The following is a 56,782-nucleotide window of genomic DNA, read 5'->3' as shown; positions in this document are numbered from 1 at the left end:
TGGGGTACGCGTACGGGACGGGTCTGCGCGCGCCACGCTTCGCCACAGTGCTGGCCGCCCAGCCGGTGCTGCCGCTGCTGGCGTACGAGCGGATCACCGGGCCGGTCGGCTGGGCGCTGGTGCTCACCGCGGTGGCCGTGCTCGACCTCGCGCTCGTCCGTTCCGCTGTGGTACGTGAGCGGCCGGTCCGGCGTGACCTGCCCGCCACCGCGCCGACCCCGCCCGTCCCGCCCCGGCAACGCGCCGACGAGGACCGGCCCGAGTCGGCGCCGGAGGAGGCCGGCGAGGTGCTCGGCGGGGACGCTCCCCCGGAGCCGGCCGCCACCGCCCGGCCGGTGCCGTGGCTGCCCGAGCTGACCTGGCTACTGCACGGCGTGGCGGTCGCTGTCGCGCTGGCGTACGCGGTCACCGGCCTGCTGCGCGCCGCCACCGTCCCGCCGGCCGCCGCATCGGGCGCGGTGCTGCTGCTCGCCGCCCTGGTCGCGCTGGCCGGCACGCTCGTGCTGCGCCGGCCGCCGCTGCCCGATGTCGGCGCCGGCATCCTCACGCTCGCGGTGATCGGCGCGCTCGGCCGGGTCGCCTCGGTGGCCCTGCCGGGCCGGTCCCTGCTGCTGATCTCCGCCGTCATCGCGCTGACCGGGCTCGCCGTCCGGGCCGTACCGGAGGCGGCCCGGCGGGGTCCGCAGCTCGCGTCGTCGGTGGCGCTCACGGTCAGCGGCCTGGTGGTCGCCGGTGGCGCGCTGCGCGCCGGGCTGGCGCCGCTCCGGGCCGCGCTGCCGGCCTGGTCGGCGGACCTGAGCGGATGGCACGCCGAGCTGGCCCGGGCGGTCGGCCCGACCGGCTGGCAGCTCGCCGCCAGCGCGCTGCTGCTCACCGTCGCCGCCGTGATCGCGCTGCCGCCCGAGATCCGGCGTGAGTTCGCGGTGGTCGGCGCGGCGCTCACCGCACTCGCCGTACCCGCGTCGCTCGGCCTGGGGTGGGCGGCGGCCTGCTGGCCGATGCTGCTGACCGCGGTCGTCGTCGGTGTGCTCGGGCTGAGCGCCGGCACCGAACGCGCGGCGGTGACACACGCGGTCACCGCGGCCGGGCTGGGCCTGATCGGCGCCGGCGCCGCGCTCGCCCGGCCGGCGCTGACCGCCGCGGCGCTGACGCTGCTCTTCCTGGCCGGCGCGCTGGTCTCCCTCGCCCCTCGGGTCCGGCTCGCCGCCGCCGCGACCGACACCGTCTGCGCCTGGGCGGCCGGCGGCGCGGCGTTCGCACTGCCGGGCGCCGTCGCCGCGTTCGTCGCCGCCACCGCGGCGACCCCGCCGATCGCCACTCCGGCGAACCTGCGCGAGATCACCGTTCCGATCCTCGCGGCGAGCTTCCTCGCCGTCTGCGTCACGCTCGGCTACGCCGCCCTGGTGCAGGTGGCGCAGCGGCACCTGAGCATTCCGCACGCGCTGGGCACCGTGCTCGGCACGGTGGCCGTCGCCGCCGCCGCGTTCGGCGCGCCGGGCGCGACCTCGGCGGACGCCTGGGTGGGCAGTCTGCTCCTGGTCGCCGCCGCGCTGCTGGCGCTCGCGCCGCGCATCGACGCGGGGCGCCGCGCCGACATGTCCCTGGACGGGTCCGACCTGGCCCTGGCCGCCACCACCGTGGCGCTCGTCGCCACACTGGCCCGGATCGCCGCGGTGCTCGCCCCCGGCGGTCAGCTCGTGGTGGCCTCCGCGCTGGTGCTGCTGGTCGCGGTGGCGGCCCGGGCGCTGCCGGAGGAGTGGCGGCGCGGACCGATCCTCGGCATCGCCGCCGGTGGCCTGCTCCTCGGCCTGATCGCCGCCTGGAGCGCGCTGCGCGGCGGGCTCGGCGTGCTGGCCACCCCCGGCCCGATCTGGGCCGGGGACCTGAGCGGGTGGCCGGCCGCGCCGACGGGCGGGTCGACCTGGCAGGCACCGGTCGCGCTGGTGCTGCTCGCGGTGACCGCCGCCGTCCTGCTGCCCGCGCCGTGGAAGTACGACGTTTCTGGCCTGGCCGTCGTGCTCGCCACGGTGGGCGCGCCGGCCGCGTTCGAGTTGCCCTGGTGGTCCCCGGTGGTGGTGGGCGCAATGGTGGCCACTGTCTACGGCATGGCGGCCGTGGCCGCTGTCGATCCCCGGGCCTCGCTGTCCCGGGCCACGGTGGCCGGTGTGGTCGCGCTGCACGCGGCCGGGGCGGGACTGGTCCGCCCGGGGACCACGGCGCTGGCGCTCGGCAGCATCGCGCTGATCGGGGCGACGGTGGCCGCCCTGGCCCGTACGCTCGCGCCGTCGCTCGTAAACGACGTACGCGCCGAGGGCATGCCGCCGCACCTGGTGCAGGTGGGCGGCGCAGGCGCGGGCGCCGCGGTGGTCGCCCTGCCCGGCGCGGTGGCCGCCCTGGCCGCCGCGTTCGGCCACCCGCCCCAGGTGGTGCTGACCGCCGCGCTGGCCGCCACCAGCATCGGTCTGGCCGCGATCGCGGCCGCGCGCCGGTACGTGCCGCAGTACCTCCCGTTCGCCAGCGTGGCGGTGGTCGGCGCGGCCACCGTCACCGCTGCCGCCGCGCTCGCGGTCGGCCTGCCGGCGGGCGTGTTCGCTGCCGCCGCCGCGCTGCTCGGCGTGCTCGCCGAACTGGTACGGGCCGCCACGGTCCCGCCCGCCGGCTCGGCCCGGCCGGTACGCCGCTGGACCGTCCTGCTGAACGGGGCGATGCGACGTGACCCGGACGATCCGGTGCTGCGCTGGCGGGTCAGCCCGGCCGCCGGCGCGCTCGCCGCCGCGGCGTTGCCCACCGCGCTGGCGCTGGCCACACTGGCACCCGCGCTTGTGGTGGCGTTGTTCTCGCCGTTCGCGGTGCTGAGCCGGGTGTGGCAGGGGCCGCCACCGGAGCTGCTGACCCCGCCGGCGAACGCGGTGAATCCCACCCACGTGCTCACCGCGCTGCTGCTCACAGTGACCGCGGCGCTCGCCGCCACCGGGTTCAGCGGGGGCCGGCGGTCCCGTGCGGTGCCGGTGATCCTGCCCGGGGCGGCGGTCACGCTGCTGATCACGCCGGTGGCGCTCGGCCGAGGCTGGCCGGTGACCGCGCTGGCCGCGCTGGCGGTGTTCACCATCTCGATGCTCGGCCTGGCGCTGACCCCACCGCCGGCGCTGGCCGAGCCGGGCCGGTCGATCCGGGTGGCCCGGGTGCTGGTCTTCGCCCTCGGGCTGGCCGCCGGTGGCGCCGGGCTGGCCGGCAGCCTCGCCACCAGCGACCTGACCGTGTTCACGCTCGGCGGCGCGGTGGGCGTGGGCGCCGTCGCCGCGCTGTTCGGCACCACCCAGCGCGCCCGCATCCTGGGCTGGCTGTTCGGCTCGCTGATGGCGCAACTCTTCGTGCTCACCGTCGGCCTGAAGTCCGGGCTCGCCGCGGTCTGGTCCGCCTTCGGGGTACTCGCTGTCGGCGCGGCGTTGCAGGTCTTCGCCGCCACACTGCCCCGGCTGCGCCGCCCCGAGGCGTACCGGGAGGCGGCCACCGTCGAGTGGAGCGGCTTCGGGGCGGCGCTCATCGCGCTGGCCCTGGCGTACGACTCGCCCCGGCACATCGCCGCGCTGCTGGCCGCGTGGGGCGCGGTCCTCGGGGTGGCGGCCACCCGTCCGGGGCGGCGGCCGATGGAGCGCAACCTGCTGTTCTGGGCGGTAGTGGCCTGCGAGATCAGCGCCTGGTGGATCCTGATGCGGGTGGCCGACGTGGCGCTGCCGGAGGCGTACACGCTGCCGTTCGCGGCGCTCGCCCTGCTGGTCGGGGTGCTGCAACTGCGCCACCGGCCCGACCTGTCGAGCTGGGTGGCGTACGGCCCGGCGCTCGTCACCGCTTTCCTGCCCACGCTTGCGATCGTGATCGCCACCGACTCCAGCATGCTGCGCCAGGTGCTGCTGCTACTCGGCGCCGTCGCGGTGCTCATCTTCGGCTCGACCAGCCGGCAGCAGGCCCCGGTGATCGTGGGCGCCGCGGTGACCGCGATCGCGGCCGTGCACGCGCTGTTCAGCCTCGGCCCGTGGCTGGTGCTGATCCCGGTCGGCATCGTGCTGCTGGCGCTGGGCGCGAGCAACGAGCGTCGCCGCCGCGCCCAGGAGCGCCTGCAGACCGCGCTGCGCGGCATGCGGTGAGCCGATCGGGCCTGGCGGTGCCGGGCCCGCCCGACTCACGCCCGACGCCGGGCCGCGTGCCCGCCGGTCCGCGGCACCTCACCCGGCCGGTCCGCGGCACTCTGCCGGCCGGTCCGCAGCGCCCTGCCCGGCCGGCTCGCGGCGTCTCCCCGGCCGTTCAGTCCGGTCACATTCCGTGTCGAAGTGCCGGGGCGGGCGGGGCACCTCTCTGCCGACTTTGCTCTGCAGCCACGGAGGCAACGGTCACCCACCGTGACGAGTGCCGGTGCGGAGCCAATTTCGAGGAAACGCAGAACCGCAGGTCAAGGCCGCGCTGCGTCGATGGCTGCAGAGCAAAGTCGGCGGAGGGCACAAACAGCCGCCCGCCCAGCCGGTCACGCTCAGCAACCAGCCGAGTTAAGCACGAAGAGTGACGAACGGTCAGGTGAGGGAGGCGCGCAGCGCGGCTTCCTTCTCGGCGACCAGATCCTCCAGGCTCGCCTGGTAGGCGGCCATCCTGTCGCGCAGCACCGGGTCGGCGGCGCCCAGGATGCGTACCGCCAGCAGGCCGGCGTTGCGGGCGTTCCCGATCGAGACGGTGGCGACCGGCACACCGGCCGGCATCTGCACGATGGACAGCAGCGAGTCCATCCCGTCCAGGTACTTCAGCGGCACCGGGACACCGATCACCGGCAGCGGGGTGACCGAGGCGACCATGCCGGGCAGGTGGGCCGCCCCGCCCGCGCCCGCGATGATCACCTGAACGCCCCGGCCGGCGGCGGCCCGGCCGTACTCGATCATCTTGCCCGGGGTGCGGTGCGCCGAGACCACACCCACCTCGTACGGCACGCCGAACTCGTCCAGCGCCTCGGCGGCGGCCCGCATGACCGGCCAGTCCGAGTCACTGCCCATGATCAGCCCGACGGTGCTCATCAGTGCCCCTCCTGGAGCCAGCGGGCGGCACGCGCGGCCCGGGCCCGTACGTCCTCAAGGTCGTTGCCGAGCACCGTGACGTGCCCGATCTTGCGGCCGGGGCGGACCTGCTTGCCGTACAGGTGGACCTTGGCCCCGGGCTCGGCCGCGAACAGGTGGTGCAGCCGCTCGTCGATGGAGATGCCGCCCGGCTCGCCGCCGAGCACGTTCGCCATCACCACGACCGGCGCGGTCAGCGAGGTGTCCCCCATCGGGTAGTCGAGGACCGCCCGCAGGTGCTGCTCGAACTGCGAGGTCCGGGCCCCCTCGATGGTCCAGTGCCCGGAGTTGTGCGGCCGCATGGCCAGCTCGTTGACGACCAGCCCGGACGGCGTGTCGAACAGCTCCACCGCGAGCAGGCCGACCACACCGAGCGCGGTCGCGAGGTCGATGGCGAGCTGCTGCGCGGCGACGGCCTGCTCCTCCGGCAGGTCGGGCGCGGGCGCCAGCACCTCGACGCAGATGCCGTCGCGCTGCACCGTCTCCACCACGGGGTACGCGGCGACCTGCCCGAACGGCGACCGGGCCACCTGCACGGCCAGTTCCCGGCGCAGCTTCACCCGTTCCTCGACCAGTAGCGGCGTGCCACCGGCGAGCAGCGTGGCGCCCAGCGCGCCGGCCTGGCCCGCGTCGTCGACCATCCAGACGCCCCGCCCGTCGTAGCCACCCCGGGCGGCCTTGAGCACCACCGGCCAGCCGGTCTCCTCGCCGAAGGCGATCAGGTCGGCCGGGGACTCCACCGGACGCCAGGCCGGGTTCGGCGCGCCCAGCTCACCGAGCCGTTCCCGCATCACCCGCTTGTCCTGCGCGTGCACCAGCGCCTCGGCCGGCGGGAACAGCTTCACGCCCTCGTCGGTCAACGCGCGGATGTGCTCGTTGGGCACGTGCTCGTGGTCGAAGGTGACCACGTCGCAGCCCTTGGCGAACGTACGCAGCGCGGCCAGGTCGGTGTGGTCGCCGTACTGGACGTCGGCGGCGACCAGCGCGGCGCCGTCGTCCGGGGCGAGCGCCAGCACGCGCAGCGACTGGCCGAGGGCGATGGCGGCCTGGTGGGTCATCCGGGCGAGCTGGCCGCCACCCACCATGCCCACGACGGGGAGACCGGTACGGGAGTCCATAGCGCCGCCAGCCTATAAGGGCCGGCGCCGGGCCGGACCGCGAGGGCGGCCCGGCCCGCTCCGCTCAGCCGAGCTGCGCGACCAGCTCCTCGACGCCGGTCACCGGCCGCTGGCAGACGAAGCCCCGGCAGACGTACGCGGCAGGCCGCCCGTCGACGAACGGCCGTCCAGCCAGCAGCGGCACGCCGGGCTGGTCCGGGGCGCCGGCCACCACCACCGCGCCGGGCGGGGCGTGGCGCCGGGCAGCGGCCACCAGCGGGTCGCCCTCCGGGTCGCCGGTCGCCACCGCGATCTCGTACGGCCCGGACAGCAGCGCCTCGCCGACAGTGGCGGCATAGCCGGTGAACCGGGCGTGCCGGTCGACGATCGGCGCGACAGTCGACAGCGTCTGCTCGGCCGCCTCCCGGTAGCGGGTCTCCCCGGTCAGCGCCGCGTACGCCACGAGCGCCGCGACGATCGCCGAGCGGCCCGACGGGGTCGCGTTGTCAGTCGGGTCGGCGGGCCGGGCGACCAGGCGCTCGGCGTCGTCGGCGGTGTCGTAGAAGGCGCCGTCCGGGCCGGCGAACCGGGCCAGCGCCACGTCGAGCAGCTCACCGGCCAGGCTCAGCCACCGCCCCTCGCCGGTGAGCTGGTGCATCGCGCAGAACGCCTCGGCGACGCAGCCGTAGTCCTCCAGCACCCCGGCCGGCTCGCCCACGACCTTGTCCCGGGAGACCCGGCGCAGCCGCCCGTCCACCACGTGCACGGTGGCCAGGTGCTCGGCGGCGTCCCGCATCGCGCCGTCGGAGACGATCAGCACGCCGTCCATCAGGTTCGCGTCCTCGTCGTCCGGGGACACGAGCAGCGCGGCGACCTGCTGGAACTCGGCGATGGCGGTGATCGCGAGCCCGTTCCAGGCGGCCACCACCTTGTCGTCGCGGGCCGGCTGCGGGCGGGTGTCGCGGGCGGCGAGCAGCCGGCCCACCACGTCCTGCCAGCGGGCCCGCACCGCCGGGTCGGCGTCGTCGACGTCCCGGGCCAGCCGCAGCACGCTGCTGCCGTGCTCGAACGTGCCCTCGGCGGTGACCTCGAACAGGTCGGCGGCGAACCGGCCGTCGTCGGCCCCCAGCACCTCGACGAGCTGGTCGGGCGTCCAGACGTAGGTGAGCCCCTCGACGCCGTCGGTGTCCGCGTCCAGCGCCGAGGCGAAGCCTTCACCGGCCCGGTGCAGCTCGTCGGCGAGGAACCGGGCGGTGTCCCGGGCCACCCGGCGGGCCAGCCCGTCGCCGGTGAGCCGCCAGAGCTGGGTGTAGACGCGCAGCAGCAGCGCGTTGTCGTAGAGCATCTTCTCGAAGTGCGGCACCGTCCAGTGGCCGTCCACCGAGTAGCGGGCGAACCCACCGGCGAGCTGGTCGTTGAGGCCGCCACGGGCCATCGCCTCGCAGGTGTGCCGGACGATCTCCAGGCTGCGCGCCGAGCCGGTGCGCTGGTGGTGCCGGAGCAGGAAGAGCAGGTTCATGTGCGGCGGGAACTTCGGCGCGCCGCCGAAACCGCCGTTCGTCTCGTCGTACTCCCGGGCGAGCTGGCTCGCGGCGGCGTCGAGCAGGTCGGCGGTGAGCGGCGCGGTCACGCCGCCGACCGCCTGCGCGCCGCCGATCGCCTCGACCACGGCGGCGCCCTGGCGCAGCACCGCCTCGCGCTGGTCGCGCCAGGCGGTGGCGACCGAGCCGAGCAGGCGGATGAAGTTGGCGCGCGGGAAGTACGTGCCGCAGAAGAACGGGGTGCCGTCCGGCGTCGCGAAGACGGTCATCGGCCAGCCGCCCTGCCCGGTCATCGCCTGGGTGGCGGTCATGTAGACCGCGTCAACGTCGGGGCGCTCCTCGCGGTCGACCTTCACGCAGACGAAGTCGTCGTTCATCAGCCGGGCCACTGCCTCGTTCTCGAACGACTCGTGAGCCATGACATGACACCAGTGGCAGGCCGCGTAACCGACCGAGATCAGCACCGGCACGTCGCGCCGCTTCGCCTCGGCGAACGCCTCCTCGCACCACGGCCACCAGTCGACCGGGTTGTCGGCGTGCTGGAGCAGATAGGGCGAGGTGGCCTTGGCGAGTCGGTTCACCACCCGACCCTATCCACCATCGCCTTCCGACGCCGCCGGTGCGGCAGGCGTCAGGAAGCGCCGTCGGCGCGCAGCGGGAAGACGTTGCCCCGGGCGCCGTCGCGCAGCGACCCGAGCACCGCCGCGATCTTGTCGGCGGGCATCGGCTTGAAGAAGTGGTAGCCCTGCGCGGCTGTGCAGCCCAGCTCGGCCAGCGCGGTGCGCTGCTCGGCGGTCTCGACGCCCTCGGCCACGACCCGCAGCCCCAACTCGTGGGCCAGCCCGACGGTGGTCCGGACGATCGCCGCCGCCTCGGGCGAGTCGGCCATCCGGAGCACGAACGACCGGTCCACCTTCAGCTCGTCCACGGCGATCCGGGTGAGGAACGTCAGCGAGGAGAAACCGGTGCCGAAGTCGTCCACCGCGAGCTGCACGCCCATGGCGCGCAGCGTGGCCAGCACCTCGTCGATGATCTCCAGCTCGCTCATCACCACCGTCTCGGTGATCTCCAGGACCAGCCGGTGCGGCGGGACCTGGTGGCGGCGAAGCGCCTCGTCGATCTCGGCGGGCAGTCGCGGGTCGAGCAGGCTGCGCGCGGACAGGTTCACCGAGATGGGGACGTCCAGCCCGTCCCGCGCCCACGCGGACGCCACGGCCAGCGCCTTGTCCAGCACGTACCGGGTGAAGCTGCCGAGCTGCTCGCTGTTCTCCACCGGGCGGATGAAGTCGGCCGGGCCGAGCCATCCCCGGCGCGGGTGCCGCCACCGGATCAGCGCCTCCACGCCGGTCGGCGCGCCGGTGGCCAGGTCCACCGCCGGCTGCAACGCCAGGACCAGCTCGTCGTCGGCGGCCAGCGCCTCCCGCATCTCCGCGAGCAACGCCAGGTGGTCGGTGCTCGCCGCGTCGCGGGAGCTGTCGTACGCGGCGACGCTGCCGCCGCCCTCCTTCGCCTGGTACATGGCGATGTCGGCGCGCCGCAGCAGCTCGGTCAGGTCGGCCGCGCCCGCGTCGGCCACCACCACGCCCACTGCCACCTCGACGGACATCCGTACCCCGGCCACCTCGGTCGGGGCGGCGAGGCGTTCGGCGACCTCCCGGGCCTGGCGCAGCGCGTACGCCAGCGGGGCCGTCCGGTCCTCGACCATCGGCACCGAGGTCAGCAGCAGCGCGAACTCGTCGCCGCCGAGCCGCCCGAGCAGGTCGCCCGGCCGGGTCAGCGCGGCGAGGCGGCTGGCGGTGAGCCGCAGCAGCTGGTCACCCGCCGAGTGCCCGAGCGTGTCGTTCACCTCCTTGAACTGGTTCACGTCGAGCAGCAGCAGGGCCACCGGGTGGTCGTGCGGGCGCTGCCGCAACGCCTGGTCCCCCTTGGTGAGCAGCGCCGCCCGGTTCAGCAGGCCGGTGAGCTGGTCGTGCACCGCGTCGTACGACGAGCGGGCGGTGACCAGCCGCAGCTCCCGATGCGTGGCGGCGTCGTGCAGGGCGCCGGCGAGCGCGTCCCCGAAGGCCGCCACGCCGTCGCGTTCCCGGGCGCTCGGCGGGGCGGACCGGGCGAACCGCACCCGCAGCCGGCCGACCTCGGCGGAGCCCACGACGAGCCGGCGCATCAACTCGTGCTCGGCGACGCCGGCGCACCCGGCGGGTTCCACCTCCCGGTCCCGGACCTGCCCGCCACGGTCGGCCCGGTACCGGCGCCAGCGTCCCTCGCCCCGGGCCACGTCGACCTCGACCAGTTCGGCGCCGAACAGCGTGAGCGCTCCGGTCACCGCGGCGGTCGCCACGCCCCGCTCGTCGAGCTGGTTGAGCGCGGCGGTGGCCTCGGCGAACGCCCGCCAGGTCCGCCGTTCATGGTCGGCCCGCAGCCGGTGCCGGTAGGTCTGCTGGAGCAGCCAGAGCGGCGGCGGCAGGAGCAGCAGCCAGCGCGCGTCGAGTTCGAGCAGCGCGACGACCACCAGGCCGACCGCCACGTTGCCGACGAACATGAGCAGCTTGCCGCGCAGCGCGGCGAACAGCGGCGGCCCCATCGGGATGCCGTGCCGCAGCGCGAGCGTGACGGCGCCCAGGAAGGCGGTGGTGAGCAGGTACGTCACCGCGGCGGCGGTGAGCGTGAGCGCGAGTTCCGGGGTGGGCGCGGCGAGCAGCGGCGGGCCGAGGGCGGTCGCGACGGCCGCCGCGAGCGCGGTGGCGGCGGTGAGCGAGCCGGCGATCCCCGCCAGTTCCAGGGCCGGTCGACGGTCCGACACCACCGACATCACGGTCCAGGCGGTGCCCACGCCCAGCAGGGCGGCGGCCGGAAGCCAGCCGGCCGGCACCAGCCAGAGGCAGACCACCAGCGCGGCCTCGCCCCAGGTGATGCTCACCATCCCCGACGCGGTACGGAAGCGCAGCCGGGCGAGTTGGGCAACCGCGAACGCGACAGTGGCGATGCCGAACCGCGCCGGGCCGGGCAGCGGGTGGTCCACCGGGAGGTGTGGCGGGACGACCAGGCCGAGGACGGCGGCCAGCAGACCGGTGAACGCGACCGCGACGGTCAACACGACGACGCCCGTCGGCGTCCCGCGCAGGCCGACCCGGTCCGGGGGACGGTCGGCCGGCTCGGTGGTCACGGGGCCGCCCCGTCACCGGGCCGGGCGGAGGCATGGCCGGGGGCCGGTGCTGCCTTCGACATCGGCGTCCCCCTTCCGCGCAGGGTCCGGGGCCTGACGGTCCCCCCGGCGGAAGGCTAAGCCAAAGCCGGTGGTCGCAACAGGGGGCGACGACCGGCTTGGGCGTGATTCACGCGGTGTTCAGCTGTTCCGTCGCTGCTGGGAGCCGCTGGGCGTGTTCGTCGGTGAATCCTGCTCGACGAGCCCTTCTGTCGGATCGGCGACTGCGGAATCGGCCCGGCCCGGGGCGCCCTGGTGCGGGAAGCGGTCGGGCAGCCGGCGCAGCCGGGCGTTCATGTTGCGGATCAGCAGGACGGTGACGGTGGCCAGCGCAACGATGAGGAAGAGGCCCATCGGACCGGCCAGACCGCCCGTGCGGGTGTCACCGAAGTTGTTCTGTGCGAGCACCTCGACGGCGGTCAGCATGGTGTTCCTCCGATGTGCGACTGCGCACCAGGGTAGACCCCGGCCCGGTCAGTGGGCACGGCACGCCTCCCGTACGCCCGCGAAGAGGTCGGACTCGGGCAGCGGGCTGTCCACCAGCGACCGGGCGAGTTGAAAGTCCTCCGTCGGCCAGGCGCGCTTCTGCAGCTCCATCGGCACCTGGAACCAGAACCCGTCCGGGTCGATCTGGGTGGCGTGGGCGCGCAGGGCGTCGTCGCGGACCGGGAAGTAGTCGGCGCACTCGACCCGGGTGGTGATCCGCGCACCCTTGTCGGGGCGCTCGTCCCAGCGCTTCATCCACTCGCCGTACGGCGATTCGAGCCCGGCTTCGAGCACCGCCTCGTGCAGGCTCATGATCTTGGCCCGGGAGAAGCCCACGTCGTAGTAGAGCTTGAGCGGCTGCCACGGCTCGCCCAGCTCGGGATGGCGCTCCGGGTCACCGGCCGCGTCGAACGCCGCCACGGTGACCTTGTGGGTCATGATGTGGTCGGGGTGCGGGTAGCCGCCCTCCTCGTCGTACGTGGTGACGACGTGCGGGCGGAACTGCCGCATCAGGCGCACCAGCGGCGCGGCGGCGACGTCCACGTCCTGCAGGGCGAAGCAGCCCTCCGGCAGCGGCGGCAGCGGGTCGCCCTCGGGCAGCCCGGAGTCGACGAAGCCGAGCCACGCCTGCTCGACGCCGAGGATCGCCCGGGCGGCGTCCATCTCGGCCCGCCGGATGTCACCGATGTTGGCCCACACGTCGGGGCGGTCCATCTTCGGGTTGAGCACGCTGCCCCGTTCGCCACCGGTCGCGGTGACGACGAGGACGTCCACCCCCTCGGCGACGTATTTCGCCATGGTGGCGGCACCCTTGCTCGACTCGTCGTCGGGATGGGCGTGCACCGCCATGAGACGCAGCTGTTCTGCCACCTTCGGCGCTCCTCGTCTGTGCCCGCCGACCACCCTCCGGTCGGCTGACCTGCCGGAATCTCCCCCCGCGCCCGCGAAAGCCCCCGTGACGGCCGGTCGGGGGCCGCCACCGGAGTGGCCAGGGCCACGCCCGCCGGTCCAGGCCGACCTGCCATCCTTGACTCAGCGCCGGGCTGGGAAGATGGACCTAGCCATTCTTGCCGATGCCGCCGACAACAACGCCAGGAGATACCCGCCGGTGAGCGAGACGCACGCCACAGTCGCCGCGGAGGCGCCGGTCTACCCGCCCGGCCGGTACGGCCGACGCCGGGAGCCGGGGCGCCGCCGGCCGGTCCTGCTCGCCCTGACGGTGGCGGTCCTGCTCGCCGTCCTCGGGCTGGGCGCGGCGAAGCTCTACTACCAGTACGGCGACCCGGAGTACCAGGGCGAGATGATCAGCTACTCCGACATCACCGACTCCCGGGTGACAGTCGACTTCCGGGTCACCGTGCCGCCGGGTGGCTCCGCCACCTGTCTGCTGCGGGCCCGCTCGCACGACGGCGCCCAGGTGGGCAGCATCGAGACCACTGTGAGCGCCGAGCCGGGCCAGCGCCACATCCGGACCCGCCAGGAGGTGCCCACGAGCGCCCGGCCGTTCATCGGTGAGGTGTTGCGCTGCCGGCCGGCCGGCTGAGCCGGAGCGCCGGCGAGCCGCCGGCAACCGCACCCCGGTCCCGTCGCCGGCACCGGGGTGATTGAGCACACCTCGACGTGTGCGGCACTGGTAGCCTTGCAAGTTCACCTGTCAGCCAGTCCGCACCAACCGAGGAGACCGCCTGTGTCCACAAATGGAAACGAGGCGCCCGCCACCTGGCTGTCCCAGGACGCCTACGACCGTCTGCAGGCAGAGCTCGACGAGCTGATCGCCAACCGGCCGGTCATCGCTGCCGAGATCAACGCCCGGCGCGAGGAGGGCGACCTGCGGGAGAACGGTGGCTACCACGCCGCCCGCGAGGAGCAGGGCAAGGCCGAGGGCCGCATTCTCTACCTCAAGGAGCTGCTGCGCACCGCCAAGGTCGGTGAGGCTCCGGACACCGACGCGGTGTCGCCGGGCATGGTCGTGACGATCTACTTCGACGACGACGCGGACGACAGCGAGACGTTCCTGCTCGGCTCCCGGGAGATCGCCTCCACCACCGACCTGACGGTGTACAGCCCCGAGTCCGCGCTCGGCCAGGCCATCCTCGGCGGCAAGGCGGGGCAGACCTGCACCTACACCGCGCCGAGCGGCGCCGATATCAAGGTGACCATCGTCTCCTTCGAGCCGTACAGCGGCTGACCTTCCGGACCCGCGCCGGATGGCTCGGGTCCCGAACCCGACCGAGGCTGACAGGCTCCTCGGACCCGAGCCGCACACCCGAACGCCCCGACCGGATCATCCGGCCGGGGCGTTCGCGTTCCGCTGTGACGTCGGTGTTCCACCGAGAGGCTCAGCCCTCGCCGGTGAAGACCACCTGGTAGCCGCTGGCCCGCAACGCGCTGATCAGGGTGTCCGAGTGCTCCACCCCGCGCGTCTCCACGGACAGGGCCACCTCCACCTCGCCCAGGCGCAGGTGCGGGTTGGCCCGCTGGTGCACCACGTCCACCACGTTGGCGCGGTGCTCGGCGATCTCGCCGAGCAGCGAGGCGAGCTGGCCGGGCCGGTCGACGCAGCGCACCGTGATCCGCAGGAAACGGCCGGCCGCCGCCAGACCGTGCTCGATCACCCGGAGCATGAGCAGCGGATCGATGTTGCCGCCGGAGAGCACCGCCACCACCGGCGCGGTCACCTCAACCGCGCCGGACAGCAGCGCCGCCACCCCTACCGCGCCGGCCGGCTCGACCACCTGCTTGCCGCGTTCCAGCAGCATCAGCAGCGCCCGGGAGATGTCCTCCTCGGAGACCGTGACGACGTCGTCGACGAGCTTGCGGACGTGGGTGAAGGTCAGCTCCCCCGGCCGGCCGACGGCGATCCCGTCGGCGATCGTCGCGAAGGAGGGCAGGCGTACCGGCTCGCCGGCCCGCAGCGAGGGCGGGAAGGCGGCGGCGCTCGCCGCCTGGACCCCGATCACCCGTACGTCGGGACGCAGCGCCTTGGCCGCCACCGCCATCCCGGAGACCAGTCCGCCACCGCCCACCCCGGTCACGATGGTGCGCACGTCCGGGCACTGTTCGAGGATCTCCAGCGCGACGGTGCCCTGACCGGCGATCACGTCCGCGTGGTCGAACGGGTGGATGAACACCGCACCGGTCCGCTCGGCGAAGGTCTGCGCCGCGACGAGCGACTCGTCCACCGTGTTGCCGACCAGCTCGACCTGCGCGCCGTACCCCTTGGTCGCGGCGACCTTCGGCAGCGGCGCGTTCACCGGCATGAAGACGGTGGCGTGCGCGCCGACCAGCCCGGCGGCGAGCGCCACCCCCTGGGCGTGGTTGCCGGCGCTCGCCGCGACCACGCCCCGGGCCCGCTCCTCGTCCGAGAGGCGGGAGATCCGCACGTACGCGCCACGCACCTTGTACGACCCGGCGCGTTGCAGGTTCTCGCACTTGAGCCAGACCGGCCCGCCGAGCGCGGCGCTGAGCGGCCGGGACGGCTCCAGCGGGGTGGTACGGGTGACACCGCCGAGCAGTTCCCGCGCAGCTTGAACGTCGGCGAGACCGACCAGTTCCGTCATGCCCCGATCGTGCCACCCGGCCCCGGTGGGATCTGCGCCGACGTGGCCGACGGCGCGGGCGGCACCGGCGCGACGGAAGCGGGCCGGTCGGCGTGCCCCGGCCCGCCCGGCTGACCCGGCCACGCCTGCTGACCCGGCCACCCCTGCTGACCCGGCCACGCGGGCACGGCCCGGGCGAGCCGGTCCTGCTGGGCGGCGGAGATCCGGCGGATCAGCACGACGAACGCGATCCCGGCGACCAGGCAGGCCAACGCCGGCACCAGCCGGGGCGCGAGCGCCTCCTCGTAGTAGCGCACGTACGTGCCGAACTCCGCGTCGTTGCGGGGCAGCTCGGTCAGCCGGTCGTACCGCTGCTGCTGCGCCTGCGCGACGAACCGGTCACCGATCAGGAACACCAGCCAGCTCACCCACCACACCCCGACCAGCCACGACTGGCGGCGCTGCCAGACGCTGTTCCGGAGCAGGTCGGCGAGCACCCGGGCCGGCACCACGAGGTTGGCGAACGGCACCAGCCAGCCGGCGATCGCCCACGCCGGGCTCAGGCTCGGCACGGCGCCCGGGAAGGCGTCCAGGTTCTTGCGCGCCCGCCAGGTCCAGATCACCACGAGCGTCCCCGCGGTCAGCAGGGCGAGCAGGTAGGGCAGGGTGAACAGCACCTCGACCAGCACCGCGCCGAACAGCACGTCCCGGTCGAGCTGCTCGGCGGCCGAGCGGGCCATCCGCACACCAACCAGCGGGAACAGAGCCGTGAGCAGGTAGCACAGGGTGGCGGCGCCGACCGCGGACGCCCCGGCCACCGCCAGTCCGCGCACGCCGTACGTGGGCACGCCGGGACTCACGGCGGGTTGGCCGACGCGCGTACCGCAGCGCTGGCACTCCTCAAAGGCCGGGGACGTGGCGTCCCCGCAGGTCTGGCAGTTCATCGGGGACCGTCCGAGTTGGTGTGCGCGACAGGGTGCGCACACGCTAGACGATCACGCGGTGGCCGGCGACCCCGTTCCGACGCGGGGGTAGCCGGGGGCGTGCCGCGCCCACGGCGCCTGCATCTCGAACTGACCGGCCACGCCGAGCAGCAGCAGCTCGGAACCGGGCGGGCCGACGAACTGCACGCCCACCGGCAGCCCGTCCGGGCGGCGGCCGACCGGCACCACGATCGACGGCAGCCCGGCGATGTTCCACGGCGCCGCGTACGGGGCGTACCTGATGTTCGCCGACATGTTCGCCAGCCAGGAGCGGCCGGACCAGCCGGCGGCCTCCGGCGGCGGCCCGGCCAGCGCCGGGGTGAGCAGCAGGTCGATCGAGTTGTCCGCGAAGAAGTTCACCGACCGTTCGCGCCAGGCCGCCCGGTCGGCCTCCCGCACGTACCCCCGGCGCTGCGCCCACTCGCCGAGCGTGACGTGCCGGCGGCTGCGGCGCTGGAGCTGGCGCGGGGCGACCCCGGCGGCGCGCACGTCGGCGGCGGCCGCCGCGAACCAGGTGGCGATGCCCTGCAGGCCGAGCCGGGTCGGGTAGACCGGGTCGGTGGGCACGGTGTCGTGACCGGCGGCGGCGAGCAGGCGGCCGGCGGCGGCCACCGCGTCCCGGTTCGGGGCGTCCGGCGAGACGCCGCGCACCGGCGAGCGCAGCGAGACGCCGACCCGTAGCCGCGCCGGCGGGACCAGCTTGTCCGGCCGGCGACCGGCCAGCACCGAGAAACCGACCACCGCGTCGGCCACGGTGCTGGTGAGCATGCCGTGCTCGGTCAGGCCGAACCAGTCGTCCGCGCCGAGCTGGCAGGGCACCACGCCCCGGCCGGGCTTGAGCCCGACCAGGCCGCAGCAGGCCGCCGGGATGCGGATCGACCCGAGGCCGTCGTTGCCGTGCGCCATCGGCACCAGCCCGGCGGCCACCGCGGCGGCCGCGCCGCCGGAGGAGCCGCCGGGGGTACGCGCCGGATCCCACGGGTTGCGGGTGGCAGCGGTGTCGTCGTCGGTGAGCGCCCACAGGCCCAGTTCCGGCATCCGGGTCACGCCCAGGATCACCGCGCCCGCTCCGCGCAGCCGCCGGACCACCTCGTGGTCGGCCTCCGCCACCGGTGTACGCATGGCGGCCGACCCGTTCCACGTGGGCAGGCCGGCCACCGGCGTGTTCTCCTTGACCGCCACCGGCACGCCGGCGAGCGGGAGGTTCGCCAGTTCCTCCTGCTCGTCGACCTTCTCCGCCTCGGTGATCGCCTCACCGCCGCGTACCGTGCGGAACGCGGCCAGGTCGGCGTCGACCCGGGTGACGTGATCCAGGTGGTCGGCGACGACCTGGGTGGCGGAGACGTCGCCACGGCGTACCGCCCGGGCGATCTGTTTCGCGGTCGCACCGACCCACGTCGTCGGCAAGATCTCCGGCACTGCCACCCTCCCCAGCCAGCGGTCAGCCCAGGGCCTGCTCCAGATCGGCGAGCAGGTCGTCGACCGTCTCGATGCCGACAGACAGTCGCACGAGATCGCCGGGAACTTCAAGCGGCGAGCCCGCAGCGCTTGCGTGTGTCATCCGGCCCGGGTGCTCGATCAGGGACTCGACGCCGCCGAGCGACTCGGCGAGCACGAACAGCCGGGATCGGTTGCAGATGTCCACGGCATGCTCCTCGCCGCCCGCCGCGCGGAACGAGATCATGCCGCCGAACCGCCGCATCTGCTTGGCGGCCACCTCGTGGCCGGGGTGCGAGGGCAGGCCCGGGTAGATGACCTGCGCGACCTTCGCGTGGCCGTCCAGGTAGGCCGCGATCCGCTCGGCGTTGTCGCAGTGCCGGTCCATCCGTACCCCGAGGGTCTTGATGCCGCGCAGGGTGAGCCAGGCGTCGAACGGGCCGTTGATCGCGCCCATCGCGTTCTGGTGGTAACGCAGCTCCTCGCCGAGCGCCCGGTCCGCCGCGACGAGCGCGCCGCCGACCACGTCGGAGTGTCCGCCGACGTACTTGGTGGTGGAGTGCACCACCACGTCCGCGCCGAACGCGATCGGCTGCTGCAGGTACGGCGAGGCGAACGTGTTGTCGACCACCAGCAGCGCGCCGGCGTCGTGCGCCACGGCGGCCAGCGCCGCGATGTCGGCGATGCCGAGCAGCGGGTTGGTCGGCGTCTCCACCCACACGATCCGGGTGGCGCCCGGGCGGATCGCCGCGCGCACGGCGTCCGGGTCGGAGACCTTCGCCGGGGTGTAGTCAAGCCCCCAGCGCTCGGCCACCTTGGCGAACAGCCGGTAGGTGCCGCCGTACGCGTCGTCCGGGATCACCACGTGGTCGCCCGGCTTGCAGACGGTCCGCAGCAGCGTGTCCTCGGCGGCCAGGCCACTGGCGAAGGCGAGTGCCACCTGGCCGCCCTCCAGCGCGGCCAGGCACTCCTGGAGCGCGTCCCGGGTGGGGTTGCCGGAGCGGCTGTACTCGTAGCCCTCGCGCGGCGCGCCGACGGCGTCCTGGGCGTACGTGCTGGTCTGGTAGATCGGCGGAATCACCGCGCCGGTGCGGGCCTCCGGGGCCTGACCGGCGTGGATGGCGAGTGTGTCGAAGCCGTGCCTCATGCCGCAGACGTTAGTCCGCCCGCTTCCCCTTTGCTCCCGGTAGGCCGGGCGCGCCTGTCACAACCAGGACTCTGTCGGGGTGGTCGGCCATACTGGTCCGGTGAGTACGACCGAGGCGCTCCCCTCCCGCCTGCACGGCGTCGCCGACCGGATCCCGGCCTCGCTGGGTCTCCTGATCGGCCCGCGGTCGGGGCGGGTCAGCCTGCCCGTGCGCCTTGCCTGGTCGGGCCCCGGCGACTACGACGTGGGCGACCCGGGTGAGCGACTGACCCTCTACTGCCTCCTGCTTGACTGCGGCCAGCGGGACGACATCATCAGATACGTCGACGCCGCGCTGCTCCGCCAGGACTGGCCACGTATTCGACGGTTGACGGCCCGGCGGGTGACCCGGCTCTGGGAGAGGCAACTGCCCGACCTCGTCGCCGGGTGATGGACGCGCTGCACCGTCGCCTGCTGGAGATCGGTTTCGCCGCTGGTGACGACCTGGGACTGATGCTCGCCGGTGGCTACGCCATGTGTGCCCACGATCTGGTCGACCGGCCTTCCCAGGACATCGACTTCGCCACGGCCGCCGCGATGCCACTCAGTGCCGTGGCGGACCGGCTCGCCGCCGCCTACGTCGCGGCCGGGTTCTCCGCCCGGATCATCGAGGCGACGCCGCGCATGGCTCGCCTGCTGATCTCGGACGACGCCTCTTCCTGTGAGGTCGATCTGCTCAAGGAGGCACTCGCGCCGCCAGCCCGCATGGCGCTGGGCCCGGTGCTGGCCTTCGAGGACGCGGTCGGATTGAAGGTCCGGGCGCTGCACGACCGTGCCGCCCACCGCGACTACATCGACGTCCGCGCAGCCTCCGAACGGCTCACCCGGTCGGAGCTGGAGCATCTCGGCGCCCGGCACACGGCCGGCTTCTCGTTGGACGAACTGGCCGACCGGCTGGGTGGTGTGACGGAGCGGGACAGCCGGACGTTCCGTTCGTACGGGCTCACCGAGCAGCAGGTCGACGAGCTGCGCGGATGGGCGCTGCGGTGGGAGGCGGACATCCGGGCGCGCCTCGCCAACGGCGAGACCGGCCCGACCGGCATCCCCGACGACGACTGGGACGCCTACCTCGATCGCGCCTGACCTACGGCCGGTCTTCTCGTCGATCATGAGGTTGACGGTGGTCGCCGTCCGAATTGTCGCCGCCAACCTCATGATCAACGCTCGCCCGGAGGTGGGGTGGGCGGGCCGGGCCTAGGGTGGGCGGATGAGCGGGTGCGTGTTCTGCGGGATCGTGGCGGGCGAGGTGCCCGCGTTCCGGGTCACCGACGAGCCGGACGGGGTCGCGTTCCTGGACACCCGCCCGGTGTTCAAGGGGCACGTGCTCGTGGTGCCCCGCACCCACCTGGTCACCCTGTCCGACCTGCCGCCCGACGCGCTGCCCGGCTACTTCCGGCTGGTCCAGCGCATCGCCGTGGCGGTGGAGACCGGTCTGGACGCCGGTGGGACGTTCGTGGCGATGAACAACCGGGTGTCCCAGTCCGTACCGCACCTGCACACCCACGTGGTTCCCAGGACGAAGGGCGACGGTCTGCGCGGCTTCTTCTGGCCGCGTACCCGGTACGCAGGTGATGCCGAGGCCGAGGCGTTCGCCGGGCGGATCTCGGCGGCGCTGGCCTGACGTCGCGGTGGGCGGGTAAGGAACCGGAGGGCCACGCTGTTGCACACGCTGGGAAAGCCAAGAGAGGAGTCCCACCGTGTTCCTCCGCCGCATGAAGGCCGAGATGATCTCTCCTGACCAGGCCCTGCCGGGCCGCCCGATCGCGATGCCGATCGCCGACCGGCACGAGGTGCTGCCGTCGACGCTGAAGGGCCCGTTCCCCGAGGGCGCGCAGGTCGCTGTCTTCGGCATGGGCTGCTTCTGGGGCGCCGAGCGGCTGTTCTGGACCCTCCCCGGCGTGATCACCACGTCCGCCGGCTACGCGGGTGGCTACACCACCAACCCGACGTACGAGGAGGTGTGCTCGGGCATGACCGGGCACGCCGAGGTGGTCCAGGTGGTCTACGACCCGTCGAAGATCGCCTACGAGGACCTGCTCAAGGTCTTCTGGGAGAACCACGACCCGACCCAGGGCATGCGCCAGGGCAACGACGTGGGCACCCAGTACCGCTCGGCGATCTACACCACCACCGACGAGCAGGCCGCCGCTGCGAAGGCGTCGCGGGACGCGTTCGCGCCGATCGTGGCCCGGGCCGGCAAGGGTGAGATCACCACCGAGATCGCGCCGCTCGGCGACTACTACTTCGCCGAGGACTACCACCAGCAGTACCTGGCGCCGACGAAGAACCCGAACGGCTACTGCAACCACGGACCGAACGGGCTGAGCTGCCCGGTCGGCGTGGCCCGCACCGCGTAGCCAGACCGAGCACTGCCCATTCCATTCGGGCCCTCGCCCCTCAGGGACGGGGGCCCGAACGCACTGCGGTCAATCGGTGGCTCTGGGATGGCCGGTTCCGGCGTGCTTGATCCAGCAGGTTCGGGTCTGGTCGTCGACCAGGTACCAGATGCGGCCGCCGGCGGTGACCTCGTACTGCCACTGCGGCAGTGACCGCCCGTTGTGCACGGCTGTGGCGAGGGAGCCCTTGAGGGGGTGCGGCCTGCCGGCACAGTTCCTCCCAGCCCTTCGCCGCGTCGTTTGTGGCGAACCGCAGGGCGTACCCGCCGGGCCGGGGTGGCGGGGCGGCGCGGTCGCCGCGCTTCGCGCTCACTCGTCGGTCGGGCGCGTCACCGGCCCGAAGTCGTCGGCGCTGGGCGCGGCCAGGATCCGATGCAGGTCGGGATCGGCGTGCACCTCAGCGGTGTGCCGCCATTCGGTGAGCAGCTGGGACACCGCCGCGGTGCTGCCGACAGCCGCTGCGGCCTCGGCCGTGGCGATGAACTCGTCGGTCATCTGCTCGGCGTCCCCCTGCGGCAGGAACCGCATCCAGGGCAGCACAGTCGGAAGCGTCTCCCGGACCAGGGCCGGCTCTCGCCGCGCCAGGCCGGCCAGCAGCCGCGCGGTCAGGTCGACCACCTCCCCCTCGGCTTCAGCCCGCTCGGCGGACATCAGCACCAGGTCGGCGGCGTCGCGGCGACGGAGGCGCAGCGCCCGGGTTCGGGCCAGCCGTTCGGCGGTTTCCGTCGGCTGGCGCAGCAGCTCGGAGAACGGCACCGACTCCAAGGGCATCGACATGACATCAATACTACTTCAGAAGTAGCCTGCTGCGGCATTCCTCACACCCCTGCGGGTGCCGAATCCCGACATCGGGTGGAGCGAGGCAGGAACCGAAGGCGTGACAGGCAACCACGCTGCGTGACGGCGCATCGTAGCAAGCTGTCACACGTTCGTCATCGTCTCAACAGGCGAACCGAAACAACCTCTGGCAGCATTGGCTCGTATGTGCGGACTTGCGGGAGAGTTCCGCCGTGACGGTTCACGCGCCGATGTCTCGGCCGTGGAGCGGATGGCGGCCACGATGAGTGACCGAGGGCCCGACGACAGCGGCGTCTGGTCGCAAGGGCCGACCGCGCTGGGACACCGGCGCCTGAAGATCATCGACCTGTCCGCGGCGAGCGGCCAACCCATCGTGGACGCCGCCGCCGGGCTCACCGGTGTCTTCAACGGCTGCATCTACAACTACCGGGAACTACGCGCCGAACTGCAGGCCAAGGGCCACCGGTTCTTCTCGTCCGGCGACAGCGAGGTAGTGGTCAAGGCGTACGCCGAGTGGGGGCTCGACTTCGTCGACCACCTGATCGGCATGTTCGCGGTGGCGATCAGCGAGCGCGACACCGGCCGCCTGGTGCTGGCCCGGGACCGCCTCGGCATCAAGCCGCTCTACCTGGCCGAGACCCCCGGCGTGGTCCGGTTCGCCTCGACCCTGCCGGCGCTGCTCGCCGGTGGCGGCATCGACACCACCATCGACCGGGTGGCGCTCGCCCACTACCTGAGCTTCCACAGCATCGTGCCGCCGCCGCGCACCATCCTGGCCGGCGTCACCAAGCTGCCGCCGGCCACGGTCCGGGTGTACGAGGCGGACGGCTCCACGCACGAGCGGGTCTACTGGGACCCGTCGTTCGGCCGCGCCGCCGAGCGGGCCGGCTGGTCCGAGCGGGACTGGCAGGACGCGCTGCTCGACTCGCTGACCACCGCCGTACGCCGCCGCATGGTGGCCGACGTTCCGGTGGGCGTGCTGCTCTCCGGCGGCCTCGACTCCAGCCTGGTGGTCGCGCTGCTCGCCGGCGAGGGGCAGGCCCGGTCCGGCCTGGCCACGTTCTCCATCGGCTTCGACGCGGTCGGCGGGCGGGAGGGCGACGAGTTCGTCTACTCCGACCTGGTCGCGAAGACGTTCGGCACCGACCACCACCAGATCCGGGTGCCCACCGGCGACCTGCTGCCGCCGCTGGAGGCCGCCGTCGGGGCCATGAGCGAACCGATGGTCAGCCACGACTGCGTCGCGTTCTGGCTGCTCAGCCAGGAGGTCGCGAAGCACGTCAAGGTGGTCCAGTCGGGTCAGGGCGCGGACGAGATCCTGGGCGGCTACCACTGGTACCCGCCGCTCGCCGGGGTGGACCGGGAGCAGGCGCTCGAGACGTACGCGAAGGCGTTCTTCGACCGCGACGCGGCCGGACTGGCCCGGGTGCTCAACCCGGCGTGGCTGGCCGACGGCGACCCGGCGCGGGAGTTCGTGGCCGCGCACCTGGGCCGCCCGGGCGCGCAGACCGCCGTCGACGCCGGCCTGCGGATCGACACCCAGGTCATGCTGACCGACGACCCGGTGAAGCGGGTCGACAACATGACCATGGCGCACGGGCTGGAGGCCCGGGTGCCGTTCCTCGACCACGAGTTCGTCGAGCTGGCCGCGAGCTGCCCGCCGGAGCTGAAGCTGGCCCAGGGCGGCAAGGGCGTGCTCAAGGAGATCGGCCGGCGGGTCCTGCCGCACGAGGTCATCGACCGGCCCAAGGGCTACTTCCCGGTGCCCGGACTCACCCACCTGGAGGGCAAGCTCCTCGACCGGGTACGCGACGCGCTCACCGCGCCCGAGGCGCGCCGTCGCGACCTGTTCCGCGCCGACTACGTCGACGCGCTGCTCGCCGACCCGAACGCCGAACTGACCCCGTTGAACGGAAACAAGCTGTGGCAACTGGGACTCCTGGAAATGTGGCTCCAGAGCCACGGAATCGACTGACCGTGACCGACACCCTCGCCACCGGAACGGCACGTACCGACCGGGAACGGGTGCTGGGGCGCCGCCGGGAACGCATCGGCCCCGGCGGTGACCCGGTCGCACCGGGTACGCCGGAGCAGCGGCATCCGGAGCCCACGTCCACCGACGCCTCGGGCGTGGTGCTGGACTGCGGCTGGGGCCGGCTGGTGTTCGGGCAGACGTTCGACGACCAGGTCCACGTAGCCGACGTGCTGCGCTCCGAGGCGGTCGGCGCCCGGGACATCTGCATCTACCTGCGCGACCCGCACGTGCTGGTGTCGCGGCTGCCGGACGAGCTGTTCATCGACCCGTCGCTGACGTACCGGCTGCCGCTGGGCGAGAAGCGGCCCGCCGCGACCGAGGGCGGCGAGGTGCCCGGGCTGACCGTCCGGCCGCTGCGTGACGCCGCCGACGCGGAGGCGGTGAACCGGATCTACGCGCGCAACGGCATGGTCACCGCCCCGGTCGAGGTGCTGGTGGACAACGCCGGCACGGACCGGTTCCTGCACCTGGTGGCCGAGGACGCCACGGGTGAGGTGGTCGGCACCATCACCGGCGTGGACCACGTGGCGGTCTTCGGCGATCCGGAGAACGGCGCGAGCCTGTGGTGCCTCACAGTCGACTTCAACACCGCCCCGCCCGGCACCGGGCAGGCGCTGCTCACCGCGCTCGCCGACCGGCTCGACGGGCGCGGCCGGGCGTTCGTGGACCTGTCCGTGCTGGCCGAGAACTCGGGCGCGATCCGGCTGTACGAGCGCCTCGGCTTCCACCGCACCGGCACGCTCTGCGTGAAGCGGAAGAACCCGATCAACGAGCGCCTGTTCCTGCCCGCCATGCCCGAGGGGTACGACGAGCTGAACCCGTACGCGAAGATCGTCGCGGACGAGGCGATGCGCCGCGGCATCCGGGTGGAGGTGACCGACCCGCACTGGGGTGAGCTGAAGCTGACCACCGGTGGCCGGACCATCCACACCCGCGAGTCGCTGTCGGAGCTGACCTCGGCGGTGGCGATGAGCCGCTGCGACGACAAGCGGGTGACCCGGCGCATCCTCACCGAGGCGGGCCTGTCGGTGCCGCGCGGGCGTACCGCCACCGGTGAGCCCGACGACGTGGCGTTCCTGAACGACGTGGGTCCGGTGGTGGTCAAGCCGGCGCGGGGCGAGCAGGGCAACGGCATCACCGTCGGCGTGCGTACGCCCGAGGCGCTGACCGCGGCCGTCGAGCTGGCCCGCCGGTTCTGCCCGGACGTACTGATCGAGGAGCTGCGCGCGGGCGAGGACCTGCGGGTCGTGGTGATCGACCACGAGGTGGTCGCCGCTGCGGTACGCCGCCCGGCGCAGATCACCGGCGACGGGGTGCACGACATCACCGAGCTGATCGAGCGGCAGAGCCGCCGCCGGGCCGCCGCCACCGGGGGCGAGTCCCGCATCCCGATCGACGACATGACCCGCGAGGTGGTGGCCGAGGCCGGGTACCGGATGCACGACGTGCTCCCGGAGGGCGAGGTGCTCGCGGTACGCCGGACGGCCAACCTGCACACCGGCGGCACGATCCACGACGTGACCGCCGAGCTGCACCCGGCGATCGCCGAGGCGTGCGTCACCGCGAGCCGGGCGCTGGACATCCCGGTCACCGGGCTGGACCTGCTGGTCCCCGCCCCGGACCGGCCGGAACACGTGTTCATCGAGGCGAACGAGCGGCCCGGACTGGCCAACCACGAACCGCAGCCCACCGCCGAGCGCTTCGTCGACCTGCTCTTCCCGGGTACCCGGGCACCGCAGCGACTCTGGTCGCCGGCCGGTGCGGCAAGCTCTGGGGCATGACCGCACGCAAGCCCCAACCGCTCAAGCTCGACCTCGACTACCTCCGCCAGGTGCTGGTGGAGCTGCTGGAGATCCCCAGCCCGTCGGGGCGCACCGACCACATCCAGCAGTACGTGGGCGAGAGGCTCTCCGCGATCGGGATCAGCTCCACGCTGACCCGTCGCGGGGCGCTGAGCGCCTGTCTACCCGGTCCCCGGGAGACCGGCGCCGACCGGGCGATCGTGGTGCACACCGACACCATCGGCGGCATGGTGAAGCGGCTCAAGGAGAACGGCCGGCTGGAGGTCAACCCGATCGGCACGCACAGCGCCCGTTTCGCCGAGGGCGCCCACGTGCGGATCTTCACCGACGACCTGGAGCGGGTCGTCACCGGCCAGGTGCTGCCGCTGAAGGCGAGCGGGCACCGCTACAACGAGGCGGTCGACCTGCAGGGCGTCGGCTGGGAACTGGTCGAGGTGCGGGTGGACGAGCCGGTGCACGACGAGGCCGGGCTGCGGGCGCTCGGCATCGACGCCGGGGACTTCGTCGCGTTCCTGCCCAACCCCACCATCACCCCGAACGGGTACGTCAAGTCCCGCCACCTGGACGACAAGGCGGGCGTGGCGGCGGTGCTGACCGCGTTCAAGGCGATGGTCGACGCCGGTGTCACCCCGGCGGTCACCGCACACCTGCTGGTCACCGTCACCGAGGAGATCGGCCACGGCGCGAGCCACGGGCTGGACCCGGACGTCGCGGAGATCGTGTCGGTGGACGCGGCGGTGGTCGCGCCGGGCCAGCAGTCCCGGGAGACCGCGGCGACACTCGCCATGGGCGACGGGGTCGGCCCGTTCGACTACCACCTGACCCGCAACCTCGCCTCGATCGCCAAGGAACACGGCGTCGACCTGGTCCGGGACGTGTTCGACTACTACCGCTCGGACGTGGCCGCCGCGGTCGAGGCCGGGGCGCACGCCCGGGTGGCGCTGCTCGGGTTCGGCGTGGACGCCACCCACGGCCACGAGCGCACCCACCTCGACGGCCTGCACCAGCTCACCCAGCTGCTCTGCCTCTACCTGCAGAGCCCGCTGGTGTTCCCCGAGTGGGACGCCGAGCCGGAGGGCGACCTGGCCGACTTCCCGTCGCTCGCCGTGCAGCCGGCGAACGAGGACGGTCCGCGCGAGGGCCCGATCGGCCTGGACTGACCGGGCCTGTGATCGAAATCCGTTGCCGCGGCCGCCGCGAAGTGGATAGCGTGGCGGTACACGGGAAAGGAGGTGGTCCAGACTTGTATAGCAATCGGACTCGTGAGGTGGCTGTCCGCTAGCCGCTGTCCTCGACAGTGAAAACTCGCCCGCCGCGAGGCGGGCACCTGCAGGATCGTCGAGACCGTGTGGCAGCGGTGCGGCGAAACCACGACAGCCACCCGACCCCCGGGGTGCCGGCCCAGTCCAGCCGGCCCGTGCGCGAGCGCGGAAGCCCCGGGGGTCGCTTTTTGCGCTCGGGAGGGTGCGGTGTCCATGCGTGAGCTGGTGGTGCTCGGTACGGCCAGCCAGGCCCCGACCCGGCAGCGCAACCACAACGGCTACCTGCTGCGCTGGGACGACGAGGTGATCCTCTTCGACCCGGGCGAGGGCAGCCAGCGGCAGATGCTGCACACCGGGATCACCGCCACCGACCTGACCCGGATCTGCGTCACCCACTTCCACGGCGACCACTGCCTCGGGCTGCCCGGCATGATCCAGCGGCTCTCGCTGGACCGCGTACCGCGCCCGGTGGCTGTGCACTTCCCGGCCGGCGGCGCCGAGTACTTCGCCCGCCTGCGCCACGCCTCCAGCTTCTACGAGACCGCCGAACTGGCAGTCGAGCCGATCGACGCCGACGGGCAGCGGATCACCCTGGGCATCGGCACGCTGGAGGCCCGCCGGCTGCGGCACCCGATCGAGACGTACGGATACCGGCTGGTCGAGCCGGACGGCTGCCGGATGCTTCCGGAGCGGCTGGCCGCGTACGGCATCGCCGGTCCGGACACCGGAAGGCTGCTGCGCGACGGCCACCTGGACCGCGACGGGCGCCGCGTCACCCGGGACGAGGTGAGCGTCGTCCGGCCGGGGCAGCGGTTCGCGTTCGTGATGGACACCGGGCTCTGCGACGGCGTGTACGCGCTCGCCGAGCACGCCGACCTGCTGGTGATCGAGTCGACGTTCCTGGAGTCGGAGGCGGCGCTCGCCGCCGAGGTCGGGCACCTCACCGCCGGCCAGGCCGCGCGCGTCGCGGCCGAGTCGGGGGTACGCACGCTCGTGCTCACCCACTTCTCCCAGCGGTACGCCGACCCGCGCCGCTTCCACGACGAGGCCCGGGAACACTTCACCGGTGATCTGGTGATCGCCGACGATCTCCAGACGGTGCAGGTGCCGCCCCGGCGGGTACCGTCGCCCGGGTGACGATCTCCCTACGTTCCGCGACCGAGGCCGACCTGATGGCGGTCGGCGCCCTGCACCAGCGTTCCCGGGTGGCGGCATACTCGTCGTTCCTGCCGCCCGAGGCGCTGGCCGACCCGACGCCGGAGGCGATGGGCCGCTACTGGGTGGAGCGGCTGACCTGGGAGGGCGCGGACCACCGGATGACGGTGGCCGAGCGGGACGGGAAGCTGGTGGGCTTCAGCTACCTCGGGCCGGACGACGAGGGCGACCCGGCGACCGGGCTGCTCAACGCGATCCACCTGGAGCCGTCCGAGCGGGGCCGGGGCACCGGACGGGCGCTGATGGTGGACGCGCTCGACGCGATGCGGGCCCGGGGCTGGACGCGCGCGGTGCTGTGGGTGCTGCGGGACAACGCCCACGCGCGCCGTTTCTACGAGCGCGGCGGCTGGACCGCCACCGGTGATGAGCGGGACGAACACATCGGCCGGGTGCTGGTCCCCCAGCTCCGCTACGCCCGCCGCTTGTAAGGAAGGGCCCCTTATTAACGCCTCCGGTAGAGGAAGGGCCCCCTTTTAACACCGCGGTGTTAAAAGGGGGCCCTTCCTTACAAGCAGGGTCAGCGGGCGCCGAGGTGGGCCAGCAGGTCCTGGCGGGTCAGCACGCCCTTGGGCTTGCCGTCGACCAGCACCAGCGCCGCGTCCGCCTTCTCCAGCAGCCCGACCGCCTCACTCACCGGCTGGCCGCCGCCAATCATCGGCAGCGGCTCGCCCATGTGCCGCTCGATCGTGTCGTGCAGGTGGGCCTGGCCGGTGAACAGCGCGTCGAGCAGGTCCTTCTCGGCGATCGAACCGGCCACCTCACCGGTCACCACCGGCGGCTCGGCCTTGAGTACCGGGAGCTGCGAGACGCCGTACTCGCGCATGTAGTCGATCGCGTCGCGGACCGTCTCGGTCGGGTGCACGTGCACCAGCTCGGGCAGGCCACCGGGCTTGCCGGCGAGCGCGTCGGCGACCGTCGGCTCGGTGCCCGAGTCGTCCAGGAAGCCGTACCGGGCCATCCACTTGTCGTTGAAGATCTTCGACAGGTAGCCCCGGCCGCCGTCCGGCAGCAGCACCACGATCACGTCGTCCGGGCCGGCCTTGCGGGCCACCTCCAGCGCACCCACCACGGCCATGCCGCAGGAGCCGCCGACCAGCAGACCCTCCTCGCGGGCGAGCCGGCGGGTCATCTCGAAGGACTCCTTGTCCGACACCTCGACGATCTCGTCGGCGATCTTCCGGTCGTACGTCTCCGGCCAGAAGTCCTCACCGACGCCCTCGACCAGGTACGGCCGGCCGGTGCCGCCCGAGTAGACCGAGCCCTCCGGGTCCGCGCCGATCACCTTGACCCGGCCCTCGGACGCCTCCTTGAGGTAGCGGCCGATGCCGGAGATGGTGCCGCCGGTGCCGACGCCCGCCACGAAGTGGGTGATCCTGCCCTCGGTCTGCTTCCACAGCTCCGGGCCGGTGGTCTCGTAGTGCGAGCGCGGGTTGGCCGGGTTGCTGTACTGGTTGGGCTTCCACGCGCCGGGGATCTCCCGGGCCAGCCGGTCGGACACGTTGTAATAGGAGCGCGGGTCCTCCGGCGCGACGGCGGTCGGGCAGACCACCACCTCGGCGCCGTACGCGCGCAGCACGTCCTGCTTGTCCTGGCTGACCTTGTCCGGGCAGACGAAGACGCAGCGGTAGCCCTTGAGCTGGGCCACCAGAGCCAGCCCGACGCCGGTGTTGCCGCTGGTCGGCTCGACGATCGTGCCGCCCGGCCGCAGGATGCCCGCCTTCTCGGCGTCCTCCACCATGCGCATCGCGATCCGGTCCTTGACCGAGCCGCCCGGGTTGACGTACTCCACCTTCGCCAGCACGGTGGCCTGGATGCCCTCGGTGACGTTGCGCAGGCGGACCAGCGGGGTGTTGCCGATCAGCTCGACGACGTTGTCGTAGTACTGCACCTCGTTGTGCCCTTCGTCGCGCCGCCGTCGTGGGGCGGTCGGTCAGCCGTCAGTTCGCCGACCAGCGTACGTGCCGTCAGGGCACCACATGCCCCGGGATGACCGAGCTGCGACGTGCCTCCCACTCCAGGAACCGTTCCGTCTCGGCGAGCACGCTGCCGGCCAGCCAGGTGACCATCACCGCGTCGTCGGCCAGCCCGAAGATCGCCAGCGGGATCTCCGGCAGCAGGTCGATCGGGCTGACGATGTACGCGGTCGCGCCGGCCATCAGCGCCAGGCGCAGGCCGCCGTCGTACTCGCCCCTGGTGGTGGCGCGGATCATCCTCGGCAGCGCCGCCAGCCGGGCCCCGAGCGACGGCCCGCCCCGCGTACCGGCCGCCAGCGCCCGGGCCAGCGCGGCGAACGCGGCGCTGCGCTTCAACGTCTTCCCCATGTCTTCGCCCCTCTCCGCCCGACCATGGTGCGGCCCGGGGGCAAGCCCGCGTCCGCCACCCCCATCGGTACCCAGTCCGGGCGCCGCCCAGCCATCCGATCAAGGACAGCAGTGGTCGTACCGGCGCGATACTGTCGGTTCATGGGGGACGCTGGTTCCGTCGCGCCGGTCCACTGGCAGCGCGTCCGGCAGATCGCCCGCCTCGCGGCGATCGGCACGGGCGCCACGGTGGCGGCCACCGCCGCCACCGGCGGGGTGCTGCTCGGCCAGGCCCGGCAGGCCCGGCGCACCATCCCGATGGCGCAGGCCCCGCCGCCGCGCTGCGACGGCGTGTACGGCGCGAAGCTGCCCGGCCCGCCGGTCACCATGGTCATCCTGGGCGACTCCTCGGCAGCCGGCTACGGCGTGCACAGGCGCCGGGAGACACCGGGCTCGCTGCTGGCCACCGGGCTGTCCCGCCGCCTGCACCGGCCGGTACGCCTGCACCGGTTCGCCGTGGTGGGCGCGCTCTCGTCCGGGCTGAAACCGCAGGTCGAGTCCGCCCTGGAGGTCGAGCCGGACGTGGCGGTGATCCTGGTGGGCGGCAACGACGTCACCAACCGCACGCCGCCGGGGCTGGCCGTGCGCTACCTGGTCGACGCGGTCCGCACGCTGCGGGCGGCCGACTGCGAGGTGGTCGTCGGCACCTGTCCCGACCTGGGCACCATCCGGCCGATCCAGCCGCCGCTGCGCTGGCTGGCCCGGCGCTGGAGCCGCCAGCTCGCGGCCGCGCAGACGGTGGGCGTGGTCGAGGCCGGCGGCCGGGCCGTCTCACTCGGCGACATGCTCGGGCCGCGGTTCGCCGCCGAGCCCGCCCGGATGTTCGCCTGGGACCGGTTCCACCCCTCCGCAGAGGGGTACGCGATAGCCGCGGCGGCGTTGCTGCCCACCGTGCTGTCCGCGCTGGGCGCGGTCCCGGAACGCAGGCCTGTCCTGCCCGGCGTGGAAGGCGTACGGTCGCTCCCGGAGGCGGCTCACGAGGCGGCCCGGCACGCCGGCACGGAGGTCAGCGGCGCCCAGCTCCGGGGCCGCGACCGCGGGCCCGGCGGACGCTGGGCGCAGCTTCGCCGACGGGCCTTCTTCGGCGTCGGCGCGCTGCCCCCGACCGGCAGCGCTGCCGACTCGGCCACCCTGGAGGAAACGGCATGAGCGAGCGAAGCGGAGTGCTGTCATGAGCGAGCGCAGCGAGCGAATCGGCCAGCTCAGCGCAAACGTGCCTCATGACGGCACGGAGCGAAGCGGAGTGCTGTCATGAGCGAGCGGAACGAGGTGGCCCGGTGGGGCCGGGCGGCGGCCCTGTCGCTGCTGGCCGGCACGGTGGGCGGCGCGGCGGTCCTCGCCGGGCAGGCCATCGCCGCCCGCAGCCGGGAGTACGCCCAGCCCGAGCTGGGTCTGGTGTTGCGCGCGACGGTCGGCCGGGCGGACGCGCCGCCGCTGCGCCTGGTGCTGCTCGGCGACTCGTCGGCGCTCGGTGTCGGCGTCGACCGCTTCGAGGAGACGATCGGCGGTCAGCTCGCGAACCTGCTCGCCGAGGGGCCGCACGGCCGCCGGGTGCATCTGTCCAGCGTCGGGGTCTCCGGCTCCCGCGCCACCGACCTGGCCACCCAGGTGGCCCGGGCGCTGCTCGGCGAGCGGCCCGACGTGGCGGTGGTGCTGATCGGGGCGAACGACGCGACGGCGCTGAGCCGCCCGGGTGACGCGGCCGCCTATCTCGGCTCGGCGGTGCGCCGGCTGCGGGAAGCGCACGTCGAGGTGGTGGTGGGCACCTGCCCCGACCTCGGCGCGGTACGCGCGGTCGCCGCCCCGCTGCGTCAGGTGCTCGGCTGGTCCGGCCGGCGGATGGCACGGGCCCAGACGGCGGCCGTGCTGGACGCCGGTGGCACGGTTGTCGACCTGGGCACCGAGACGGGCCCGGTGTTCCGCGCGGATGCCGGCACGCTCTGCCGCGACGGCTTCCACCCGTCCGCCGACGGCTACCGGGTCTGGGCGCACGCCCTGCTGCCGGCGGTCGAGGCGGCGGCGACTGTCGCGTTCCGGCACCACCGCCGACCGCCCACGGGGTGACATTTCCCGCCCACCGCACACCTTCCCGCGCATGTTACCGGCGCGTTAACGTTGGCTCATGCCGATTGAGTCGCCCCGCGACGCCGTCATCGTCGCCACCGCCCGGTCCCCCATCGGCCGCGCGTTCAAGGGTTCCCTCCGCGAGGTCCGCCCGGACGACCTCGCCGCCACCATCGTCCAGGCCGCCCTCGACAAGGTTCCGGCGCTCGATCCCACCACCATCGACGACCTCTACCTCGGGTGCGGCCTGCCCGGCGGCGAGCAGGGCTTCAACATGGCCCGGGTGGTCGCCACGCTGATGGGCCTGGACGGCCTGCCGGGCGCCACGCTGACCCGCTACTGCGCGTCCTCGCTCCAGACCACGCGGATGGCGATGCACGCGATCCGGGCCGGTGAGGGCGACGTGTTCATCTCCGCCGGTGTGGAGATGGTCTCCCGGTACGCCCGGGGCAACTCGGACACGCTGCCGCCGGAGGCGCAGGCGCTGGTCGGCGGCGGCTGGGAGAACCCCCGCTTCGCCGAGGCCCGGGAGCGTTCCGCGGCCCGCGCCCAGGGCGGCGCCGAGGTGTGGGCCGACCCGCGCGAGGCCGGGCAGCTCCCCGACATCTACCTCGCCATGGGCCAGACCGCGGAGAACCTGGCCCAGGTGTACGACGTGACCCGCGAGGACATGGACGCGTTCGGCGTCCGCAGCCAGAACCTCGCGGAGAAGGCGATCGCGGACGGCTTCTGGGCCCGCGAGATCACCCCGGTCACCACGCCGGACGGCACGGTGGTCAGCACCGACGACGGCCCGCGTGCCGGGGTGACCCTGGAGGCCGTGGCCGGTCTGAAGCCGGTGTTCCGCCCGGACGGCCGGATCACCGCCGGCAACTGCTGCCCGCTCAACGACGGCGCCGCCGCAGTAGTGATCATGAGCGCCGAGCGGGCGTCCGAGCTGGGTCTCACCCCGCTGGCCCGGATCGTCTCCACCGGCGTCAGCGCGCTCTCTCCCGAGATCATGGGCCTGGGCCCGGTCGAGGCGTCGAAGCAGGCGCTGAAGCGGGCCGGCATGACCATCGACGACGTCGACCTGGTCGAGATCAACGAGGCGTTCGCCGCGCAGGTGATCCCCTCGTACCGGCAGCTCGGCATCCCGGAGGAGAAGCTGAACGTCGCCGGTGGCGCGATCGCCGTCGGCCACCCGTTCGGCATGACCGGCGCCCGGATCACCGGCACGCTGCTCAACGCGCTGGAGTGGCACGACAAGACCATCGGCCTGGAGACCATGTGCGTCGGCGGCGGCCAGGGCATGGCGATGGTGCTGGAGCGGCTGAGCTGAGACCGGTTCGCCGGCGCGCGGGCCGGGTACGGGAGGCCGTATGGCGACCGTCGTGGAACGTGAGCGCAAGTACTCCGGCGACGAGGGTTTCCAGCTGCCCGACCTGACCGGGTGCGGTGGCGTCGTGACCATGTCCGACGCCACCGTCTCGGATCTGGACGCCGTCTACTGGGACACCGACGACCTGCTCCTGCTGCGCAGCGGGCACGCGCTGCGCCGGCGTACCGGGGGGCACGACGCGGGCTGGCATCTCAAGGTGGGCGCGGTCGGCGGCGCGCGGGTCGAGCACCAGTTCCCGGCCGGGGCGTCCAACGACGGCCCGCCGGCCGAGGTGGTCGCGCTGATCCGGGGCGCGTCGCGGGGCCGTACCGTCGCTGCGGCCGCCCGGGTGGTCAACCGCCGCCGGGAACGGCGGCTGCTGGACGCGGACGGCCGGGTGCTGGCCGAGGTGGCCGAGGACGACGTCCGGTCCGAGGATCTGGTGGACGGCGCCGCGCGGACCTGGCACGAGATCGAGATCGAGCTGGTCGACGGCGACGAGGCGCTGCTCGACGCGCTGGGCGAGCGGCTGCGCGCGGCAGGTGCCCGGGAGGTGGCGGTCAGCAAGTCGCACCGGGCCGTCGCGGGCCGGATCGAGCGCTTCGACGACCGCGAACCGGACGGCCCGGCGGGGCCGGTCCTCACGTACGCCAGGGCGCAGCGGGACGCGATCGTCGGCAACCACGCGGCCGCGTACCAGGGTGACGAGGGCGCGGTCCACGACATGCGCGTCGCGGCCCGCCGGTTGCGGGCGACGCTGCGTACCTTCCGGGGGTTGTGGGACCGCAGGGAGAGCGAGGCGGTCCGGGCCGAGCTGCGCTGGCTCGGCGGCGAGCTGGGCCGGGTCCGCGACACCCAGGTGATGGCGGCCCGGCTCACCGAGGCGGTGCACGAGCTGCCGGGCGAGCTGGTGCTCGGCCCGGTGGCCGCGCGGATCGGCGAGCGGTTCGCGGCCGACCTGGCCGGGACGACAGCGGCGCTGCGGTCCGCGTTGGACTCCGACCGCTATGCCGAGCTGCTGGCCCGCCTGGATCGGCTGGTCGACGGCGCACCTGCCGACGTGGGCCGGCGCTGGGTGGACCGGCGGATCCGCAAGGCGGTACGCCGTGCTGACGAACGGCTGGACCGGGCGCTCACGCTCGAAGGGACGGCCGGGGACGCGGCGCTGCACGAGGCGCGTAAGAAGCACAAGGCGGCCCGGTACGCGGTGGAGGTGCGGGAGCCGAGCGCCGGCAAACCGGCCGCCCGCCTGGTGAAGCGGTTCAAGGCGCTCCAGGATCTGCTCGGCGCCCACCAGGATTCGGTGGTGACCCGGGAGACGCTGCGGCGGCAGGCGCTCCAGGCGTACGCCGACGGCGAGAACACGTTCACCTACGGCCTGCTGCACGGGAGGCAGGCGGAGGCCGCCGGCCACGACCGTCCCGCCGTCCTGCGGGCACGCGACCGGGCCAGACGCCGCAAGGCACGCCGCTGGCTCAACCCCTGACCGCCCCCGCCACCCGGTCGATCATGAAGTTAGCGGGGATCCGCGTCCGTTTTGTCGCCGCCAACTTCATGATCAACGCGACGAAAGGGCAGGGGCGGGTCAGAGGGCGGCGCGGGTTCGGGTTATCGCCGCGGCGGCCTCGGCCAGGACGGGGGCGGGAGGATCGGCCAGCGTCAGGTCGGCGGTTACCACGCGGAGCTGGTCTGGGAGCGCCTGGTCGCTGGGGAGCCGGGGCACCTCGCGGCGCGGCTCGCCCGCCGCGTCGGCGGCCAGGTTGGCGATCTCCTGGACCAGCTTGTGCACCAGGTCGGCCCGGGACACGTTGCCACCCTCGGCCTTGGCCGACCAGCGCGGCTGCTGCCAGTGCCCCACCTGTCGGACCAGCAGGGTCACCGCCCGGTCCAGTTCCGCTGCGCTCATCGCCGCCGAGTCTACGGCGACGCCGGGCCGGAGCGTGCTCAGCGGCGTACGTAGCTGAGCAGGCGCAGGATCTGCCAGTACAGGAAGATCAACCCGACGAGCAGCCCGAACGCGCAGTACCAGGCGTAGCGACGGGGCAGCCGATTCGCGGCCGACCGCTCGACCAGGTCGAAGTCGAGGATGAAGCTGAGCGCCCCGGCGATGATCGCCACCACCGAGAACACGTACGGCAGCCAGCCCACCCGGTCGCTGAGGCTGTAGACGGCCACGCCCTGCCGCCCGGTGAACAGGTACGCGAACAGGTTGACCAGGCCGATCGCCACGATCCCGACGAGCGTGCCGATGACCAGGCGGGCCAGGCGCGGCGTGGCGCGTACCAGCCGGGCCCGGTAGAGCACTGCCATGCCGAGGAAGACGCCGAACGTGCCGACCACCGCCTGCGCCACGATGCCCGGGTAGACCAGTTCGAAGGCGCGGCTGGCCACCCCGAGCAGCAACCCCTGCAACACGGCGTACCCGACGATGACCGGCGGACTGGTGATCTGCTTCAGCGAGATGACGAGCACCAGGGCGAGGCTGGCCAGCGCGCTTCCGGCCAGCGCGGCGGAGATCCACGCGGCCTGCGGCACCAGCACCCAGGACAGCGCCGCCGTGACGCCGGTGACCAGCAGCAGGCCCACGGTGCGGCTCACCACGTCGGCCACTGTCATCGCGTCGGCGGTTCCGACCCCGAGCACCTGCCGTTCGGCGCGGCCGACGTCGTCCAGCCGGTCCAGCACCGGATTGGCACTGCGCACCGTGACCACCTCCCGCCCACGTACCCGAGTCCCACTCTGCCCCGGGCGGCCCGGAAGAGGCGGGAAAACGGCGACGCCCGCCGCCGCGGATGCGGCAGGCGGGCGTCGGCGGAAAGCGAGACGTCAGTCGTCGCCCTGGAAGTAGCTGAGCAGCCGCAGGATCTCGATGTAGAGCCAGACCAGGCCGACGACGATGCCGAAGGCGGCCGTCCACGAGTAGCGCTGCGGGAGTCCCATCCGGACCCCCTCCTCGATGTCGGCGAAGTTGAGCACGAAGCTCAGCGACGCCACCACGATGCAGACCAGGCTGAAGCCGATGGCCAACTTGCTGCCATCCCGCAAGCCGGTGTTCACGCCGGCCAGGGACAACACGAAGTTGATCAGCATGACCGCGAAGAGGCCTGCCATGATCGAGACCAGGATGCGGGCGAACTTCGGGGTGGCCCGGATGATCCGCGCCTTGTAGATCATCGCCATGAGGAAGAAGACGCCGAAGGTCGCCACCACGGCTTGGAGCACGATCCCGTCGTACCGCGCCTCGAACGCCTTGCTGACCATGCCGACGAAGACGCCCTCGATGATCGAGTACGCCACCACGAGCGCCGGGTTGGCCATCCGGGAGAACGAGATGATCAGACCCAGCACCAGGCCGACCACCGCGGCGCCGATCCACGCCACGCCGACGAGCGAGTCCGGCACGAGCACCCAGGCCGCAGCGGCCGAGGCGCCGAGGATGGCGAGCATGAGGACCGTCTTGACGACCACGTCGTCGAGCGTCATCGGGGTCACGGTGGGCGGTGCCACCGGCTGGCCGTAGCCGCCCGGGTAGGGCTGGGCGTAGGGCTGCTGCGGGTACTGCTGCTGGGGGTATCCGGGCTGACCGTAAGGCCCGGGCTGGGCGTACCCGGCCGCCCGCTCACGCTCTGCCGCCTGGCCGAGCCGGGCGAGCACCGGGTTCGAGGTCTTCACTTCTCAGGCCTCCCTCAGGGGGTCGATCGCACGTAGACGTGCTACTCCAGGGTAGACGTGGCCGCAATCGCGCGTGCGACGGCTAGCTGTGGGAAACCTGAGAGTTCGTGTGCCCGGGGCGGGGGTCGAACCCGCACGCCTTGCGGCAGCCGCTTTTAAGGCGGCCGTGTCTGCCGTTCCACCACCCGGGCGGGTGACACCGGCGCGCCGACACGCGCGGTGCAGATCTCACCGTAGCGGCTCGGCCGCGACCCGGCGTACCCCGACGGCTGCGGCCGTTATGGTCGAGGCCGTGACCAGCGCCGCCCGCACGGCCTCCGGGCCCGACCAGGTCCGGGCGGCCCGCCCGGCGACGGTCACGCGGCGGATGACGGCCGCCGTCCGGCGGCGCCGCGCCGACCTGCTCGTGGGGCTGGCGTTCGCCGCGTTCGCCGCCTGGCTCACCCACGGACTCTGGCCGGCGCCGGGCACGCGGGTACTCGCGCTCAACCCGGCCGACCAGACGCTGTACGAGTGGTTCCTGGCGCTCGACGCGCGTGCCCTGCGCGGCGAGCTGAGCCTGGTCAGCGACCGCCTGAACGCGCCGGACGGGGTCAACCTGATGGCGAACACCTCGGTCGTCGCGCTCGGCGTGCTGCTCGCCCCGGTCACGCTGGCGTTCGGCGCGCCGGTCACGTTCGCGCTGCTGGTCGCGCTCAACCTGGCCGGTACCGCGCTGGCCTGGTACCTGCTGTTCACCCGCGTCCTACGGGCCCGCCCGCTCGCGGCCGGGCTGGGCGCGTCACTGTGCGGCTTCGGGCCGGGCATGGTCTCGCAGAGCAACGGCCACCTGCACATGACCGCGCAGTGGCTGGTCCCGGCGCTGGTCTGGCTGGTGGTCCGGCTGCTGCGCGCCGCCGACCCGGCCGGGCGCCCGGGCGGCCCGGACCGCCGCCGGATGGTCTCGTCGGCGGCCGGGCTCGCCGCTGTCGTCACCGTGCAGGTGTTCGTCGGCGAGGAGGTGCTCTTCCTCACCGCGCTCACGCTGGCGGTGATGACGCTCGCGTACGGGCTGGCCGACCGGGAACTGCTGCGCCGGGCCGGTCCCGGCTTCGCCCGCGGGCTGCTGGGCGCGGCCGGGCTGGCGCTGCTCGTGCTGGCGTACCCGCTCTGGGTGCAGTTCGCCGGTCCGCAGGGCGTCGCCGACGGGATGTTCCCGCCCGCCTACTTCTCCGCCGACCTGGCCGGCTGGACCCGCCTCTCCGCGCTGACCGTGTTCGGCAGCCCGGAGGCGGTCCGCTTGACCACCGGTCCGGCCGAGTTCACCACGTTCCTCGGCTGGCCGCTGCTGCTGGTCGCGGTCGGCTGCGCGGCCTGGCTGGGCCGGCGGCCGCTGGTGGTGGCGCTGGTGGCAGGCGCGCTGGTGACGGCCGCGCTCGCGCTCGGCCCCGAGGTCGTGGTCGGCGGCGAACGGACCGGGCTTCCCGGCCCGTACCGGCTGCTGGCCGGGCTGCCGGTGGTGGACGGCGCGCTGCCGATGCGCTTCGCGCTGGCAGTGCTGCCGCTGGTCGGTACCGTGCTCACGCTCGCCGTGCACCGGGCGCTCGGCGAGTCCGGCCGGGCCCGCCGGGGTGTCCCGATCGCGGTCGGCGCGGCGGTGCTCAGCGTCCTGCCGACGCCGCTGCCCACGATGGACCGGCCGCCGCTGCCCGAGTTCGTCACCGGCGGCCACTGGCGGCAGTGCGTACGCCCCGGTGGGGTGCTGGTGCCGGTGCCCACCGCCACTCCGCAGACCCCCTGGCCGATGCGCTGGGCCACCGCCACCGGCGTCGGCTTCGCCATGCCGGAGGGCTTCTTCATCGGCCCGTACGGGCGGGGCGGCTCGGCCACCATGGGCACCTGGCAACGTCCCACCTCGGCCCTGCTCGCCGACGTGGCCCGCCGGGGCGTGGCGCCGGCGGTCGGTGACCGGCAGCGCCGCCAGGCCGCCCGGGACGTCGAGTTCTGGCGCGCGTCCTGCGTCGCGGTGACCGACGACGCGCCGCACGCGGACATGCTGCGCCGCACCCTGGAGCAGTTGTTCGGGCGGCCGGGTACGCGGCTCGCCGACGCCTGGACCTGGCGCTTCTGATCCCGGACACGGCGAAGGCCCCTCCCGCGTACGGGAAGGGCCTTTCGTCCGGCAGGCGTCAGACGCGCGCGGCGACCGGCGGGGCGGACGCCTCGGCGAACTCCTCACGCGGGTCGTGCAGCTGACCCAGCGCCACCACCTCACGCTTGAGGAAGAACGCCAGCGTCCAGTCGACCACCACGCGCACCTTGCGGTTGAACGAGGGGATCCGCGACATGTGGTACGTCCGGTGCATGAACCAGGCCGGCCAGCCGGTCATCTTGATGCCGTAGACCTGCGCCACACCCTTGTGCAGGCCGAGGCTGGCCACGCTGCCGGCGTGCTTGTGCTTGTAGTCGACCGGCTCGCGCCCGCGGATCACGTTGGCGATGTTGTCGGCCATCCGCGCCGCCTGCCGCACCGCGTGCTGGGCGCTCGGCGAGCAGAAGTTGCCCGGCTCCTTGGTCAGGTCCGGCACGGCGGCGCAGTCGCCGGCGCTCCACGCGACCTCGACCACCCGGTCGCCGTCCACGATCTGCAGCGTGGGCCGGCAGGTGACCCGGCGGCGCTCGTCGCGCGGGAAGTCCGTGGCGTCGAGCATCGGCGACGGCTTCACACCGGCGGTCCAGACGATGGTGTCGGACGGGAAGCTGTCGCCGTCGGAGAGCTTCACCACACCGTCGACGCAGGACTCCAGCCGGGTGTCCAGGCGGATGTCCATGTCCCGTTTCATCAGCTGCTGCACCGTGTAGGCGCCCATGTCCCGGTCGACCTCGGGCAGCACCCGCTGGGTCGCCTCGACCAGCACCCAGCGCATCTCCTCCGGCTTCAGCTCCGGGTAGTAGCGCAGCGCGTCGCGGGCCATGTCCTCCATCTCGGCGAGCGCCTCGATGCCGGCGTAGCCGCCACCGACGAAGGTGAACGTCAGCGCGCGGCTGCGTACCGCCGGGTCGGTGGTGGAAGCCGCCACGTCGAGCCGGTCCAGCACGTGGTTGCGCAGGTAGATGGCCTCACCGATGGTCTTGAACCCGATGCCGTGCTCGTGCAGGCCGGGAATCGGCAGGGTGCGGGAGACCGAGCCGGGCGCGACCACCACGTGGTCGTACTGGATCTCCCGGGCCGGGCCGCTGATCGGCTGCACCACTGCGGTCATGCGGTCGTGGTCGATCCGGGTGACGGTGCCCGCCACCACGGTGCACTTGCGCAACTCCCGCCGCAGCGGCACGACGGCGTGCCGCGGGGAGATGTTGCCCGCCGATGCCTCCGGGAGGAACGGCTGGTACGTCATGTGCGGCTGCGGGTCGACGACGATGACCTCGGCCTCACGCCTGCTCAGCTTCTTGGACAGGCGCAGAGCGGCGTACAGGCCCACGTGACCGGCACCCACGACAAGGATCCGCTTCGGGTTCACGTCATCTATCTTTCCCCGGGGGCCCCCGGTAATCCCGCGCGAGACCCCCTTCTGTGACGGAGCACAACCCATGTGACCTGCGCAACGTCATCGGAACGCTGCGTCACTTGCGGCGCAGCAACCAGCCCAGCAGCGCGCTCAGCCCCACCGCCACCAGCAGCCCCACCACCGTCGCCGCCTGCGAGCCGTCCGTCCCGCCGACGCCACCCAGCCACGCCAGCACCACGCCGAGCACAGCGCTGGCAAGCACCACCCCGCCCGCCCGGCTCAACCACCGGAACACCACGTCCGGGTCGATCAGTCCGTCGTAGGGCAGCAACGCGGCGAGCGCGCAGAGCGAGTGCGCCAGATAGAGCAGCGTCGCCACGGCGAGCAGCCGCCACAGCGCCGGCGGCCGGTCGAAGCCGAGCGTGGCCAGCAGCCAACCGCCGACCGTCACCAGCGCGGTGAACGTCGGCCAGATCCGGCGCGGACCGAACGCCGGCAGCACCGCGGCCACCGCCAGGGCCAGCAGCGAGCGCGCGGTGAGGGCCTGCACCGGGTACGCGAGCAGGAAACCGGCCAGCACGGTGAGGAAGATGCCGCCGCGTACCAGCAGCGGCAGCGGGCTGACCCGGGCGGCCGCGTACCGCAGTGCCCGTACCCGCTCGACCAGGGCATCCGTCATCTGAGTCCTGCCTTCGGGGCGGTTGCCAGCCGGGCCACGTCGCGGAGCACCTCGTCCAGGCTGCCCGCGCCGGCCCAGCGCACCACCGGCACGCCGTGCTCGCGGAGCTGGCCGATCATCGTGTCCCGGTCCAGCCGCCACAGCCGGTACGCCACCTCGGCCCAGCCCCGCTCCTTCGGCACCGGCAGTTCGGCCGGCAGCGTGTCCACCGCCACCACGAACCGGCCGCCGCGGGCCAGCCGGGCCAGCATCTGCGCGGACCGCTCGTCGAGCAGCGGGGTGAGCACCACCACGAGCGCGTCCGAGGAGAGCAGTTGCGGGCCGAAGACCTGGTCGTACGGCTCGTGCGGGGACGACTCGGCGTGCACGTCGAGCAGCCACTCCAGCACGGTCAGGTACTGCCGCCGCCCGGTGGCCGGACGCAGCCGGCGCGCGGCCGGGCCGTACTCCAGCATCGACACCCGGTCACCGCGGTGCAGGTAGTGCTCGGCGATCGCGGCGGCGGCCCGCACCGTGGTGTCCAGCACCGACGCCGGGCCGTTCACGCCACCGGAGCGGCCCGCCTCGGCGAGCACGTCCAGCAGCACCACCACCTCGGCGTCCCGGTCCGAGAGCGTCGCCGCCACGTGCAGTTGGCGGGCCCGCAGCGACACCCGCCAGTCGATGCGGCGCAGCCGGTCGCCGGGCGCGAACACGCGTACCCCGGCCAGCTCGCCGCCCTCCCCCGGCCGCCGCGACCGGTGCGCGCCGACCAGCCCGGCGGCCCGGGGCATCGCCTCGACCGCGTCGAACGGCTCGGTACGCGGGTAGACCCGGGCCCGGATCGGGTCGGTGATCACCGCGCGGGAGACCAGCAGCCCGTCGGCGACGGCGACCCGCACCCCGGCCGGTCCGATCGGGTGCCGCCCCCACCGCAGCGCCGTGCCGGTCAGCTCCAGGTCGACGGCGCTGCCCCGGGGTACGGAGGTGACGAACGGGCGGTCCGCCCCGCCGGAGCGGCTCACGTCCAGCCCGGTGCCGCCGAAGCCGACCTGCTCCACGCGCAGCCAGCGCGACATCCGCGTCCGCACCACCGCGAGGTCGTACCCGACCAGGTCCGGGTTGGCCACCGCGACGGTCGCGGCCAGCGGGGAGCCCTCGACCAGGTGGGTGTCCCCGACGCCCAGCTCCAGTTCCGGCAGGCCCGCGGGGCGGCGGCGCAGCGCGTACGCGGTGCCCAGCGCGAACGGCGTGGCGAGCACCACCAGGTCGATGCGGCCGAGCAGGACCGCCGCGACGAGCAGCACGCCGGTGAGCAGCACGGCCCGGCCGAGCGCCCAGGTGGGCGCCCAGCCGCTCGCCGCCTCGGCCCGATCCATCAGCGCCCGGCGGCGTAGCTGGGCAGCGCGCCGCTGGCCGGGGCGGGCGTGGACTCCAGCACCTCGCCGACCACGAACGCCGGGTCCACCCGGCGCAGCCACATCTCCGGCCGCAGCGTGATCCGGTGCGCCAGCGCGGGCGCCGCCACCGCCTTGACGTCCTCCGGCACCACGTAGTCCCGGTTGGCGAGCACCGCCCGGACCCGGGACAGCAGCAGCAGCGCCAGCGAGCCGCGCGGGGACGCGCCGACGAGCACCGACGGGTGCTCCCGGGTGGCGGCGGTGAGCGCCACGATGTACCGGCCGACCGAGTCCTCGACCACCACGTCCTCCAGCGCCGCCTGCATGGCGCGCAGCGTCGTGGCGTCCACCACCGGCTTGATCTCCGCCTCCTCGCGGCGGCGGGCGATCCGGCGGCGCAGCACGTCCCACTCCTCGTCGTGGCTGGGGTAGCCGAACGACACCCGCAGCAGGAACCGGTCGAGCTGCGCCTCCGGCAGCGGGTACGTGCCCTCGTACTCGATGGGGTTGGCGGTGGCCAGCACGTGGAACGGCTCGTCCAGGCGGTAGGTCACGCCCTCCACCGACACCTGCTTCTCCTGCATCGCCTCCAGCAGCGCCGACTGCGTCTTTGGCGGCGTCCGGTTGATCTCGTCGGCGAGCAGCAGGTTGGTGAACACCGGCCCGGCCCGGAACGCGAAGTCGCCGCTGCTCTGGTCGTAGAGGAACGAGCCGGTCACGTCGGCGGGCAGCAGGTCCGGCGTGAACTGGAGCCGCCGGAAGTCCAGCCCGAGCGCCTGCGCGAAACAGCGCGCGGTGAGCGTCTTGCCCAGGCCGGGCAGGTCCTCCAGCAGCACGTGACCACCGGCGAGGATGCCGGCCAGTACCAGCTCCAGCGCGTCCCGCTTGCCGACCACGACGGTGCCGACCGCCTCCAGGACGGCCCGGGCGAGCCGGCCCACCTCGGCGGGGGCCATGCTCCGGTCCACGTCGTTCATCAGATCTTCTCCAGTTCGGCGACGATCGCCGCGAGGTCGCGCGGCGACGGAGGGCGGCGGGCGGGGGTGGTGAGGAACGTCCACAGTGGCTCGCCGAGCAGGGCGCGGGCGCGGGCCGGATCGGACTCGCGGGTGACGCCGTGGCGCTGGCGCAGCCGCTCGTCGGCCAGCTCGCCGAGGCGCGGCAGGATGCGTTCGGTGAACCGCTCCCGGTTGTCGGCGGACCAGTCCAGCGGGCGCTCCCAGCCGTTGATCGCGGTGCGCAGCGCGTCCCGGGCGGACCAGTTCCAGGTGCCGGGCTCCTCACCGGCGGGCGCCCGGGCGCCGGCGCGGGGCGGCGGCGGGGGCGACAGCGCGGCGGTGACCCGGCGTACGGCGAGCACGGCGAGCACCCCGGCCACGATGATCCAGATCGGCACCTTCAGGCCGACCGCGCGCAGCCCGACCACTACCACCACCACGACGGCGGCGGTGACCGCGGCGGTCCGCAGCAGCAGGCGTGCCCGGCCACCGCCCGAGGGGCGTACGTCCTCCCCGGCGGGCTCCTCGCCGAACGACAGCAGGTCGTCGATGCTGGTGCTCACGACGCCTCCCCCGCCAGGCTGGTCAGCTCGCCGCGCAGCCGGCGTAGCGCGGCGCGGGCCTGGTCCCGCGTGTGCTCGTCGACCGGGTGCGTGGCGTACCGGGCCTCCCGGTAGACGTGCGCGAACCCGTCGAGCACGTCGGCGCTGGCGATCGCCGGGATGCCGGCCTCCGGGTCGCCTCGCAGCAACCGGGCCACCAGGTCGGTCGGGGTGTCGCCGGTGTGCCGGGACACGCCCGCGTCCTCGGCGGCCTCCTCCAGGCGCACCCAGCAGGCGATCACAGCGGTACGCGGGTCGGTGGAGCGGTCGTCCAGTTCGACGAGCCCGGCGTCGAGCGCGGCCACCACCTCACGCGCGGTCCCCTCGGCGGTACGCCGGGAGCGCCGCACCGGCACCGCCCGGGTCGTCCGCCGCAGCGCGCCCCGGAGCACGTTCCACAGGACGTACCCGATGGCGCCCAGCACCACCGCGAACAGCAACGCCACGGCGGCGGTGGCCAGCCAGTCGGGCACACCGCCCGACGTGGACTCACCCACGTCGCGGGGTTCCACCGGGTACGACGGCACCGCCTCGGGCGACGGGTACTCCGGCACGTACGGGATGGTGTCGGCGGCCGGCGGGATCCGGCTGGCCCCGATGGCGGAGTGACCGGCGGCGAACGCGGCGAGCGCGAGCAGCACCGTCACCGCGGCGACCGGCCACCACCTGCGCAGTACGCCGAAATCCATCCCACCGCCTCAGGTGTTCCTCAGTCCACCCCGGCCAGGTCCTTCGCCCGGGTGAACACGTCGTCCAGCATCGCCGGTGTGAGCCGGCCGGTGAACGTGTTCTGCTGGCTGACGTGGTAGCAGCCCAGCAGGTCCGGCACGGACTCGCCGGACCAGTGTGCCCCATGGCCGAACGCCGGTCGCGGCGTGGGCGGTCGCTGCCCGTACACCTGGCGTAGCACCGGCCACCACGCGGCCCACGCGAACGCGCCCAGCGCGACCACGACGCGCAGCGTGGGCCGGATCAACTCGACCTCGCGGTGCAGCCACGGCGCGCAGGTGTCCCGCTCGGCCGGGGTGGGTTTGTTGTCCGGCGGCGCGCACCGCACGGCCGCGAAGATGCGGGTCTCGCGCAGCGTCAGGCCGTCGTCGGCGGAGACGCTCGTCGGCTGGTTGGCCAGCCCGGCCCGGTGCAACGCGGCGAACAGCACGTCACCGGACCGGTCCCCGGTGAAGATCCGGCCGGTGCGGTTGCCGCCGTGCGCGGCCGGCGCCAGACCGAGAATGGCGATGCGCGCGTCCGGCGGGCCGAGGCCGGGCACCGGCCGTCCCCAGTAGTCCTGGTCGCGGAACGCGGCGCGCTTGACCCGCGCCACCTCCTCCCGCCACGCCACCAGGCGCGGGCAGGCGAAGCAGTCGCTGACCGCGCCGCCGAGGTCGGCCAGGTCGGCCGCCCGCGCGGCGCGGGCGACCACGTCCTGCGGGGTACGCGACTCAGCCAAGCTTCGCCCGGAACAGTTCCAGCGTGCGGGCCCAGGCGGTGGCGGCGGCCCGCTGGTCGAAGTGCTCCGGCCGGTCCTCGTTGAAGAACGCGTGCGCGGTGCCCGGGTAGTCGAACGTCTGGCAGGTGCCACCGGCCGACTCGATGGACCGGCGGACGCTCTGCACCCCGTCGGCGGCGGACAGGCCGTCCGCCTCGGAGCAGTGGATGAGCGCGGCCTTCCCGGCGTAGCCGGCCCAGCCGCCTTCGTCCGCCGCTCCCACGGCCATGCCCTCCCAGGGCAGGCGCGGGTAGAACCCGGCGGTGGCCACGATGCGCTCGGAGAACGTGCCGGACCACAGGGCCAGGCTGGCGCCCGCGCAGAACCCGGCGCAGCCCACCTTGCCGGCGACCTCGGGCCGGCTCGCCAGGTATTCGGCGGCAGCGGCGATGTCGCTCGCCGCCTCGTCCATCTGGGAGCTGTTGAGCATCAGCCGCGGCTCGGTCGGCTTCACGGCCGGTCCGCCGTGCCGGAAGTCGGGCGCGAGCGCGACGAAGCCGGCTTCCGCGAAGCGGTCGACCACGGCCCGTACGTGGGGTACGAGACCCCACCAGTCCTGGATGACGATGACCGCCGGGCTGGCCACACCGCCGGAGGGTATCGCGAGATACCCCTCGCTCGTCCCCCCGTTGCCGGTGAAGCTCACCATCTCGCCCATGGGCCCGTCCTCCTTGCGGTCAGTCAACGTTGGCTGGTCGCACAGTTGGCTGTTACGTGCCGGTAGCGTGCCACGCGGTCAGCGGCCCGGGGAAGACAGAACAACAGTGGCATTCACCTCCTGTTGAACCACCCCACAGGTATAGCGATCGCTAAACCGGTCGCATGGTGCCGGACGCGAGAGGAGGGGAAGGCATGAGCGACTACCCCCGATGGCAGGACATCCGCGCCGACCACGTCGCCCGGGCCGGAGGCGAAGAGGCGGTCGAGGCGGGCAAGCAGCAACTCCTCGCCGAGGTCATTGGTCACCGGCTCGCGGAAGTACGCCGAGCGCGAGGGCTGACCCAACAGCAGGTGGCTGACCGGATGGGCGTCACCAAGGGACGGATCTCCCAGATCGAACAGGGAAAGATCTCCGGTCAGGACGTGGTGGCCCGGTTCGCCGCTGCCCTGGGTGGCCGACTCCATCAGGCGATCTACTTCGACGACGGCGACATCGCCGCCATCGCCTGACAGCGCTCCGCGCGAGATCTTGGAAGATTAGGGCCCTCATGGGGGCCGTTTCCTTCCAAGATCTCGCGGTATCGAGCGCGCTCAGGGAGTTGACGTGGGTTCCGGGGAAGCGCTGGTGGTGGGCGTGGCATTGCCGGTGGGGGTGGCACTGCCGGTGGGCGCGAGTGCGGGCGGAGCGATCGACGGCGAGGCCGGCGGACCGAACGGGGCCAGCTCCGGGCAGTACGGGTAGGTGTTACGCATCTCCGGCACCGCGCCGGCGTCAGCCATGCAGCTCGGCCAGCCGAGCCGGATCGGCACGCCGTTCTGGTCGAAGAGCCGCGCGTCGCGGATCAGCCGCCCCTGCTGGTCGTAGACGAAGACGTCCTCGATCCGGTCGTACCTGTGGTCCACCGACGTCTGCTCGTAACTGCCGTAGCTGTCGGTGTCGGCGCGCTCGTCCACCTGGGCCAGCACGGCGAAGGAGAACAGCAGCAGCGCGGCGGTGGCGATCTGGTGCAGTTGGCGCCGCCACCCGGTGATCCCGGCGGATCGGCGACCCCACCACATGGACGCGACGATCGCGCCGATGAGCAGCAACAGCCCCGTCGAGCTGTTGCCGTCCAGCCGGGGCACCAGGCCGGACCGGCCGTCCACCATCCACGCCACGATCAGCGCGGCCAGCCATCCGCGCACCAGCCACCAGGCCGGGCGCAGCGGGCGCAGGAAGTCGCTCACCGTCTCGTGCCCGAGCACCGGGCCGAGCTGGCGGTCGAGCAGACGCAGCTGGGTAGCCGCCTCCCGCCGGGCCTCGGCGAGGCGGTGGAAACGCGCCGGCCGCCGGCTCGGCTGGGCACCGGCGACGGCGCGCAGCTCGGCGGCGTACGCCTCGGGGGCGCCCAGGCGGTCGACCAGCGTGCCCTCGCCCTCGGCGGCGACCTCGGCGAGGTGTTCCGGCAGTTCCTCGGTCAACTCGTCGCGGACCTCCGGTGGCAGGTCGGCGAGCGCGGCCCGCACCCGGTCGACGTAGTCCGTGATCTCCTGCCCCGTGACGGTCATGCCGCCATCCCCCGATCGTCGAGCAGCGCGTCCATGGTGGTGGCGAACGAGCGCCAGGTCTTGCCGGAGCGGGTGAGCTGGTCACGCCCGGCGGCGTTGAGCGAGTAGTACTTGCGGTGCGGCCCGGACTCGCTCGGCACCACGTACGTGGTGAGCAGACCGGCCGCGAACAGCCGGCGCAGCGTGCCGTAGACCGAGGCGTCGCCGACCTCGGCGAGACCGGCCTCGCGTAGCCGCCGCAGGATGTCGTAGCCGTACCCGTCCTCGTCCTTGAGCACGGCGAGCACCGCGAGGTCGAGCACGCCCTTGAGGAGCTGCGTGGTATCCACGCTCCGCACACTAGTGCGCAATACGCACTACCGTCAACGACACAGCACCTACAGGCGGGCGGTCCATCCGATGAAACGGTCGAACAGGTCGCCCCTTCTTGTTGACCAAGGAGTTGGCGGCCCCGGAGGCGTCCGGATCGGACACAAACTCCTTGATCACCGCCGGAAGGGGCCAGAGGGCTAGGCGAGGCTCCAGGCGATGCCGTCGAGGATGTCGTGCTCGGAGGCGACCACCGACGGCATCCCGGCCCGCTCCATGATCACTCGCAGCACCAGCGCGCCCGCGCCGATCACGTCGGCCCGCCCCGGGTGCATCACCGGGTACGCCAGCCGCTGCTCACTGCTCTTGCCCAGCAGGTCGGCGGTCACCTCGGCCACCTGCTCGTACGAGACGCGGGCGTGGTGGATGCGGCTCGGGTCGTACTCCTGGAGCCCTTGCGCCAGCGCGACCACGGTGGTGACCGAACCGGCCAGCCCGACCAGCGTGGCGGCCTCGCGACCGGGCACGGCGGCGAGCGCGCGGTCGACGGCGGCGGCGATGTCGGCCTCGGCGGCGGCGATCTGCGCCGCGGTCGGCGGGTCGCCGTGCAGGTGGCGCTCGGTCATCCGGACGCAGCCGATGTCCACCGAGATCGCGCCCCGGACGCCGTCGGCGCGGGTGCCGACGACGAACTCGGTCGAGCCGCCGCCGATGTCGACCACCAGGTACGGCGGTTCGGCGTCGGCGGGCAGGCCGCGCACCGCGCCGGTGAACGACAGGCGTGCCTCCTCGTCGCCGGTCACGACCTCGGGCGGTACGCCGAGCGTGCGCTCGACCATCGTCCGGAAGTCGGCGGCGTTGGAGGCGTCCCGGGAGGCCGAGGTGGCGCACATGCGGACCCGGTCGGCGCCGGACTTCTCGATCTCGGCCGCGTAGTCGGCGAGCGCCACCCGGGTCCGCTCGATGGCCTCCGGGGCGAGCATGCCGGTCTGGTCGACGCCCTGCCCCAGCCGCACGATCTCCATCCGCCGGCTGACGTCCACGAGCGGCGCCGTTTCCCCGGCCGAGGGGTCGGGCAGGTCGGCGATCAGCAGTCGGATCGAGTTGGTCCCGCAGTCGATGGCGGCCACACGCGCACTCACGGCGCCCACCCTACGGCAGCCCGCCCGGGGCAGCTCAGAGGCGCAACAGCATGCGGGAGTTGCCCAGGGTGTTGGGCTTGACCCGTTCCAGGTCCAGGAACTCCGCGACACCCTCGTCGTACGAGCGCAGGAGCTGCTCGTAGACCGGCTGCGGCACGGGCGCGCCGTCGATCTCGCGGAAGCCGAACGAGCCGAAGAAGCCGGTCTCGAACGTGAGCACGAAGATCCGGGCGATGCCCAGGTCGCGCGCCGAGTCGATCAGCTCACCGACGATCCGGTGCCCGATCTTGTGGCCCCGGCAGGACGGGTCGACCGCCACCGTCCGGATCTCGGCCAGGTCCTCCCACATCACGTGCAGCGCGCCGCACCCGACGACCGTGCCGTCCGGCGTCACCGCGACCCGGAACTCCTGCACGTCCTCGTACAGCGTCACAGTCGCCTTGCTGAGCAGCCGCCGGTCGTCGGTGTAGGTGTCCACCAGCCGCCGGATGCCGCGCACGTCGGCGGTGCGGGCCCGGCGCACAGTGATCTGGTCGGCGCTCATCTCACTCCGCCGGCACGTCCACGCAGGGGCCGGCGGCCCACCACTTCTCCACCAGCGCCAGCGTCTCGTCGCCGAACGGGTTGACCCCCGGCCCGGCCGCGAGCGCGTGCCCCAGGTGCACGTGCAGGCACTTCACCCGCCCCGGCATGCCACCGGCCGAGATGCCGGCGATCTCCGGCACCTCGCCGATCGCCTCCCGGCGGGTCAGGTAGTCCTCGTGCGCCGCCCGGTACCGCGCGGCCAGCTCCGGGTCCTCGGCGAGCCGCTCGGCCATCTCCTTCATCAGCCCGGCCGACTCCAGCCGGCTGCACGCCGCCGTGGCACGCGGGCAGGTCAGGTAGAACAGCGTCGGGAACGGCGTGCCGTCGGCCAGCCGGGGCGTCGTCTCCACCACGTCGGGCAGGCCGCACGGGCACCTGTGGGCCACCGCACGGGTGCCGCGCGGCGGGCGTCCGAGCTGCGCGGCCACCGCGGCCAGGTCGGCCTCGGTGGCCGGCTGGCGTTCCGGCGGGGGTACGGAGTCCGCCGCCGGCTCCTGCGGTGGTACGACGCTCAAGGTTGTGCCTCTCGAATCAAAGCTCACTTGTCCTGGCGCTCGGCGTTCGCCGCCCGCACGCTCGACCACAGGGTGTCGTACCAGGGCTCCGGCGCGGTCGGCGCCCCCGGCTTCGCGTCCTTGCCGGCGTCCTTGGCCGCGCCCTCCGGGTCGGAGAGCACCACCAGCAGCGTCTCGCCCGGCTTGCCCATGAAGAACCGCTCCCGGGCCTGCGTCTTGACGTACTCCGGGTCTTTCCACTTGGCCGCCTCGGCGGTGAGCCGCTCGATCTCGGCCCGCTGGGCGGCCTGCGCGGCCTCCATCCGCTCGATGTCCGCCTGCTGGTCCAGGTAGACCCGGACCGGATAGGTGTACGCCAGCGCGAGCGCGATCAGCACCGCGAACAGCACTGTGGCGCGCCCGGTGAAGCGCCGGGGTTGGGGTGCGGTGAGCCGCTTGACCGGACCACCGGCAGCGGTACGCCGGGCCGGAGCGGGGCGGCTCGCGGAGCGTACGCCGTCGCTGGCCCGGGACGCGCCGGGTGACCGGCCGGCGGCGCGCGTCTCCGCGCGGACGCCGTTGTCGCGGGCCGTGGACCGGACCCGGGCGCCGCCCGTCCGGCCGGGCTGACCCGGCCGACGGGCGGGCCGCTGGCCACCCGGTGTGCGGCGCTGCTGCATCGTCACACCCCTCCCCCGGAGCGCTCGCTCAGGCCGAACGGTAACGCGGGAACGCGCCGGCGCCGGCGTACCGCGCCGCGTCGGCCAGCTCCTCCTCGATCCGCAGGAGCTGGTTGTACTTGGCCACCCGGTCGGAGCGGGCCGGAGCGCCGGTCTTGATCTGCCCGCAGCCGGTGGCGACGGCCAGGTCCGCGATGGTGGTGTCCTCGGTCTCGCCGGAACGGTGGCTCATCATGCACTTGAAGCCGGCCCGGTGAGCCAGGTCGACGGCGTCCAGCGTCTCGGTGAGCGAGCCGATCTGGTTGACCTTCACCAGCACCGCGTTGGCGGCCCGCTCGGCGATGCCCCGGGCGATGCGCTGCGGGTTCGTCACGAACAGGTCGTCGCCGACGATCTGGATGCGGTCGCCGAGCGCGGCGGTCAGGGTGGCCCAGCCGCTCCAGTCGTCCTCGGCCAGCGGGTCCTCGATCGACACGATCGGGTAGTCGCCGGCGAGCTTGGTGTAGTAGTTGCTCATTTCCTCGGCGCTCTTCGCGGTGCCCTCGAACGTGTACGTGCCGTTGTCGAAGAACTCGGTGGCGGCCACGTCGAGCGCGAAGACGATGTCGGTGCCGAGCCGGTAGCCGGCCTTCTCCACCGCCTCGGCGATGAGGTCCAGCGCGGCGGCGTTGGTGGGCAGGTTCGGGGCGAAGCCGCCCTCGTCACCCAGGCCGGTGGACAGGTCCTTCTTCTTCAGCACCGACTTCAGCGCGTGGTAGACCTCGGCGCCCGAGCGCAGCGCGTCCCGGAACGTCGGCGCGCCGATCGGCGCGATCATGAACTCCTGGATGTCGACGTTCGAGTCGGCGTGCGCGCCACCGTTGAGGATGTTCATCATCGGCACCGGGAGCAGGTGCGCGTTCGGGCCGCCCAGGTAGCGGAACAGGCTCAGCTCGGCGCTGCCCGCGGCGGCCTTGGCCACGGCCAGGGAGACGCCGAGGATGGCGTTCGCGCCCAGCTCGCCCTTGTTGTCCGAGCCGTCGATGTCGATCATCTTCTGGTCGATCAGCCGCTGCTCGCTGGCCTCGTAGCCGATGAGCTGGTCGACGATCCGGTCCTCGATGTTGGCGACGGCCTTCTCGACACCCTTGCCCAGGTAGCGGTCCTTGTCACCGTCGCGCAGCTCGACCGCCTCGAAGGCGCCGGTGGAGGCGCCGGACGGCACCGCGGCGCGGGCGATCGTGCCGTCGTCGAGCCCGACCTCGACCTCGACCGTCGGGTTGCCCCGCGAGTCCAGGATCTCCCGGGCGACGATTCCCTCGATGGTTGCCACTGAGTCGCTCCTCGTTTGTGTGGTTCCGGTCCGATATGGGCCGCGACGGTGCGGCTGAGGCAGGTGTTGAACGCAGCGTATCGGTCCCCGCCCCGCCGTACGCCGCTCGGGGCGGCCCCCGAGGCGCTTGCTGAGACGGACATTCCCGGATTACCGGTCGTCAACCGGCAACCGGTTTGCGAGAGGTTGCGTCGATCGACAAGGCTGGGCATCATGCCTGCCGCCTCGACGACTCTCCGCGTGCTCGCCGCCTCGGTCATCGCGTCGCTCTCGGTCACCGGCTGCCAGGCCCTGGACGACGCGGGCGTCGCGCTCGGTCGGGCCGACCTGGTCAACGACCTCGCCGCGCGGATGGACCGGGCGCTGGAGCAGACCTGGGCCGCCGACTACCAGCTCGACGGCGGTCGCACCGCCTCGATCGCACAGACCAGGAAGCCGCTGCGCTCCACGTACACCTGGCCCGGCGGCAAGATCACGGTGACCCAGGAGTCGGTGACCCGGTGCGCGAGCACCGCCGCCCGCACCTCCTGCACCGTGTCTCCGCCCGTGCTCACCGCCGGAAAGCCCTCGGTGATCGTCTACGACGAGGCACGCAAGCAGGGCCTGGTCACGCCCCCGGCGGTGATCCGGCTGCTCACCGAGGCCGCGCTCGCGCCGGACGCGGTCATCGAGCAGAGCGACACCACGCTGGCCGGGCACCACGCCACCTGCGTGAACGTCACCCACGACGGTGAGCGCTTCAGCACCTGCGTGACGAACGAAGGCGTGCTGGGCAGCTTCTCCGGCACGATCGACGGCAAGCCGGCCGAGGTGACGCTGAGCCGCTACACCGAGAGCGTCGAGGCCGCCGCGTTCGCCGTGCCGGCCGGCGCGGGCGTGGTGGACCGCCGACCCGCCACGTCGTGACCCCGCCCGACGGCGCCGGGTTCCGGCCCGCCGCCGATCACGGGCGGCCGCCGCAGCCGGGCGACCTGGCGCTGCCGGTCGCCGGCCGGAAACTGCTGACCGGCCCGGACGCCGCGCAGCCGCTGCGCATCGGCGCGCTGCCCGGCGACCTCGCCTGGACACCCGTCGGCACGCTCGACGGCACCCCGGCATGGGCGGCCGAGGTCACCGACCCCGAGTCGCTGCCCGGCCGGTGGCGCGGCTGGCGCGGCCTCGCCGCCGAACTGCCCGCACCCCACGCCGACCTGGCCGGACGGGCGCTCGCCGTGGTCACCTGGCGGCGTACGCACAGGTGGTGCGGGGCGTGCCGGGCCGAACTGGCCGACGTGCCGGGCGAGACCGCGCGGCGCTGCCCGGACTGCGGGCTGACCGTGTTCGTGCCGCTGTCCGTAGCGGTGCTGACCGCGATCACCCGCCCGGGCCCGGCCGGCGCAGCGGGCGAACTCCTGCTGGTCCGGCACGCGCAAGGGCCGACGCAACTGTGGGCGCTCGTCGCCGGGTTCGTCGAGGCCGGCGAGTCGCTGGAGGCGGCGGTGCACCGCGAGGTCGCCGAGGAGGTCGGCCTGACCCTGCGCCGCCCCACGTACGTGGACAGCCAGCCGTGGGCGCTGACCGGACCGGGCACACTGCTCGCCGGGTTCACCGCCGAGGTGACCGACCCGGCCGCAGAACCGGTGGCCGACGGCACGGAGCTGACCGAGGCGCGCTGGTTCCCGGTCGACGCGCTGCCCGCCGAGCTGCCGCCCGCGTACTCCCTGTCGCGCTGGCTGATCGACGCGGTCGCCGCCCGCCGGTGAGCCCTCACACCCCCATCAGGGTGCGCAGGTGGCGCGGCGGCGGGCAGTCGTACGCCAGCATGGCGTCGTGCCAGTCGCGCACCGGCACGCCGTCCGGCCGGGCGGCGGCGATGTCGGCCATCTCGCTGTAGCCGACGAAGTACGTCGACAGCTGCGTGGAGGTGAGCAGCGCCCGCCGCCACTTGCCGGCCGCCTCCCCCTCCTCCTGAAAGCCGCGCCCGGTCATCAGCGCCATCGCCTCGGACTCGGGCAGGTCGTCGCAGTGCACGAGCTGGTCCAGCAGCGCGTTGATGGTCATCCGCAACTGCATCTTGAGCTGCTGCAACCGCACCGGCAGCCCGCCGAAGCCGAGCCCGGCCATCAGCTCCTCGGTGTAGACCGCCCAGCCCTCGATGAACACGCCCGACTCGGTGAGCGCGCGTACCCGCGTCGGCCCGTCGTAGCGACGGGCGTGGGCGAGTTGGAGGAAGTGGCCGGGCATCGCCTCGTGCACGGTCAGGTTGCGGATCATGTGGTCGTTGTATTCCCGGTAGAACGACTCGACCCGCTGCGCCGGCCAGTCCGCCGGGGTGGGCGCGATGCAGTAGAACGTCGGCACGTCGGCCGTCTCCAGCGGCCCCGGCGAATCGCAGTAGGCGACCGCCACACCCCGCGCGAACTCCGGCATCTCCTGGATGACACACGGGTCACCGACCATGCTGACCAGGTCGTGGTGGCGCACGAAGTCACTCGCCTCGTCCAGCGTCACCGAGGCGAGGTCGACGATGGTGGCGTCGTCCGGGTGCTCGGCGGCCAGCAGGTCCAGCGCCCGGCGTACCGTCTCGTCGTCGGCCGGGCCACCGACCAGCTCGACGGCCGCCGCGCGGATCTCCTCGGTGACCCGGTCGAGGTTCGCCCACGCGCGGCGCTGCACCTCGGCGGCGCTCAGCTCGGTGTCGAGCGTGTGCCACAGCCGCGCCTCCCAGCGCCGCCGGCCCAGCCGCGGGTCACGCCCCGGGCCCGCGTCGGCCCCCAGACCCTGCCGCAGCCACGCCACGAACTCTTCCAGCGCGGCGATCGCCTCCGTGGCCGCCGGGCCGACCCGGTCACGCAGCGCCGGCGCCTGGGCGAGCAACGCCGGCACCTCGTCGCGGATCAGCGCCGACGTGCCGGTGAACTGCCCGACCGCCGTCTCCGCGTGGATGCGCGGCATGTCCCGCAGCGTCGCGCGCGCCGTCGCAAGCGCATCGGGTACGGCCGACAGGCGCCCGGCGAGGCTGGTCAGGCGCTCCTCGGCCGGGGCGAAGGGACGGGCCAGCAGGGCGTGCAGCAGCGGCCCCGGATTGTGGCGCAGCGGATCCCACTCGTGGGCGCGAATCTCGGTGGCCTCGAACAGCCCTCTGTCGATCATGCTGGTGAGCAGCGCGTGGTCGACGCTCTCCGCCACGTCGAGCGCGTCCGGGTCGATCTCGGCGAGCGCGTCCGCCGCGTCCTTCAGCATCGCCTGATCGGCGGCGAGCGCGTCCGCGGACAGATCGGGCAGCCGGTCGTCGTAGCGGTGGTCCCCGGCGGAGGTGGCCAGCCCGGGCCGGCTCTCCAGCAACGCCTCCACGATCCGCTCCGCCAGCGGTACGAACGACTCCATACCCGGCACCCTACCGATCACCCCCGACCCAGCTCCCGCCCAGCGGGCCACCCTCCGCGCCGCCCTCCGCGCTGCTCTCCGCGTTGATCAAGGAGTTTGTGTCCCCATCAGCGCCCGCCCTCGACACAAACTCCTTGATCACCCGAGTGGGCGGCTGGGCGGCTGGGCGGATCTTGGTACGAAACGGCCCCTATGGGGGCCCTTTCGTACCAAGGTCTACTGCCGATCCCGAGATTCGGTCTGCGCATCTCAGAGGCCGAGAGAGTTCGACTCCACTGAGGGCGAGCCGGCGAGGTGTGGCGGCGGCAGCGCGGGGTGAGCGAGGGGCAGCCGGAGCGACGCGCGAAACCCGACCGGGCCGACGTGAGCGGCCGAGCGCGACCCCGATCGACCTGTCCCGCTACCCCGACCCCGGGCGCGGGCGCGGGCAGCCTCGGCGATCTTGCACTTCCTGCCCGGACGGAAGGGATATTTGCGACATCCAGGGGGCCGTAAGTGCATGATCGACGGGGAGGGCGGG

At 73.5% G+C, this 56,782-nt stretch carries 52 protein-coding genes and 1 tRNA gene (1 of these 53 cut by a window edge); 20 read left to right on the top strand and 33 right to left on the bottom strand.

What is annotated here, in order from left to right:
* Nucleotides 1–4,145, top strand: the 3' portion of a protein-coding gene (locus tag BAW75_RS17720; RefSeq protein ID WP_104114282.1) for an SCO7613 C-terminal domain-containing membrane protein. It extends 763 nt beyond the left edge of the window; 4,145 of the gene's 4,908 nt are visible here — the last part of the coding sequence; its start codon lies off the left edge, out of view; its stop codon occupies nt 4,143–4,145.
* Between the two features lie 420 nt (nt 4,146–4,565).
* Here BAW75_RS17720 and purE read toward each other — a convergent pair whose 3' ends face one another.
* The 6 genes from purE to mca form a co-directional block, all read right to left on the bottom strand.
* Nucleotides 4,566–5,057: a 5-(carboxyamino)imidazole ribonucleotide mutase gene (gene purE / locus BAW75_RS17715; protein WP_104114281.1), complete on the bottom strand. Its 492-nt coding sequence runs from the start codon at nt 5,055–5,057 to the stop codon at nt 4,566–4,568.
* Entirely contained in the window at nt 5,057–6,214 is a 1,158-nt protein-coding gene (locus BAW75_RS17710; RefSeq protein ID WP_104114280.1) for a 5-(carboxyamino)imidazole ribonucleotide synthase, read from the bottom strand. Before BAW75_RS17710 ends, purE begins: the two co-directional genes overlap by 1 nt.
* A 64-nt stretch (nt 6,215–6,278) precedes the next feature.
* Nucleotides 6,279–8,315: a thioredoxin domain-containing protein gene (locus BAW75_RS17705; RefSeq protein WP_104114285.1), complete on the bottom strand. Its 2,037-nt coding sequence runs from the start codon at nt 8,313–8,315 to the stop codon at nt 6,279–6,281.
* A 50-nt stretch (nt 8,316–8,365) separates the two neighbouring features.
* Nucleotides 8,366–10,855 (bottom strand): putative bifunctional diguanylate cyclase/phosphodiesterase, encoded by a 2,490-nt coding sequence (locus BAW75_RS17700; protein WP_208635266.1) that lies wholly within the window; start codon nt 10,853–10,855, stop codon nt 8,366–8,368.
* A 222-nt stretch (nt 10,856–11,077) separates the two neighbouring features.
* On the bottom strand, nt 11,078–11,362 hold the full coding sequence (locus BAW75_RS17695; protein ID WP_104114278.1) for a hypothetical protein: 285 nt from the start codon (nt 11,360–11,362) through the stop codon (nt 11,078–11,080).
* Nucleotides 11,363–11,410: 48 nt separating this feature from the next.
* A complete protein-coding gene (mca, locus tag BAW75_RS17690) occupies nt 11,411–12,292 on the bottom strand; it encodes a mycothiol conjugate amidase Mca (RefSeq protein WP_043326504.1) in 882 nt (293 codons plus the stop codon).
* A 238-nt stretch (nt 12,293–12,530) separates the two neighbouring features.
* Between mca and BAW75_RS17685 the strand changes: the two genes are divergently transcribed.
* On the top strand, nt 12,531–12,965 hold the full coding sequence (locus BAW75_RS17685; protein WP_043326506.1) for a DUF4307 domain-containing protein: 435 nt from the start codon (nt 12,531–12,533) through the stop codon (nt 12,963–12,965).
* A 144-nt stretch (nt 12,966–13,109) separates the two neighbouring features.
* Nucleotides 13,110–13,610 (top strand): transcription elongation factor GreA, encoded by a 501-nt coding sequence (gene greA / locus BAW75_RS17680; RefSeq protein ID WP_043326508.1) that lies wholly within the window; start codon nt 13,110–13,112, stop codon nt 13,608–13,610.
* A gap of 151 nt (nt 13,611–13,761) precedes the next feature.
* On the opposite strand, the gene ilvA is transcribed toward greA, so the two are convergent.
* The 4 genes from ilvA to BAW75_RS17660 form a co-directional block, all read right to left on the bottom strand.
* Nucleotides 13,762–14,982 (bottom strand): threonine ammonia-lyase, encoded by a 1,221-nt coding sequence (gene ilvA, locus BAW75_RS17675; RefSeq protein WP_104114277.1) that lies wholly within the window; start codon nt 14,980–14,982, stop codon nt 13,762–13,764.
* Nucleotides 14,979–15,809, bottom strand: coding sequence for a DUF4328 domain-containing protein (locus BAW75_RS17670; RefSeq protein WP_244206165.1), 831 nt, complete (start codon nt 15,807–15,809; stop codon nt 14,979–14,981). The genes ilvA and BAW75_RS17670 overlap by 4 nt, the downstream gene beginning before the upstream one ends.
* Nucleotides 15,810–15,956: 147 nt before the next feature.
* Nucleotides 15,957–17,369: an amidase gene (locus BAW75_RS17665; protein ID WP_043326513.1), complete on the bottom strand. Its 1,413-nt coding sequence runs from the start codon at nt 17,367–17,369 to the stop codon at nt 15,957–15,959.
* 16 nt (nt 17,370–17,385) lie between these two features.
* A complete protein-coding gene (locus BAW75_RS17660) occupies nt 17,386–18,528 on the bottom strand; it encodes a cystathionine gamma-synthase (RefSeq protein WP_043326515.1) in 1,143 nt (380 codons plus the stop codon).
* 100 nt (nt 18,529–18,628) lie between these two features.
* Between BAW75_RS17660 and BAW75_RS17655 the strand changes: the two genes are divergently transcribed.
* The 4 genes from BAW75_RS17655 (at nt 18,629) to msrA (ending at nt 20,924) form a co-directional block, all read left to right on the top strand.
* The gene (locus BAW75_RS17655; protein WP_223201236.1) at nt 18,629–18,958 is read left to right on the top strand and encodes a hypothetical protein; all 330 of its coding nucleotides are present in this window, start codon (nt 18,629–18,631) and stop codon (nt 18,956–18,958) included.
* Complete coding sequence (locus BAW75_RS17650; RefSeq protein ID WP_043326519.1) at nt 18,958–19,650, top strand: nucleotidyl transferase AbiEii/AbiGii toxin family protein; 693 nt, start codon at nt 18,958–18,960, stop codon at nt 19,648–19,650. The genes BAW75_RS17655 and BAW75_RS17650 overlap by 1 nt, the downstream gene beginning before the upstream one ends.
* 124 nt (nt 19,651–19,774) lie before the next feature.
* A complete protein-coding gene (locus BAW75_RS17645) occupies nt 19,775–20,188 on the top strand; it encodes an HIT family protein (protein WP_064447693.1) in 414 nt (137 codons plus the stop codon).
* A gap of 76 nt (nt 20,189–20,264) precedes the next feature.
* Nucleotides 20,265–20,924: a peptide-methionine (S)-S-oxide reductase MsrA gene (gene msrA / locus BAW75_RS17640; protein ID WP_043326524.1), complete on the top strand. Its 660-nt coding sequence runs from the start codon at nt 20,265–20,267 to the stop codon at nt 20,922–20,924.
* Between the two features lie 348 nt (nt 20,925–21,272).
* On the opposite strand, the gene BAW75_RS17630 is transcribed toward msrA, so the two are convergent.
* The gene (locus BAW75_RS17630) at nt 21,273–21,740 is read right to left on the bottom strand and encodes a hypothetical protein (protein ID WP_043326527.1); all 468 of its coding nucleotides are present in this window, start codon (nt 21,738–21,740) and stop codon (nt 21,273–21,275) included.
* A 205-nt stretch (nt 21,741–21,945) separates the two neighbouring features.
* On the opposite strand from BAW75_RS17630, the gene BAW75_RS17625 reads away from it, so the two are divergent.
* The 5 genes from BAW75_RS17625 (at nt 21,946) to BAW75_RS17605 (ending at nt 28,503) form a co-directional block, all read left to right on the top strand.
* A complete protein-coding gene (locus tag BAW75_RS17625) occupies nt 21,946–23,736 on the top strand; it encodes an N-acetylglutaminylglutamine amidotransferase (RefSeq protein ID WP_104114275.1) in 1,791 nt (596 codons plus the stop codon).
* A gap of 2 nt (nt 23,737–23,738) precedes the next feature.
* Nucleotides 23,739–25,577 carry an N-acetylglutaminylglutamine synthetase gene (gene ngg, locus BAW75_RS17620; RefSeq protein ID WP_104114274.1) on the top strand — a complete coding sequence of 613 codons (1,839 nt, stop codon included), beginning with the start codon at nt 23,739–23,741 and terminating at the stop codon, nt 25,575–25,577.
* A complete protein-coding gene (locus tag BAW75_RS17615) occupies nt 25,574–26,758 on the top strand; it encodes an osmoprotectant NAGGN system M42 family peptidase (protein WP_104114273.1) in 1,185 nt (394 codons plus the stop codon). Before ngg ends, BAW75_RS17615 begins: the two co-directional genes overlap by 4 nt.
* A 309-nt stretch (nt 26,759–27,067) precedes the next feature.
* Entirely contained in the window at nt 27,068–27,997 is a 930-nt protein-coding gene (locus BAW75_RS17610; RefSeq protein ID WP_104114272.1) for a ribonuclease Z, read from the top strand.
* Nucleotides 27,994–28,503 (top strand): GNAT family N-acetyltransferase, encoded by a 510-nt coding sequence (locus BAW75_RS17605; protein WP_043326535.1) that lies wholly within the window; start codon nt 27,994–27,996, stop codon nt 28,501–28,503. Before BAW75_RS17610 ends, BAW75_RS17605 begins: the two co-directional genes overlap by 4 nt.
* An 89-nt stretch (nt 28,504–28,592) precedes the next feature.
* Here the strand turns inward: BAW75_RS17605 and BAW75_RS17600 are convergent, their stop codons facing one another.
* Complete coding sequence (locus BAW75_RS17600) at nt 28,593–29,963, bottom strand: cystathionine beta-synthase (RefSeq protein WP_043326537.1); 1,371 nt, start codon at nt 29,961–29,963, stop codon at nt 28,593–28,595.
* Between the two features lie 76 nt (nt 29,964–30,039).
* Nucleotides 30,040–30,396, bottom strand: a complete 357-nt coding sequence (locus tag BAW75_RS17595; RefSeq protein WP_013474058.1) for a YkvA family protein — start codon at nt 30,394–30,396, stop codon at nt 30,040–30,042.
* 141 nt (nt 30,397–30,537) lie between these two features.
* On the opposite strand from BAW75_RS17595, the gene BAW75_RS17590 reads away from it, so the two are divergent.
* From BAW75_RS17590 to BAW75_RS17575, 4 genes are all read left to right on the top strand, one after another.
* A complete protein-coding gene (locus BAW75_RS17590) occupies nt 30,538–31,584 on the top strand; it encodes an SGNH/GDSL hydrolase family protein (protein ID WP_104114271.1) in 1,047 nt (348 codons plus the stop codon).
* 102 nt (nt 31,585–31,686) lie between these two features.
* Nucleotides 31,687–32,499: an SGNH/GDSL hydrolase family protein gene (locus tag BAW75_RS17585; protein ID WP_043326542.1), complete on the top strand. Its 813-nt coding sequence runs from the start codon at nt 31,687–31,689 to the stop codon at nt 32,497–32,499.
* 58 nt (nt 32,500–32,557) lie between these two features.
* Complete coding sequence (locus BAW75_RS17580) at nt 32,558–33,820, top strand: acetyl-CoA C-acetyltransferase (protein WP_043326544.1); 1,263 nt, start codon at nt 32,558–32,560, stop codon at nt 33,818–33,820.
* Between the two features lie 40 nt (nt 33,821–33,860).
* Nucleotides 33,861–35,345: a CYTH and CHAD domain-containing protein gene (locus BAW75_RS17575; RefSeq protein ID WP_104114270.1), complete on the top strand. Its 1,485-nt coding sequence runs from the start codon at nt 33,861–33,863 to the stop codon at nt 35,343–35,345.
* 99 nt (nt 35,346–35,444) lie between these two features.
* Here the strand turns inward: BAW75_RS17575 and BAW75_RS17570 are convergent, their stop codons facing one another.
* The 4 genes from BAW75_RS17570 to BAW75_RS17555 all read right to left on the bottom strand — a co-directional run bounded on the left by BAW75_RS17570 (nt 35,445) and on the right by BAW75_RS17555 (nt 37,722).
* A complete protein-coding gene (locus BAW75_RS17570; protein WP_104114269.1) occupies nt 35,445–35,765 on the bottom strand; it encodes a hypothetical protein in 321 nt (106 codons plus the stop codon).
* A 38-nt stretch (nt 35,766–35,803) separates the two neighbouring features.
* Nucleotides 35,804–36,562, bottom strand: a complete 759-nt coding sequence (locus tag BAW75_RS17565; protein ID WP_030501314.1) for a Bax inhibitor-1/YccA family protein — start codon at nt 36,560–36,562, stop codon at nt 35,804–35,806.
* A gap of 123 nt (nt 36,563–36,685) precedes the next feature.
* The gene (locus BAW75_RS17560; protein WP_043326550.1) at nt 36,686–37,531 is read right to left on the bottom strand and encodes a Bax inhibitor-1/YccA family protein; all 846 of its coding nucleotides are present in this window, start codon (nt 37,529–37,531) and stop codon (nt 36,686–36,688) included.
* 110 nt (nt 37,532–37,641) lie between these two features.
* Nucleotides 37,642–37,722 (bottom strand) — tRNA-Leu (locus tag BAW75_RS17555).
* An 89-nt stretch (nt 37,723–37,811) separates the two neighbouring features.
* On the opposite strand from BAW75_RS17555, the gene BAW75_RS17550 reads away from it, so the two are divergent.
* Nucleotides 37,812–39,641: a hypothetical protein gene (locus tag BAW75_RS17550; protein ID WP_104114268.1), complete on the top strand. Its 1,830-nt coding sequence runs from the start codon at nt 37,812–37,814 to the stop codon at nt 39,639–39,641.
* A 58-nt stretch (nt 39,642–39,699) separates the two neighbouring features.
* Here the strand turns inward: BAW75_RS17550 and BAW75_RS17545 are convergent, their stop codons facing one another.
* From BAW75_RS17545 to BAW75_RS17510, 8 genes are all read right to left on the bottom strand, one after another.
* Nucleotides 39,700–41,031, bottom strand: a complete 1,332-nt coding sequence (locus tag BAW75_RS17545) for an NAD(P)/FAD-dependent oxidoreductase (protein WP_104114267.1) — start codon at nt 41,029–41,031, stop codon at nt 39,700–39,702.
* Nucleotides 41,032–41,134: 103 nt separating this feature from the next.
* Entirely contained in the window at nt 41,135–41,698 is a 564-nt protein-coding gene (locus BAW75_RS17540) for a hypothetical protein (RefSeq protein WP_104114266.1), read from the bottom strand.
* Nucleotides 41,695–43,056, bottom strand: coding sequence for a DUF58 domain-containing protein (locus tag BAW75_RS17535; protein ID WP_104114265.1), 1,362 nt, complete (start codon nt 43,054–43,056; stop codon nt 41,695–41,697). The genes BAW75_RS17540 and BAW75_RS17535 overlap by 4 nt, the downstream gene beginning before the upstream one ends.
* Nucleotides 43,056–44,054 (bottom strand): AAA family ATPase, encoded by a 999-nt coding sequence (locus BAW75_RS17530; protein ID WP_104114264.1) that lies wholly within the window; start codon nt 44,052–44,054, stop codon nt 43,056–43,058. Before BAW75_RS17530 ends, BAW75_RS17535 begins: the two co-directional genes overlap by 1 nt.
* The gene (locus tag BAW75_RS17525) at nt 44,054–44,638 is read right to left on the bottom strand and encodes a hypothetical protein (RefSeq protein ID WP_104114263.1); all 585 of its coding nucleotides are present in this window, start codon (nt 44,636–44,638) and stop codon (nt 44,054–44,056) included. The genes BAW75_RS17530 and BAW75_RS17525 overlap by 1 nt, the downstream gene beginning before the upstream one ends.
* Nucleotides 44,635–45,366: a DUF4129 domain-containing protein gene (locus BAW75_RS17520; protein WP_104114262.1), complete on the bottom strand. Its 732-nt coding sequence runs from the start codon at nt 45,364–45,366 to the stop codon at nt 44,635–44,637. Before BAW75_RS17520 ends, BAW75_RS17525 begins: the two co-directional genes overlap by 4 nt.
* A 20-nt stretch (nt 45,367–45,386) precedes the next feature.
* Nucleotides 45,387–46,100: a uracil-DNA glycosylase gene (locus BAW75_RS17515; RefSeq protein ID WP_104114261.1), complete on the bottom strand. Its 714-nt coding sequence runs from the start codon at nt 46,098–46,100 to the stop codon at nt 45,387–45,389.
* Between the two features lie 19 nt (nt 46,101–46,119).
* The gene (locus tag BAW75_RS17510; RefSeq protein WP_043326560.1) at nt 46,120–46,824 is read right to left on the bottom strand and encodes a dienelactone hydrolase family protein; all 705 of its coding nucleotides are present in this window, start codon (nt 46,822–46,824) and stop codon (nt 46,120–46,122) included.
* 194 nt (nt 46,825–47,018) lie between these two features.
* Here BAW75_RS17510 and BAW75_RS17505 point away from each other — a divergent pair, with 194 nt between their 5' ends.
* On the top strand, nt 47,019–47,336 hold the full coding sequence (locus BAW75_RS17505) for a helix-turn-helix domain-containing protein (RefSeq protein ID WP_104114260.1): 318 nt from the start codon (nt 47,019–47,021) through the stop codon (nt 47,334–47,336).
* Between the two features lie 81 nt (nt 47,337–47,417).
* On the opposite strand, the gene BAW75_RS17500 is transcribed toward BAW75_RS17505, so the two are convergent.
* The 7 genes from BAW75_RS17500 to eno all read right to left on the bottom strand — a co-directional run bounded on the left by BAW75_RS17500 (nt 47,418) and on the right by eno (nt 52,896).
* Nucleotides 47,418–48,374: an HAAS signaling domain-containing protein gene (locus BAW75_RS17500; protein WP_104114259.1), complete on the bottom strand. Its 957-nt coding sequence runs from the start codon at nt 48,372–48,374 to the stop codon at nt 47,418–47,420.
* Nucleotides 48,371–48,703, bottom strand: a complete 333-nt coding sequence (locus BAW75_RS17495) for a PadR family transcriptional regulator (protein ID WP_026268078.1) — start codon at nt 48,701–48,703, stop codon at nt 48,371–48,373. Before BAW75_RS17495 ends, BAW75_RS17500 begins: the two co-directional genes overlap by 4 nt.
* A 180-nt stretch (nt 48,704–48,883) precedes the next feature.
* Complete coding sequence (locus BAW75_RS17490) at nt 48,884–49,813, bottom strand: Ppx/GppA phosphatase family protein (RefSeq protein WP_064447682.1); 930 nt, start codon at nt 49,811–49,813, stop codon at nt 48,884–48,886.
* A 46-nt stretch (nt 49,814–49,859) separates the two neighbouring features.
* Nucleotides 49,860–50,369 (bottom strand): amino-acid N-acetyltransferase, encoded by a 510-nt coding sequence (locus BAW75_RS17485; protein ID WP_043326570.1) that lies wholly within the window; start codon nt 50,367–50,369, stop codon nt 49,860–49,862.
* 1 nt (nt 50,370) lies between these two features.
* Nucleotides 50,371–50,925: a DUF501 domain-containing protein gene (locus tag BAW75_RS17480; RefSeq protein ID WP_064447681.1), complete on the bottom strand. Its 555-nt coding sequence runs from the start codon at nt 50,923–50,925 to the stop codon at nt 50,371–50,373.
* Between the two features lie 23 nt (nt 50,926–50,948).
* The gene (locus BAW75_RS17475) at nt 50,949–51,584 is read right to left on the bottom strand and encodes an FtsB family cell division protein (RefSeq protein ID WP_104114284.1); all 636 of its coding nucleotides are present in this window, start codon (nt 51,582–51,584) and stop codon (nt 50,949–50,951) included.
* A gap of 28 nt (nt 51,585–51,612) precedes the next feature.
* On the bottom strand, nt 51,613–52,896 hold the full coding sequence (eno, locus tag BAW75_RS17470; protein ID WP_064447680.1) for a phosphopyruvate hydratase: 1,284 nt from the start codon (nt 52,894–52,896) through the stop codon (nt 51,613–51,615).
* Nucleotides 52,897–53,109: 213 nt separating this feature from the next.
* Here eno and BAW75_RS17465 point away from each other — a divergent pair, with 213 nt between their 5' ends.
* A complete protein-coding gene (locus BAW75_RS17465; protein ID WP_064447679.1) occupies nt 53,110–53,802 on the top strand; it encodes a hypothetical protein in 693 nt (230 codons plus the stop codon).
* Nucleotides 53,799–54,638: an NAD(+) diphosphatase gene (locus tag BAW75_RS17460; protein WP_104114258.1), complete on the top strand. Its 840-nt coding sequence runs from the start codon at nt 53,799–53,801 to the stop codon at nt 54,636–54,638. The genes BAW75_RS17465 and BAW75_RS17460 overlap by 4 nt, the downstream gene beginning before the upstream one ends.
* Before the next feature lie 4 nt (nt 54,639–54,642).
* On the opposite strand, the gene BAW75_RS17455 is transcribed toward BAW75_RS17460, so the two are convergent.
* Nucleotides 54,643–56,262, bottom strand: a complete 1,620-nt coding sequence (locus BAW75_RS17455; protein WP_104114257.1) for a DUF885 domain-containing protein — start codon at nt 56,260–56,262, stop codon at nt 54,643–54,645.
* Nucleotides 56,263–56,782 lie beyond the last annotated feature (520 nt).

The sequence above is a fragment of the Micromonospora chalcea genome, assembly GCF_002926165.1.
Classification (GTDB): domain Bacteria; phylum Actinomycetota; class Actinomycetes; order Mycobacteriales; family Micromonosporaceae; genus Micromonospora; species Micromonospora chalcea.
Note: the sequence above shows the minus strand (reverse complement) of the source record. Positions and strands in the feature narration are given on the sequence as shown.

What these genes read in the sequence shown, in the direction of transcription:
- purE (WP_104114281.1), bottom strand. Translation starts at nt 5,057, where the DNA reads ATGAGCACCGTCGGGCTGATCATGGGCAGTGACTCGGACTGGCCGGTC.
- BAW75_RS17710 (WP_104114280.1), bottom strand. Translation starts at nt 6,214, where the DNA reads ATGGACTCCCGTACCGGTCTCCCCGTCGTGGGCATGGTGGGTGGCGGC.
- BAW75_RS17695 (WP_104114278.1), bottom strand. Translation starts at nt 11,362, where the DNA reads ATGCTGACCGCCGTCGAGGTGCTCGCACAGAACAACTTCGGTGACACC.
- ilvA (WP_104114277.1), bottom strand. Translation starts at nt 14,982, where the DNA reads ATGACGGAACTGGTCGGTCTCGCCGACGTTCAAGCTGCGCGGGAACTG.
- BAW75_RS17660 (WP_043326515.1), bottom strand. Translation starts at nt 18,528, where the DNA reads ATGAGGCACGGCTTCGACACACTCGCCATCCACGCCGGTCAGGCCCCG.
- BAW75_RS17650 (WP_043326519.1), top strand. Translation starts at nt 18,958, where the DNA reads ATGGACGCGCTGCACCGTCGCCTGCTGGAGATCGGTTTCGCCGCTGGT.
- BAW75_RS17645 (WP_064447693.1), top strand. Translation starts at nt 19,775, where the DNA reads ATGAGCGGGTGCGTGTTCTGCGGGATCGTGGCGGGCGAGGTGCCCGCG.
- BAW75_RS17630 (WP_043326527.1), bottom strand. Translation starts at nt 21,740, where the DNA reads ATGTCGATGCCCTTGGAGTCGGTGCCGTTCTCCGAGCTGCTGCGCCAG.
- BAW75_RS17625 (WP_104114275.1), top strand. Translation starts at nt 21,946, where the DNA reads ATGTGCGGACTTGCGGGAGAGTTCCGCCGTGACGGTTCACGCGCCGAT.
- BAW75_RS17615 (WP_104114273.1), top strand. Translation starts at nt 25,574, where the DNA reads ATGACCGCACGCAAGCCCCAACCGCTCAAGCTCGACCTCGACTACCTC.
- BAW75_RS17595 (WP_013474058.1), bottom strand. Translation starts at nt 30,396, where the DNA reads ATGGGGAAGACGTTGAAGCGCAGCGCCGCGTTCGCCGCGCTGGCCCGG.
- BAW75_RS17590 (WP_104114271.1), top strand. Translation starts at nt 30,538, where the DNA reads ATGGGGGACGCTGGTTCCGTCGCGCCGGTCCACTGGCAGCGCGTCCGG.
- BAW75_RS17585 (WP_043326542.1), top strand. Translation starts at nt 31,687, where the DNA reads ATGAGCGAGCGGAACGAGGTGGCCCGGTGGGGCCGGGCGGCGGCCCTG.
- BAW75_RS17580 (WP_043326544.1), top strand. Translation starts at nt 32,558, where the DNA reads ATGCCGATTGAGTCGCCCCGCGACGCCGTCATCGTCGCCACCGCCCGG.
- BAW75_RS17575 (WP_104114270.1), top strand. Translation starts at nt 33,861, where the DNA reads ATGGCGACCGTCGTGGAACGTGAGCGCAAGTACTCCGGCGACGAGGGT.
- BAW75_RS17570 (WP_104114269.1), bottom strand. Translation starts at nt 35,765, where the DNA reads ATGAGCGCAGCGGAACTGGACCGGGCGGTGACCCTGCTGGTCCGACAG.
- BAW75_RS17550 (WP_104114268.1), top strand. Translation starts at nt 37,812, where the DNA reads ATGGTCGAGGCCGTGACCAGCGCCGCCCGCACGGCCTCCGGGCCCGAC.
- BAW75_RS17540 (WP_104114266.1), bottom strand. Translation starts at nt 41,698, where the DNA reads ATGACGGATGCCCTGGTCGAGCGGGTACGGGCACTGCGGTACGCGGCC.
- BAW75_RS17535 (WP_104114265.1), bottom strand. Translation starts at nt 43,056, where the DNA reads ATGGATCGGGCCGAGGCGGCGAGCGGCTGGGCGCCCACCTGGGCGCTC.
- BAW75_RS17530 (WP_104114264.1), bottom strand. Translation starts at nt 44,054, where the DNA reads ATGAACGACGTGGACCGGAGCATGGCCCCCGCCGAGGTGGGCCGGCTC.
- BAW75_RS17520 (WP_104114262.1), bottom strand. Translation starts at nt 45,366, where the DNA reads ATGGATTTCGGCGTACTGCGCAGGTGGTGGCCGGTCGCCGCGGTGACG.
- BAW75_RS17510 (WP_043326560.1), bottom strand. Translation starts at nt 46,824, where the DNA reads ATGGGCGAGATGGTGAGCTTCACCGGCAACGGGGGGACGAGCGAGGGG.
- BAW75_RS17505 (WP_104114260.1), top strand. Translation starts at nt 47,019, where the DNA reads ATGAGCGACTACCCCCGATGGCAGGACATCCGCGCCGACCACGTCGCC.
- BAW75_RS17500 (WP_104114259.1), bottom strand. Translation starts at nt 48,374, where the DNA reads ATGACCGTCACGGGGCAGGAGATCACGGACTACGTCGACCGGGTGCGG.
- BAW75_RS17485 (WP_043326570.1), bottom strand. Translation starts at nt 50,369, where the DNA reads ATGAGCGCCGACCAGATCACTGTGCGCCGGGCCCGCACCGCCGACGTG.
- BAW75_RS17475 (WP_104114284.1), bottom strand. Translation starts at nt 51,584, where the DNA reads ATGCAGCAGCGCCGCACACCGGGTGGCCAGCGGCCCGCCCGTCGGCCG.
- BAW75_RS17465 (WP_064447679.1), top strand. Translation starts at nt 53,110, where the DNA reads ATGCCTGCCGCCTCGACGACTCTCCGCGTGCTCGCCGCCTCGGTCATC.
- BAW75_RS17455 (WP_104114257.1), bottom strand. Translation starts at nt 56,262, where the DNA reads ATGGAGTCGTTCGTACCGCTGGCGGAGCGGATCGTGGAGGCGTTGCTG.